The sequence below is a fragment of the Mesorhizobium sp. LCM 4577 genome (genome assembly GCF_001854795.2).
GTDB lineage: Bacteria > Pseudomonadota > Alphaproteobacteria > Rhizobiales > Rhizobiaceae > Mesorhizobium > Mesorhizobium plurifarium.
This window is the reverse complement of record NZ_MDDU01000055.1, coordinates 111,633-169,303: the sequence shown is the minus strand read 5'-3', so window position 1 is coordinate 169,303 and position 57,671 is coordinate 111,633. Positions and strand designations below refer to the sequence as shown.

48 protein-coding genes and 1 tRNA gene (1 of these 49 only partly in view) are annotated in these 57,671 nt (G+C 64.7%); 25 read left to right on the top strand and 24 right to left on the bottom strand.

All coding sequences use genetic code 11. The features are described 5' to 3' along the window. The first annotated feature begins 40 nt into the window (after positions 1–40). The 8 genes from hutI to LCM4577_RS32615 all read left to right on the top strand — a co-directional run bounded on the left by hutI (position 41) and on the right by LCM4577_RS32615 (position 18,176). Complete coding sequence (gene hutI, locus LCM4577_RS32650) at positions 41–1,270, top strand: imidazolonepropionase (RefSeq protein WP_198541118.1); 1,230 nt, start codon at positions 41–43, stop codon at positions 1,268–1,270. Further along, positions 1,267–2,802 (top strand): histidine ammonia-lyase, encoded by a 1,536-nt coding sequence (gene hutH, locus LCM4577_RS32645; RefSeq protein ID WP_071074800.1) that lies wholly within the window; start codon positions 1,267–1,269, stop codon positions 2,800–2,802. Before hutI ends, hutH begins: the two co-directional genes overlap by 4 nt. 220 nt (positions 2,803–3,022) lie before the next feature. Next, complete coding sequence (gene hutG / locus LCM4577_RS32640; RefSeq protein ID WP_071074799.1) at positions 3,023–3,838, top strand: N-formylglutamate deformylase; 816 nt, start codon at positions 3,023–3,025, stop codon at positions 3,836–3,838. 34 nt (positions 3,839–3,872) lie between these two features. Next, positions 3,873–5,543, top strand: coding sequence for a urocanate hydratase (gene hutU / locus LCM4577_RS32635; protein WP_071074849.1), 1,671 nt, complete (start codon positions 3,873–3,875; stop codon positions 5,541–5,543). A gap of 114 nt (positions 5,544–5,657) precedes the next feature. Next, positions 5,658–6,245 (top strand): HutD family protein, encoded by a 588-nt coding sequence (locus LCM4577_RS32630; protein ID WP_071074798.1) that lies wholly within the window; start codon positions 5,658–5,660, stop codon positions 6,243–6,245. Positions 6,246–6,515: 270 nt separating this feature from the next. Further along, positions 6,516–15,095 (top strand): GH36-type glycosyl hydrolase domain-containing protein, encoded by an 8,580-nt coding sequence (locus LCM4577_RS32625; protein WP_071074797.1) that lies wholly within the window; start codon positions 6,516–6,518, stop codon positions 15,093–15,095. 375 nt (positions 15,096–15,470) lie between these two features. Next, complete coding sequence (locus LCM4577_RS32620) at positions 15,471–17,240, top strand: glucan ABC transporter ATP-binding protein/ permease (RefSeq protein WP_071074796.1); 1,770 nt, start codon at positions 15,471–15,473, stop codon at positions 17,238–17,240. Between the two features lie 138 nt (positions 17,241–17,378). Continuing rightward, positions 17,379–18,176, top strand: coding sequence for a heme ABC transporter permease (locus LCM4577_RS32615; protein ID WP_071074795.1), 798 nt, complete (start codon positions 17,379–17,381; stop codon positions 18,174–18,176). A 112-nt stretch (positions 18,177–18,288) separates the two neighbouring features. On the opposite strand, the gene LCM4577_RS32610 is transcribed toward LCM4577_RS32615, so the two are convergent. Beyond that, complete coding sequence (locus LCM4577_RS32610; RefSeq protein ID WP_071074794.1) at positions 18,289–19,347, bottom strand: D-TA family PLP-dependent enzyme; 1,059 nt, start codon at positions 19,345–19,347, stop codon at positions 18,289–18,291. A gap of 208 nt (positions 19,348–19,555) precedes the next feature. Here LCM4577_RS32610 and LCM4577_RS32605 point away from each other — a divergent pair, with 208 nt between their 5' ends. Further along, complete coding sequence (locus LCM4577_RS32605) at positions 19,556–20,242, top strand: D-lyxose/D-mannose family sugar isomerase (RefSeq protein WP_041011546.1); 687 nt, start codon at positions 19,556–19,558, stop codon at positions 20,240–20,242. Between the two features lie 15 nt (positions 20,243–20,257). Here the strand turns inward: LCM4577_RS32605 and LCM4577_RS32600 are convergent, their stop codons facing one another. From LCM4577_RS32600 to LCM4577_RS32575, 6 genes are read right to left on the bottom strand one after another with little or no spacing between them, the layout of a single operon-like run. After that, a complete protein-coding gene (locus LCM4577_RS32600; RefSeq protein ID WP_071074793.1) occupies positions 20,258–21,136 on the bottom strand; it encodes an RDD family protein in 879 nt (292 codons plus the stop codon). Further along, the gene (locus LCM4577_RS32595; protein ID WP_071074792.1) at positions 21,123–22,139 is read right to left on the bottom strand and encodes a stage II sporulation protein M; all 1,017 of its coding nucleotides are present in this window, start codon (positions 22,137–22,139) and stop codon (positions 21,123–21,125) included. Before LCM4577_RS32595 ends, LCM4577_RS32600 begins: the two co-directional genes overlap by 14 nt. Further along, complete coding sequence (locus tag LCM4577_RS32590; protein ID WP_071074791.1) at positions 22,136–23,440, bottom strand: DUF58 domain-containing protein; 1,305 nt, start codon at positions 23,438–23,440, stop codon at positions 22,136–22,138. Before LCM4577_RS32590 ends, LCM4577_RS32595 begins: the two co-directional genes overlap by 4 nt. Beyond that, positions 23,437–24,390 carry a MoxR family ATPase gene (locus tag LCM4577_RS32585; RefSeq protein WP_071033197.1) on the bottom strand — a complete coding sequence of 318 codons (954 nt, stop codon included), beginning with the start codon at positions 24,388–24,390 and terminating at the stop codon, positions 23,437–23,439. The genes LCM4577_RS32590 and LCM4577_RS32585 overlap by 4 nt, the downstream gene beginning before the upstream one ends. Then, the gene (locus tag LCM4577_RS32580; protein WP_071074790.1) at positions 24,377–25,591 is read right to left on the bottom strand and encodes a hypothetical protein; all 1,215 of its coding nucleotides are present in this window, start codon (positions 25,589–25,591) and stop codon (positions 24,377–24,379) included. Before LCM4577_RS32580 ends, LCM4577_RS32585 begins: the two co-directional genes overlap by 14 nt. Next, on the bottom strand, positions 25,588–26,214 hold the full coding sequence (locus tag LCM4577_RS32575; RefSeq protein ID WP_071033199.1) for a DUF4129 domain-containing protein: 627 nt from the start codon (positions 26,212–26,214) through the stop codon (positions 25,588–25,590). The genes LCM4577_RS32580 and LCM4577_RS32575 overlap by 4 nt, the downstream gene beginning before the upstream one ends. A 150-nt stretch (positions 26,215–26,364) precedes the next feature. Here LCM4577_RS32575 and LCM4577_RS32570 point away from each other — a divergent pair, with 150 nt between their 5' ends. After that, positions 26,365–27,147 (top strand): hypothetical protein, encoded by a 783-nt coding sequence (locus tag LCM4577_RS32570; RefSeq protein ID WP_071074789.1) that lies wholly within the window; start codon positions 26,365–26,367, stop codon positions 27,145–27,147. A gap of 156 nt (positions 27,148–27,303) precedes the next feature. Here the strand turns inward: LCM4577_RS32570 and LCM4577_RS32565 are convergent, their stop codons facing one another. From LCM4577_RS32565 to LCM4577_RS32530, 8 genes are all read right to left on the bottom strand, one after another. Continuing rightward, entirely contained in the window at positions 27,304–28,989 is a 1,686-nt protein-coding gene (locus LCM4577_RS32565) for a hypothetical protein (protein ID WP_071074788.1), read from the bottom strand. Positions 28,990–29,017: 28 nt separating this feature from the next. Continuing rightward, positions 29,018–29,416: a hypothetical protein gene (locus tag LCM4577_RS32560; RefSeq protein ID WP_041011536.1), complete on the bottom strand. Its 399-nt coding sequence runs from the start codon at positions 29,414–29,416 to the stop codon at positions 29,018–29,020. A gap of 190 nt (positions 29,417–29,606) precedes the next feature. Next, positions 29,607–31,247, bottom strand: coding sequence for an ABC transporter substrate-binding protein (locus LCM4577_RS32555; RefSeq protein WP_071074787.1), 1,641 nt, complete (start codon positions 31,245–31,247; stop codon positions 29,607–29,609). Between the two features lie 363 nt (positions 31,248–31,610). Continuing rightward, complete coding sequence (locus LCM4577_RS32550; RefSeq protein WP_071074786.1) at positions 31,611–32,582, bottom strand: alpha/beta hydrolase; 972 nt, start codon at positions 32,580–32,582, stop codon at positions 31,611–31,613. Positions 32,583–32,587: 5 nt separating this feature from the next. Continuing rightward, positions 32,588–33,265 carry an isochorismatase family protein gene (locus LCM4577_RS32545; protein WP_071033205.1) on the bottom strand — a complete coding sequence of 226 codons (678 nt, stop codon included), beginning with the start codon at positions 33,263–33,265 and terminating at the stop codon, positions 32,588–32,590. A gap of 27 nt (positions 33,266–33,292) precedes the next feature. Next, the gene (locus LCM4577_RS32540; RefSeq protein WP_071074785.1) at positions 33,293–34,591 is read right to left on the bottom strand and encodes a Xaa-Pro peptidase family protein; all 1,299 of its coding nucleotides are present in this window, start codon (positions 34,589–34,591) and stop codon (positions 33,293–33,295) included. Between the two features lie 297 nt (positions 34,592–34,888). Continuing rightward, entirely contained in the window at positions 34,889–35,866 is a 978-nt protein-coding gene (locus tag LCM4577_RS32535) for a GlxA family transcriptional regulator (RefSeq protein WP_071033207.1), read from the bottom strand. Then, positions 35,863–36,291 carry an NUDIX domain-containing protein gene (locus LCM4577_RS32530; protein WP_071074784.1) on the bottom strand — a complete coding sequence of 143 codons (429 nt, stop codon included), beginning with the start codon at positions 36,289–36,291 and terminating at the stop codon, positions 35,863–35,865. Before LCM4577_RS32530 ends, LCM4577_RS32535 begins: the two co-directional genes overlap by 4 nt. A gap of 90 nt (positions 36,292–36,381) precedes the next feature. Between LCM4577_RS32530 and LCM4577_RS32525 the strand changes: the two genes are divergently transcribed. Beyond that, positions 36,382–36,891, top strand: a complete 510-nt coding sequence (locus LCM4577_RS32525) for a GAF domain-containing protein (protein ID WP_040983369.1) — start codon at positions 36,382–36,384, stop codon at positions 36,889–36,891. A gap of 25 nt (positions 36,892–36,916) precedes the next feature. Here the strand turns inward: LCM4577_RS32525 and LCM4577_RS32520 are convergent, their stop codons facing one another. After that, positions 36,917–37,978, bottom strand: coding sequence for a YeiH family protein (locus tag LCM4577_RS32520; RefSeq protein ID WP_071074848.1), 1,062 nt, complete (start codon positions 37,976–37,978; stop codon positions 36,917–36,919). A 345-nt stretch (positions 37,979–38,323) separates the two neighbouring features. On the opposite strand from LCM4577_RS32520, the gene LCM4577_RS32515 reads away from it, so the two are divergent. The 3 genes from LCM4577_RS32515 (at position 38,324) to LCM4577_RS32505 (ending at position 40,788) form a co-directional block, all read left to right on the top strand. After that, positions 38,324–38,791: an N-acetyltransferase gene (locus LCM4577_RS32515; RefSeq protein WP_071074783.1), complete on the top strand. Its 468-nt coding sequence runs from the start codon at positions 38,324–38,326 to the stop codon at positions 38,789–38,791. Continuing rightward, entirely contained in the window at positions 38,788–39,195 is a 408-nt protein-coding gene (locus tag LCM4577_RS32510; RefSeq protein WP_071074782.1) for an ACT domain-containing protein, read from the top strand. Before LCM4577_RS32515 ends, LCM4577_RS32510 begins: the two co-directional genes overlap by 4 nt. 159 nt (positions 39,196–39,354) lie before the next feature. Further along, positions 39,355–40,788: an aldehyde dehydrogenase family protein gene (locus LCM4577_RS32505; RefSeq protein ID WP_071074781.1), complete on the top strand. Its 1,434-nt coding sequence runs from the start codon at positions 39,355–39,357 to the stop codon at positions 40,786–40,788. A gap of 89 nt (positions 40,789–40,877) precedes the next feature. On the opposite strand, the gene LCM4577_RS32500 is transcribed toward LCM4577_RS32505, so the two are convergent. Beyond that, positions 40,878–41,660: an aspartate/glutamate racemase family protein gene (locus LCM4577_RS32500; RefSeq protein WP_071074780.1), complete on the bottom strand. Its 783-nt coding sequence runs from the start codon at positions 41,658–41,660 to the stop codon at positions 40,878–40,880. Positions 41,661–41,791: 131 nt separating this feature from the next. On the opposite strand from LCM4577_RS32500, the gene LCM4577_RS32495 reads away from it, so the two are divergent. After that, positions 41,792–42,694, top strand: coding sequence for a LysR family transcriptional regulator (locus tag LCM4577_RS32495; RefSeq protein WP_071074779.1), 903 nt, complete (start codon positions 41,792–41,794; stop codon positions 42,692–42,694). 70 nt (positions 42,695–42,764) lie between these two features. Here LCM4577_RS32495 and LCM4577_RS32490 read toward each other — a convergent pair whose 3' ends face one another. Further along, entirely contained in the window at positions 42,765–42,995 is a 231-nt protein-coding gene (locus LCM4577_RS32490) for a hypothetical protein (RefSeq protein WP_131803553.1), read from the bottom strand. 208 nt (positions 42,996–43,203) lie between these two features. Next, on the bottom strand, positions 43,204–43,437 hold the full coding sequence (locus LCM4577_RS32485; protein WP_041011524.1) for a hypothetical protein: 234 nt from the start codon (positions 43,435–43,437) through the stop codon (positions 43,204–43,206). Between the two features lie 251 nt (positions 43,438–43,688). Between LCM4577_RS32485 and LCM4577_RS32480 the strand changes: the two genes are divergently transcribed. Next, positions 43,689–45,218, top strand: a complete 1,530-nt coding sequence (locus LCM4577_RS32480) for a winged helix-turn-helix domain-containing protein (RefSeq protein WP_071033213.1) — start codon at positions 43,689–43,691, stop codon at positions 45,216–45,218. A 424-nt stretch (positions 45,219–45,642) separates the two neighbouring features. Beyond that, positions 45,643–46,092, top strand: coding sequence for a cupin domain-containing protein (locus LCM4577_RS32475; RefSeq protein ID WP_071074778.1), 450 nt, complete (start codon positions 45,643–45,645; stop codon positions 46,090–46,092). 176 nt (positions 46,093–46,268) lie between these two features. Here LCM4577_RS32475 and LCM4577_RS32470 read toward each other — a convergent pair. Both LCM4577_RS32470 and LCM4577_RS32465 read right to left on the bottom strand, forming a co-directional pair. Next, positions 46,269–46,342, bottom strand: a tRNA-Gln gene (locus tag LCM4577_RS32470). 202 nt (positions 46,343–46,544) lie between these two features. Continuing rightward, positions 46,545–47,477 (bottom strand): YbhN family protein, encoded by a 933-nt coding sequence (locus LCM4577_RS32465; protein WP_071074777.1) that lies wholly within the window; start codon positions 47,475–47,477, stop codon positions 46,545–46,547. Between the two features lie 264 nt (positions 47,478–47,741). Here LCM4577_RS32465 and LCM4577_RS32460 point away from each other — a divergent pair, with 264 nt between their 5' ends. Continuing rightward, positions 47,742–49,100, top strand: coding sequence for a Ppx/GppA phosphatase family protein (locus LCM4577_RS32460; RefSeq protein ID WP_071033216.1), 1,359 nt, complete (start codon positions 47,742–47,744; stop codon positions 49,098–49,100). Beyond that, entirely contained in the window at positions 49,100–49,795 is a 696-nt protein-coding gene (locus tag LCM4577_RS32455) for an RlmE family RNA methyltransferase (RefSeq protein WP_071074776.1), read from the top strand. Before LCM4577_RS32460 ends, LCM4577_RS32455 begins: the two co-directional genes overlap by 1 nt. A gap of 33 nt (positions 49,796–49,828) precedes the next feature. Here LCM4577_RS32455 and LCM4577_RS32450 read toward each other — a convergent pair whose 3' ends face one another. Then, a complete protein-coding gene (locus tag LCM4577_RS32450; protein ID WP_071074775.1) occupies positions 49,829–51,250 on the bottom strand; it encodes an MFS transporter in 1,422 nt (473 codons plus the stop codon). Between the two features lie 219 nt (positions 51,251–51,469). Here LCM4577_RS32450 and LCM4577_RS32445 point away from each other — a divergent pair, with 219 nt between their 5' ends. The 5 genes from LCM4577_RS32445 to LCM4577_RS32425 all read left to right on the top strand — a co-directional run bounded on the left by LCM4577_RS32445 (position 51,470) and on the right by LCM4577_RS32425 (position 54,826). Next, positions 51,470–51,715 (top strand): type II toxin-antitoxin system prevent-host-death family antitoxin, encoded by a 246-nt coding sequence (locus LCM4577_RS32445; RefSeq protein ID WP_082047363.1) that lies wholly within the window; start codon positions 51,470–51,472, stop codon positions 51,713–51,715. Further along, positions 51,712–52,161 (top strand): PIN domain-containing protein, encoded by a 450-nt coding sequence (locus LCM4577_RS32440; protein ID WP_071074774.1) that lies wholly within the window; start codon positions 51,712–51,714, stop codon positions 52,159–52,161. The genes LCM4577_RS32445 and LCM4577_RS32440 overlap by 4 nt, the downstream gene beginning before the upstream one ends. Positions 52,162–52,301: 140 nt before the next feature. Next, positions 52,302–53,804 carry an IMP dehydrogenase gene (guaB, locus tag LCM4577_RS32435; protein ID WP_041011519.1) on the top strand — a complete coding sequence of 501 codons (1,503 nt, stop codon included), beginning with the start codon at positions 52,302–52,304 and terminating at the stop codon, positions 53,802–53,804. 46 nt (positions 53,805–53,850) lie between these two features. Then, positions 53,851–54,399, top strand: a complete 549-nt coding sequence (locus tag LCM4577_RS32430) for a hypothetical protein (protein ID WP_244508492.1) — start codon at positions 53,851–53,853, stop codon at positions 54,397–54,399. Between the two features lie 7 nt (positions 54,400–54,406). Further along, a complete protein-coding gene (locus tag LCM4577_RS32425) occupies positions 54,407–54,826 on the top strand; it encodes an MAPEG family protein (RefSeq protein WP_071074773.1) in 420 nt (139 codons plus the stop codon). A 39-nt stretch (positions 54,827–54,865) separates the two neighbouring features. On the opposite strand, the gene rnd is transcribed toward LCM4577_RS32425, so the two are convergent. Both rnd and LCM4577_RS32415 read right to left on the bottom strand, forming a co-directional pair. Then, the gene (gene rnd / locus LCM4577_RS32420) at positions 54,866–56,017 is read right to left on the bottom strand and encodes a ribonuclease D (protein WP_071074772.1); all 1,152 of its coding nucleotides are present in this window, start codon (positions 56,015–56,017) and stop codon (positions 54,866–54,868) included. A gap of 184 nt (positions 56,018–56,201) precedes the next feature. Beyond that, positions 56,202–57,428, bottom strand: a complete 1,227-nt coding sequence (locus tag LCM4577_RS32415) for an MFS transporter (protein ID WP_083354935.1) — start codon at positions 57,426–57,428, stop codon at positions 56,202–56,204. A gap of 116 nt (positions 57,429–57,544) precedes the next feature. Here LCM4577_RS32415 and LCM4577_RS32410 point away from each other — a divergent pair, with 116 nt between their 5' ends. Further along, positions 57,545–57,671, top strand: partial view of a DeoR/GlpR family DNA-binding transcription regulator gene (locus LCM4577_RS32410; protein ID WP_071074771.1) — the 5' end (the start) only. The gene runs 632 nt beyond the window's last position; only the first 127 of its 759 coding nucleotides appear in the window; its start codon is at positions 57,545–57,547; the stop codon falls past the right edge of the window.

Sequence of the window (57,671 nt, the reverse complement as noted above, 5' to 3'; positions counted from 1 at the left end):
TGTATATACATAATCGTCATCCAAGCAAATGGAAAAGATGATGGGTGGAGCAAACGGGAAGAGCGGCCATCGGGTCTGGCGCAATGCGCGCCTGGCGACCATGGCCGGGGGTGCTGCCGGTCTCGGCATCGTCGAGAAAGGCGCGGTCGCCGCGCACGACGGGTTGATCGTTTATGCCGGCCCCGAGGCCGATATGCCGGCTGCAACCGGGCAGGGCGCCGAGGTCGTCGATTGCCAGGGCCGCTGGATCACGCCAGGGCTGATCGATTGCCACACGCATCTGGTCTATGCCGGCAACCGTGCCAACGAATTCGAAATGCGGTTGGCCGGCGCCACCTATGAAGAAGTGGCCCGCGCCGGCGGCGGCATTGTCTCCTCGGTCAAGTCGCTGCGCGCAGCGAGCGAGGACGAGCTTGTCGCCGAGACGCGGCCGCGTCTCGACGCGCTGCTGGCCGAAGGTGTCACCACCGTCGAGGTCAAGTCCGGCTACGGTCTCGATGCCGACAACGAGAAGAAGTCGTTGCGCGCCGCCCGCCGCCTGGCCGACGAGCGCCCGGTCACGGTCCGTACGACCTGCCTTGCGGCCCATGCGCTGCCGCCGGAAGCCAAGGGCGACAAGGATGCGTTCATCGATCTCGTCGCCGGCACGATCCTGCCTGCAGTCGCTGCCGAAAAGCTCGCCGACGCCGTCGACGGTTTTTGCGAGGGCATTGCGTTTTCGCCGGAGCAGATGGCGCGTGTCTTCGAAAAGGCCAAGGCGCTCGGTCTGCCGGTGAAGCTCCATGCCGACCAGCTTTCCAACCTGCATGGCGCGGCCCTTGCCGCCCGCTATGGCGCCTTGTCGGCCGACCACCTCGAATACACGGACGAGGAGGGCGCCGCGGCGATGGCCAAGGCCGGCACCGTGGCGACCATCCTGCCCGGCGCCTACTATTTCATCCGCGAGACGAAGAAGCCGCCGGTCGACCTGTTCCGCCGCCACGGCGTCAAGATGGCGGTCGCCACCGACAGCAATCCCGGCACCTCGCCGCTCACCTCGTTGCTGCTCACCATGAACATGGCTGCGACGCTGTTCGGCATGACCGTCGACGAATGCCTTGCCGGCGTCACCCGTGAGGCCGCGCGCGCGTTGGGCTTGCTGGAACAGACCGGCACGCTGGAGGCCGGCAAATCGGCCGATCTCGCCATCTGGGACATCGAACGCCCGGCCGAACTCGTCTACCGCATGGGCTTCAATCCGCTCCATGCCCGTATCTGGAGAGGACAATGACGGAACTGACCCTGAAGCCCGGCAGCGCGACGCTTGCCGACTGGCGCGCCATCTATCGCGGGGCCGTGCCGAAGCTCGACGCCGCCTGCCGGCCGAAGATCAAAGCCAGCGCTGAGGCGGTCGCCCGCATCCTCGCCAAGGGCGAGCCGGTCTATGGCATCAACACCGGCTTCGGCAAGCTCGCGAGCGTCCGCATCCCGGCCGACGATCTCGAAACGCTCCAGCGCAACATCGTGCTGTCGCATGCGGCCGGCGTCGGCGAGCCGATGCCGGTCCCAGTGGTGCGGCTGATGATGGCGCTCAAGCTCGCCAGCCTTGCCCAGGGCGCTTCCGGCGTGCGCGCCGAGACCATCGACCTGCTTCAAGGGATGCTCGCCAACGACGTCATCCCCGTCGTGCCCGCGCAGGGCTCGGTCGGCGCGTCCGGCGACCTCGCGCCGCTCTCGCATATGACGGCTGTCATGATCGGCGTCGGCGAGTGCTTTACCCCGCACGGCCGCTTCCCCGCCAAGGTCGCCTTCGTCTCGCATGGGCTGGAGCCAGTGACGCTCGGCGCCAAGGAGGGGCTGGCGCTGCTCAACGGCACGCAGTTCTCGACCGCTTTCGCGCTGGCCGGCCTGTTCGAGGCCGAGACGCTCTACCAGTCCGCGCTGGTCGCCGGCGCGCTGTCGACCGACGCTGCCAAAGGTTCGGACGCCCCCTTCGATCCGCGCATCCACCTGCTGCGCAAACATCGCGGCCAGATCGAAACGGCGGATGYGCTGCGCAATCTCATGGCCGGCAGCGCCATCCGGGAATCGCACCGCGTCGGAGACGAGCGCGTGCAGGACCCGTATTGCCTGCGCTGCCAGCCGCAGGTGATGGGCGCCGCGCTCGACGTGCTGCGCAAGGCCGCCGACACGCTGGAAACCGAGGCCAACGGTGTCACCGACAACCCGTTGATCTTCGCCGAGGACGACACCGCGCTTTCGGGCGGCAATTTCCATGCCGAGCCGGTGGCCTTCGCCGCCGACATGATCGCGCTTGCCGTCTGCGAGATCGGCTCGCTGTCGGAGCGGCGCATCGCCATGCTGGTCGATCCGGCGCTGTCCGGCATGCCGGCTTTCCTGACGCCCAAGCCGGGTTTGAACTCCGGCTTCATGATCCCGCAGGTGACGGCGGCTGCGCTCGTTTCGGAAAACAAGCAGAAGGCCTATCCGGCAAGCGTCGATTCCATTCCGACCTCGGCCAACCAGGAAGATCATGTCTCGATGGCCGCGCACGGCGCGCGCCGCCTGCTCGGCATGATCGAGAATGCGACCGCCGTCATCGGCATTGAACTCCTGGCAGCTGCACAGGGCTGCGATTTCCACGCTCCGCTCGCTTCGAGCGAAGCCCTCGAGGCGGTGCGCAAGCTGGTCCGGGCCGAGGTGCCTCATCTCGACAATGACCGCCATTTCCATCCCGACATGGAAAAGGCGATCGCCTTGGTCCGCAGCGGCGCGGCAGTGAATGCGGCGGGCGCGGTAAAGCTGCCGGGGATTGCATCGTGAGATTGAACGCCCTGATAGGTCGCGATCCTTCGCGCCCCCCTCTGGCCTACCGGCCATCTCCCCCACGAGGGGGGAGATCAGCCGTCGCGTCGGCCTTCGCCAATCACCGACGTGGTAGGATGGAGCGAGGCGCCGAAACAGCCAATCTCCCCCCTCGTGGGGGAGATGCCCGGCAGGGCAGAGGGGGGCGCCGTAGAGCTCCAACTTGCGGAGGTCTCGCATGACCCCTTCATGGCTCACCGTCACCCAGGGCACGGCCCCCCTCCTGGTCTCCATCCCGCACACCGGCATCGATCTCGCAGGCCTCGACTCCCGGCTGGTCTCGACCTGGCTCGGCCGACGCGACTGCGACTGGTGGATCGACAAACTCTATGACTTTGCCGCCGATCTCGGCGCGACCGTCGTGCATACTGCCATCTCTCGCACCGTCATCGACGTCAACCGCGACCCGTCCGGCGTCTCGCTCTATCCCGGCCAGGCGACGACAACCCTTTGCCCGACGGATACCTTCGATGGCGATCCCCTCTACCGCATGGGCGATGAGCCGACGCCCTCCGAGATCGACGAGCGCCGCGAGACCTATTTCGCGCCCTACCACGACGCCTTGCAGTCCGAGATCGACCGGCTGCGTGGCATGCACGAAAACATCGTGCTTTACGACTGCCATTCGATCCGCTCGGTGCTGCCGCGGCTGTTCGAAGGCACGCTGCCGGTCTTCAATCTCGGCACCAATGACGGCAAGAGCACCGATCCGTCGCTGCAGGAAAGGGTGACGGAGATCCTCGCCGCGACTGGCGAGAGCTGGGTGGTCAACGGCCGCTTCAAGGGCGGCTGGATCACGCGCCATTTCGGCCGGCCCGAGAACGGCGTCCATGCGCTGCAGATGGAGCTCTCCAACCGTGGCTACATGCGCGAGCCGAACAAGAAGGGCTCGCCGGAAAACTGGCCCGAGCCGTACGACCCCAGCTACGCGGCGCCGATCCGCGCCACGCTGAAAACGATCCTTGAAACCACCATTGACTGGGCCGGGCGCTGACCAGCGCCGCCCGCCTCGCTTGAAAGGGACAATGATGACCGATCCTCGTCACAACATCCGCGAAGTGCGCGCCCCGCGCGGCGACAAGCTCAACGCCCGCTACTGGACGACCGAAGCGCCGCTGCGCATGCTGATGAACAATCTCGACCCGGAGGTCGCCGAGAACCCGAACGAGCTGGTCGTCTATGGCGGCATCGGCCGGGCGGCGCGCACCTGGAACGATTTCGACCGCATCGTCGCCTCGCTGAAGACGCTTGGCGAGGACGAGACGCTGCTAGTGCAGTCCGGCAAGCCGGTCGGCGTCTTCAAGACCCATTCCAACGCCCCGCGCGTGCTCATCGCCAATTCCAACATCGTGCCGCACTGGGCGACCTGGGAGAAGTTCAACGAGCTCGATAGGAAGGGCCTGATGATGTACGGCCAGATGACGGCCGGCTCCTGGATCTATATCGGCACGCAAGGCATCGTGCAGGGCACCTACGAGACCTTCGTCGAGGCCGGCCGCCAGCACTACAACGRCAACCTCAAGGGCAAGTGGATCCTGACCGGCGGTCTCGGCGGCATGGGCGGCGCCCAGCCTTTGGCCGCCGTCATGGCCGGCGCCTCCTGCCTTGCCATCGAATGCAACCCGGATTCGATCGATTTCCGCCTGCGCACCCGCTATCTCGACGAGAAGGCCGGGACGCTCGACGAAGCGATGGAAATGATCGATCGCTGGACCAAGGCCGGCGAAGCAAAGTCGGTCGGCCTGYTCGGCAACGCCGCCGAGATCGTGCCGGAGATGTTCAAGCGCGGCATCCGCCCCGACATTCTGACCGACCAGACCTCGGCGCACGACCCGATCAACGGCTATCTGCCGAAGGGCTGGACGATGGCCGAATGGCGCGAGAAGCGCACGTCCGATCCGAAGGCCGTCGAGAAAGCCGCCCGCGCATCGATGCGTGAGCATGTCGAGGCGATGGTGGCGTTCTGGAACGCCGGCGTGCCGACGCTCGACTATGGCAACAACATCCGCCAGGTCGCCAAGGACGAAGGTTTTGAGAACGCCTTCGCCTTCCCGGGCTTCGTGCCGGCCTATATCCGGCCGCTGTTCTGCCGCGGCATCGGTCCGTTCCGCTGGGCCGCGCTCTCGGGCGATCCGGAGGATATCTACAAGACCGACGCCAAGGTGCGCGAGCTCACCCCCGGCAACACGCATCTGCACAACTGGCTCGACATGGCGCGTAAGCGCATCTCGTTCCAAGGCCTGCCGGCGCGCATCTGCTGGGTCGGCCTCGGCGACCGCCACCGGCTAGGCCTCGCCTTCAACGAGATGGTAGCCAAGGGCGAGCTCAAGGCGCCGGTCGTCATCGGCCGCGACCACCTCGATTCCGGTTCGGTCGCCTCGCCGAACCGCGAGACGGAAGCGATGAAGGACGGTTCCGACGCCATTTCCGACTGGCCGCTGCTCAACGCGCTGCTCAACACCGCCTCCGGCGCCACCTGGGTGTCGCTGCACCATGGCGGCGGCGTCGGCATGGGCTTCTCCCAGCATGCCGGCATGGTGATCGTCGCCGACGGCACGCCCGAAGCGGCAAAACGCCTGGAGCGCGTGCTGTGGAACGACCCGGCGACCGGCGTCATGCGCCATGCCGATGCCGGCTACGACATCGCCATCGAGTGCGCCAAGGAACACCAGCTCAACCTGCCGGGCATACTGGGCTAGAGCATGATGCCGAAAAGTGTGAAACGGTTTTCGGACAACATCATGCTCCAAACCAAGAAGGCAGAGCCGGACGATTTCAAGTCGAATCGACTTGAAATCGTACGGCTCTAAGCCATGCGCATCCTTCGTGCCGCCGATTACCGCGTCATGCCTTGGAAGAATGGCGGCGGCACGACCACCGAAATCGCCGTTTCGCCCGACGGCGCCGGGCTCGACGATTTCGACTGGCGCGTCTCGATGGCCCGTGTCGAAACCAGCGGGCCGTTCTCCAGCTTTGCCGGCATCGACCGCACGCTGACGGTGCTGGAAGGCGATGGCGTCATTCTCGCCATTGCCGGCCAGCCGCCGACGCGGCTGACCACGGCTTCGGTGCCGCTCGCCTTTCCGGGCGACGCGCCGACCAATGCTGCGCTGATCGGCGGACCGATCACCGATCTCAACGTCATGACCCGCCGTGGCCGTATGGCCCATGAGGTCGAGCGCCGGCCTTTCTCCGATGAGATTCGCATCGCGCCACGCGCCGACACCACGCTCGTTCTTGCCGTCGGCGCCGGCGCCACGCTCTTCACGGACGATGCGCCGAGCTTGGAACCACTCGATATGCTGATCCTCGACCGGGACAGCCCGGAATTGCGGCTTCAGCCCAAGGGGCAGGGCCTGCTTTTCGTGATCGGGCTCCACCGCTTCGCCGCCAACCGTTAACGGCTGTTGCCAAACATGATCGCGGCTCAGGCGAATTATCGCCCGGCCCCTTGCATGTATCACGAAAAAGCCTGAATCCTTGCCCTGATCCAACCGGGGGCGGAGAGCGAGGGGCGTTCGCCCACGAGCTGTCGAAAGGGCACGCCCCCATCGTGGTGCGCAAAACAAACTTTCGGCCGATCAATCATGCAACCAATTGCAATTGAACCGGTTTTAGGGCCATTGCCGTGGCGGTGACGCCGCATTGCGCCCCCGCTTACGGAATTTTCAATGAACATTCAGACGAATCCGAACAAAATCGAACAGACAAGCGCCGGCTTCCCGACGGTGACGGAAGCGCCGATACGCTCCAATTTCCTGCCTGAGGACCGGCTGCGCGCCTTGGGCGTCGCGCTCGCCAAGGGCGAGGTCAAGGAATTGTTCGGCCTTGCCCCGTTCGAGTTCCAGGCCCGCATCCGCGACAACGCCAAGAAGATTCTCGAAGTCTACCGCTCGACCAATGCCGCGCAGGCCAAGGGCGAAACCATCACGCCTGCCGCGCAATGGCTGCTCGACAACAATTACCTGGTCGAGGAGACCATCTTCCAGGTCAAGCGCGACCTGCCGCGCCGCTTCTACCGGCAATTGCCGACGCTCACGCTCGGCGACGRCATGGTGCTGCCGCGCGCCTTCGTCGTTGCCTGGAGCTATGTCGAGCATTCCGACAGCTCCGTCTCGGCCAACATGTTCAAGGCGATCGTCGAGGGCTTCCAGTCGGTCGAGCCGATGAAGATCGGCGAGCTCTGGGCGCTGCCGTCGCTGCTGCGCTTCGTGCTGATCGAGAACCTGCGCCGCATCGCCGTGCGCGTCGAGCGCACCAGGCAGATGCGCCATATCGCCAACGAGGTCGCCGACCGGGTGCTTGCGACCGACGGCAATGCCGACCGCACCAGGATCCTGTCCAACTACAGCGCGCATGCGCAGGACACCACTTTCGCCACCCAGCTGCTTTACCGCCTGCGCGACGGGTCGCAGAATGCCGGCCGCGCGCTGGAATGGCTGGAAGGCGAGCTCGAAAAGACCGGCTCCGACGCCGAAGAGATCATCATCTCCGAGCATCAGACGCTGTCTTCGGGCAACGTCACCACCGRCAACATCATTCGCGGCCTGCGCCTCATCAACGACGTCGACTGGACGGTCTGGTTCGAAGGCGTCAGCCGCATCGACACGCTGCTGCGCGAAAAGACCGATTTCGCCGACCTCGATTTCTTCTCGCGCGACCAGTACCGCACCGCGATCGAGCAGCTGGCGCGCCGCTCGGATCTCTCCGAATACCGCGTCGCCGAAAAGGCGATCGAGCTTGCCGGTCATACGCCCGGGCTCACCGATGCGTCCGGCGTGCCGGAGACGGCGGACCCCGCCGTGCATACCGATGTCGGCTTCTTCCTGGTCGGGCCGCGCCGGCAGGAACTGGAAAAAGCGATCGGCTACCGCCCGCCTTTCTATGTGACCTTCAAGCGCGGCTTTGCCAGCGCCGGCTGGCTGGGCATCGTCGTGCCGGTCTTCCTGCTGACGGTGCTGCTGCTGGTGCTGTCGGGCAGGGCGCTCGCCAATCTCGGCCTGTCGGTGGAATCGATCACGCTGATGCTGGCGCTGTTCGCCGTGCCGGCAAGCGAGGGCGCGCTGGCCTTCTTCAACACCGTGGTGGCGCTGTTCCTCAAGCCGACCAGGCTTGTCGGCTACGACTACAACAAGCACGGCATTCCGGCCGGGGCGCGCACGCTGGTCGTGGTGCCCTCGCTGATCGGCTCGCGCGACGATGTCGAGGAAAACATACGCAACATCGAGGTGCATCACCTCGCCAACACGGCGCAGGAGATCCATTTCGCGCTGTTGTCCGACTGGCCGGACTCCAAGACCGAGATCGACGCCGCCGACATCGAGATCCTGCAATATGCCCGCGACGAGATCGCCAGGCTCAACGCGCGCTATCCATCGGAAGGCTCGCCGCGCTTCTACCTCCTGCACCGGCGCCGGCTCTACAACCAGGCGCAAGGCTGCTGGATGGGCTGGGAGCGCAAGCGCGGCAAGCTGCATGAGCTGAACCTTCTCCTGCGCGGCGACAGCGACACCACCTTCCTGCCGCTCGACGTGCCGCTGCCGGAAAAGGTCGTCTATGTGATGACGCTCGACGCCGACACGCGCACCACGCGCGACGCGGTTTCGAGCCTTGTCGGCAAGCTCGCCCATCCGCTCAACCGTCCGCATTTCGATCCGGTCAAGCGCGTCGTCAGCGCCGGCTACACCATCCTGCAGCCGCGCATCACGGCTTCGCTGACCAGCGGCGACGACGCCTCCTTCTTCCAGCGCGTCTTCTCGGCCAATCGCGGTCTCGACCCTTATGTGTTTGCCGTCTCAGACGTCTATCAGGACGTCTTCGGCGACGGGTCCTTCACCGGCAAGGGCCTTTACCATGTCGACGCCTTCGAGGCGGCGCTGAAGAACCGCATCGACGAAAACACCATCCTCAGCCACGATCTGCTCGAGGGCGCGCTGGCGCGCGCCGCTTTGGTCACCGACGTCGAGCTGGTCGAGGACTATCCGACCCGCTACTCGGTCGACGCCTCGCGCCACCACCGCTGGGCGCGTGGCGACTGGCAGCTGCTCGGCTATATCTTCGACCCGCGCTCCGGCGTGCCGGCGCTGTCGCGCTGGAAGATGGTCGACAATCTGCGCCGCTCGGTCACCCCGATCTTCTGGGTCATGGCCTGCGTCGCCGGCTGGACGCTGCTGCCCTTCACCCAGGCCGCGCAGTGGCAGGCGCTTCTGATCCTCACCCTGTTCATGGCGCCGACCTTCGACATCGTGAACGGCATCCTGCCGAAGAGCGGCGATCAGACGCCGCGCGGCCATTTCTCCGCTTTGGCGCGCGACACCGTGTTCGGCACCGCGTTGGTGGCGCTGAAAGTGCTCTTGATGGCGCATCTCGCCTGGATGATGGGCGACGCCATCATCCGCACCATCTACCGGCTCTTCGTCAGCCGCCAGAACCTGCTCGAATGGCGCACCGCTTCGCAGGCGGCCAAGGGCGGCAACGATCTCGGCGCCTATTACGGCATGATGTATGGCGCGGTGATCGTCGGCGTCGTCGGCCTAGCCATTCCGGTGCTTGCCGATTCCACCGGCGCATTCGTCGCTTTCTTCTTCGCCATCTTCTGGATCGCTTCCCCCGCCGTCGCCTGCTGGATCAGCCGTTCGGCCGAGACCGAGGACAGGCTGCGCATCTCGACCGCCGACATCCACGCGCTGCGCACCTTCGCGCGCCGCACCTGGCATTATTTCGAGACCTTCGTCACGCCCGAGCAGCATCACCTGCCGCCGGACAATTTCCAGGAAAGCCCGGCGCCGGTGGTGGCGCCGCGCACCTCGCCGACCAATATCGGCGTCTATCTGCTGTCGGTGGTGTCGGCGCGCGATTTCGGCTGGATCAGCCTGTCGGACGCCATCACCCGCATCGACGCCACGATGACGACTATCGAGAACATGCCGCGCGAACGCGGCCATCTCTACAACTGGTACGACACGACGACGCTGAAGCCGCTCTATCCGCTCTATATCTCCGCGGTCGACAGCGGCAATCTCGCCGGGCATCTGGTCGCGGTGGCCGCCTCCTGCGCCGAATGGGCCGAAGCGCCGTCCGTGCATCTGCAGGGCGATTTCGAAGGCATCATCGACACCGTCACCATTCTCGACGAAAGCCTGGACGAGTTGCCGGACGACCGCCGGCAACTGCGGCCGCTGCGCCAGCGCCTGGCCGACCGTCTCGACGGCATGCGTCGCGCGGTTGCGACCATCAAGGCGCAGCCCGAAATGGCGTCGATCCGCACCATCAACCTTGCCGTGCTTGCCGGCGAGATCCGCAAGCTCGCCACCGCCATCCACACCGAGGCGGCCTCGCCGAAAAGTGATGTCATCGCCGACTGGGCGGCGAGGCTCGAGGCGACCTGCGAGGCGCATGTGCACGATTCGCACAATGACGAGAGCGCCGTCGCCGCGTTGCGCGCCAAGCTGCTTGCCCTGCGCGAGCGCTGCCGCCGCTATGCCTTCGAGATGGATTTCTCCTTCCTGATGCGCCAGGAGCGCAAGCTGCTCTCGATCGGCTACCGCGTCGAGGACCGCCAGCTCGACGAAAGCTGCTACGACCTTCTTGCCTCCGAGGCGCGGCTCACCAGCCTGTTCGCCATCGCCAAGGGCGACCTGCCGACCGAGCACTGGTTCCGTCTGGGACGGCCGATCGTCGAGATCGGCTTCCAGGGCGCGCTGATGTCCTGGTCGGGCTCGATGTTCGAGTATCTGATGCCACCGCTGGTGATGAAGGAGCCGCAGGGCTCGATCCTCAACCAGACCAGCAAGCTCATCATCAAGCGCCAGATCCAGTATGCGCGCTCCAAGAACGTGCCCTGGGGCATTTCGGAAGCGGCCTACAACGCCCGCGACCGCGAGCTCACCTATCAATACACCAATTTCGGCGTGCCCGGCCTCGGCCTGAAGCGCGGCCTTGGCCAGAACACCGTGATCGCGCCCTATGCGACGATCCTGGCCGCGCAGTTCAGCCCGCGCGAGGCGGTGCAGAACCTGCAGCGGCTGCGCTCGATCGGCGCCCTTGGCCGCCACGGTTTCTACGACGCGGTCGATTTCACGCCGCAGCGCGTGCCCGAAGGCACCGACCACGCCGTGGTGCAGAACTACATGGCGCACCATTCCGGCATGTCGATCGCCGCCGTCGCCGACGCCATCTTCGAAGGCAGGCTGCGCGAGCGTTTCCACAGCGATCCGGTGATCGAGTCGGCCGAGCTTCTCTTGCAGGAGAAGGCGCCGCGCGACATTCCGACCGCAACCGTCAGGACGGAAGCCGACGAGCGCGCCAAGGACGAGACCGAGGCCGAAAGCCCCGACAGCCGCGTCATCCTCGATCCCATCAAGGCGCTGCGCGCGACCAACGTCATGTCCAATGGCCGCTATTCGGTCATGGTCACCGCGACGGGCTCCGGCTACAGCCGCTTCGGCGAGCTTGCCGTCACCCGCTGGCAGCCGGACCCGAGCGAGGATCGCCTCGGCTCCTACATCTTCCTGCGCGACACCGCCACCGGCGACTGGTGGTCGGCCACCGCCGAGCCGAAGCGCGCCGAGGGCGAACGCGTCCAGACGCTGTTCGGCGACGACAAGGCGAGCTTCACCAAGTCCGTCGGCTCGCTGCGTTCCGAAGTCGAATGCATCGTCATTTCCGAAGGCAATGGCGAAGGCCGTCGCATCACGCTTTATAATGATGGCCCGACCGACCGGCATATCGAGGTGACCTCTTTCGCCGAGCTGGTGCTCGGCAATGAGGCTTCCGACAACGCCMATCCGGCCTTCTCCAAGATGTTCGTCGAGACCGAGATCGCGCCGAACAATGGCGCGATCTTCGCCACGCGGCGCAAGCGCGACAAGAACGACCCCGACCTTACCATGGTGCATTTCGTCACCGATCCGTCGGGCCCGTCGCGCGATGCCGAGGCCGAGACCGACCGGCGCGCCTTCATCGGCCGAGGCCGCACCATCGCCGATGCCGTCGCCTTCGACCCCGGCGTCAGGCTTTCCGGCAGCCAGGGCTTCACGCTGGACCCGGTGGCGGCGCTGCGCCGCCAGGTGCGCGTGCCGGCCAACAAGAAGATCTCGTTGACCTTCTGGACCGCCGTCGGCGCCAATCGCTCAGAGCTCGACGAGGCGATCGCCCGCCTCGACCATCAGGAGAGCTTCGCCCGCCAGGCCATGCTTGCCTGGACGCGCAGCCAGGTGCAGACGCGCCATCTGGGCTTGAGCCTCACCGACGCCGCCAATGTGCAGAAGCTGGCGCGCTACCTGATCTATCCCGATCCGTTCCTGCGCCTGCCGGCCGAATCCATCGCTTCCGGCCTCGGCCGCCAGTCGAGCCTGTGGCCGACCAGCATCTCCGGCGATTTCCCGATCTTCCTCGTGCGCATCGGCGACGTCGCCGATCTCGAGATCGTCGCCCAGGCGTTGCGCTTCCAGGAATACATGCGTGCCCGCGGCATGATGATCGACTTCGTCGTCGTCAACGAGCAGGCCTCGTCCTATGTGCAGGACCTGCAGCGCGCGGTGGAGACGCTATGCGAGAACAGCCGCTTGCGCGGCCGTGAGCTCGGGCCCCGCCAGCACATCTTCGCGGTGCGCCGCGACCTGATGGACGAGCCGACCTACAAGACCCTGCTGTCGGTCGCGCGGGTGGTTCTTCACACCCGCAACGGCACGATCTTCGATCAGCTCGAACGCGCCGAGACGGCGGCCCTCCAGGCCCGCGACGCGTTGCTGCAGGCGGAGGGCGGTTCGCCGCGCGAACCTGCTCCGCCGCTGCCCTTGCCGGTGCCGGCAAGCCAGGGTGGAGGCGATATCGCCGCCGATGGCAGCGGTCTCAGCCTGTGGAACGGCTTTGGCGGCTTCGACGGGGACGGCCGCCACTATGTGACGCGGTTGACCGGACGGCGTGTGACACCGCAGCCCTGGATCAACGTGATCTCCAACGCCTCCTTCGGCTTCCACGTCTCGGCGGAAGGCGCCGGCTTCACCTGGAGCCGCAACAGCCGCGACTACCAGCTGACGCCGTGGTCGAACGATCCGGTGTCGAACCGGCCGGGCGAGGGCTTCTATATCTATGACCAGCTGAGCGGTAAGGCGTTCTCGCCGATGGCGGCAGTGGTGCGCGATCCGTCGATGACCTACGAGACCTGGCACGGGCAGGGGTTCTCCACCTTCCGCTCGAAGCGCGGGCCGCTGTCGATGGACCTGACGCAGGTGGTCGATCCGACCGATCCGGTGAAGATCACGCGGTTGCGCATCCAGAATGCCGGTCCGGCGCCGGCGCGGCTGCGCATTTACGCCTATGCCGAGTGGGTGCTGGGCGGCCATCGCTCGCGCACCGCGGCGACCATCGTGCCCTCCCGGGACGCAGCGACCGGCGCCATGCTGGCGCAGAACCCCTATGGGCTCGACTTCGGCGAGCGCGTCGCCTTCCTGGCGGCAAGTCATCCGGTCCATTCGGTGACCGCCGACCGCTCCGAATTCATCGGCAGGCACGGCACGACCGAATATCCGCAGGCCGTGCTCGGCGGGCTTGCGCTCTCCGGCCGTATCGAGGCGGGCGACGATCCTTGCGCGGTTCTCGCCAGCGACATCGACATTCCGGCCGGCGGCGACGTCACGCTGCTCTGGCTGCTTGGCGACGCGGCCACGCCCGCCGAGGCAAGCGCGCTGGCGCAGATCCATCGCGGCAAGGACTTCGACCAGCGCCTGGCCGACAACGAACGCRCCTGGCGCGGCTTCCTCGACACCATCCAGGTCGAGACGCCGGACGAGGCGATGAACGCCATGGTCAACCACTGGCTGCCTTACCAGAGCCTGGCCTGCCGCATCCGCGCGCGCTCGGCCTTCTACCAGGCGAGCGGCGCCTTCGGCTTCCGCGACCAGTTGCAGGACACGCTCGCCCTTCTGGCGCATGACCCGAAGCTGGCGCGTGACCAGATCCTCAATGCCGCGCGCCGGCAGTTCCCGGAAGGCGACGTGCAGCATTGGTGGCTGCCGCGCACCGATGCCGGGGTGCGCACCATGATCTCGGACGATGTCGTCTGGCTGGCGCACGCGACGGCCCGCTACATCGAGGTGACGGGCGATACCGGCATCCTCAAGGAGCAGTTGCCCTTCATCGACGGGCAGGAACTCGGCGAGGGCGAGCACGACGCCTTCTTCACGCCGGAAGTCACCAAGAACACCACGCCGCTCTATGACCATTGCGCGCGGGCGCTCGATCTGGCGATCAAGCGCAGCAGCCCCGCCGGCCTGCCGCTCATCCTCGGCGGCGACTGGAACGACGGCATGAACCGTGTCGGCGAGGGCGGCAAGGGCGAGAGCGTGTGGCTGGGCTGGTTCCTGCTGAAGACGCTCACCGACTTCGCGCCCGTCGCCAAGGGGCAGGGCGACACCAAGCGGGCACAGGCCTGGTCCAAGCACGCGGATGCGCTGAAGCGGGCCCTGGAAAGCACCGCCTGGGACGGCCAATGGTACCGGCGCGGCAGCTTCGACGACGGCACGCCGCTCGGCTCGCATAACTCCGACGAGTGCAAGATCGACTCGATCGCCCAGTCCTGGAGCGTGCTGTCGGGCGAGGGCGATCCGGCCCGTTCGACGACGGCCATGGAACAGGCGACCGAGATGCTGGTCGATGACGAGCTCAAGATCGTCAAGCTGTTCACGCCGCCCTTCTCGAAGAGCGAGAAGGACCCCGGTTACATCAAGAGCTATCCGCCGGGCGTGCGCGAGAATGGCGGCCAGTACACCCATGCCGCCACCTGGTTCGTGATCGCGCTGGCCGAAATGGGCCGCACCGACGAGGCCTATCGCTGCTTCTCGATGCTGAACCCGGTCAACCACGCCTCGGACGAGGCGGCGGCCGAGCACTATCGCGTCGAGCCCTATGTCGTGGCCGCCGACATCTATGCCGGTGAAGGCAAGGGGGGACGCGGCGGCTGGACCTGGTACACGGGCTCGGCCGGCTGGCTTTACCGGGCCGCGGTGGAAGGCATCCTCGGCATCGAGCGGCGCGGCAAGGAGATCACGTTTAGACCGAAGCTGCCCGGGCATTGGGATGGCTACGCCGCGACGCTCAAGATGTTCGACGGCGAGATCAAGCTTCGCGTCATCCGCGACAAAAAGACCAAGTCGATCTCGCTAGAAGTCGACGGCTCGAAGAAAAAATCGGCGTCTTTCGAGCCGAAAGCCGGCGGCAAGACCGAGGTCGTCGTCAGGATACCTGCGTAAAATCAAAGGCTTGGCTTGTCGGCCGCGCATCCCTCGGGGTGCGCGGCCGATCGCCGTTTTTTACTTGGCAAGGCCCCTGTGCCCGATCATGTGCCTTCCTTTAGGGCAGGCTAAGCAAGCAGCTTGTGATTAAAAATGTGGCAGCGGGAGCCAAGTGCCATTATTTTGCCGTAAGCCTGACATTTCACCTTTTATCTCAAACCGTTAGGTGATCACGTCAGATTTCGTACCGTCGTCATCTTTTGTTCGCTAAATGGGAACGGAAGGGATAGACGACGCATTGTTTCGCGACACATTAACCGATACGTGTCAAAAAATGGTGCGGTGCACAATTCGGGCATTGAGCACAGACAAGAGTTTGGCGGAGTAGCTGAAGTGTCACTTCTGCAGATCTACTTTAGAGCGCTGGGTTATCTGGCGGCCGACAAGAAGCGCGTCGCGCTGATTTGCGGCGCCAACGTCGCGCTCGCGGCGATCGCGATCCTCGAGCCGATCCTGCTGGGCAGGGTGATCGGTGCCATCTCCGAAAAAGGCGCGGTGTTTTCGACGCTCGCCGTCTGGGCAGCCATCGGTGTCTTCAATGTCATAGCCTTCGTGCTGGTGGCGCGCGGCGCCGACCGTTTCGCCCACGCCCGCCGCTCGGAAGTGCTGTGCCAGTCCTTCGAGCGCGTCATCACCATGCCGCTTGCCTGGCACCATCAGCGCGGTACGTCCAATTCGCTGCACACGCTGCTGCGCGCCGTCGAGACCCTGTTCAGCCTCTGGCTTGAATTCATGCGCGTTCATCTCTCGACGGCCATCGCGCTGGTGCTGCTGGTTCCGACCGCGCTGTCCATGGACATCCGCATGTCCGTCGTGCTGCTTGGCCTGGGCGTGCTTTACGTCGGCATCGGCCGCATCGTCATGCGCCGCACCAAGTCGGGGCAGACCGCCGTCGAGCGCCACTACCACACGGTCTTTGCGCATGTCTCCGACAGCGTCAGCAATGTCGCCGTCCTGCAGAGCTACAACCGCATCGGCCACGAGACCGCGACGCTGAAGCGCTACGTAAAGGATCTGCTCGACGCCCAGAACCCGGTGCTCGACTGGTGGGCGATCGCCAATGCGCTGAACCGGCTGTCGTCGACCATCTCGATGATGATCGTGCTGTCGATCGGCGCGTATCTGGTCACCCGTGGCCAGCTCCGCGTCGGCGATGTCGTCGCCTTCACCGGCTTTGCTGGGATGCTGATCGCCCGTCTTGACCAGATGTCGGCTTTCACCACCCAGATTTCCGAGGCCCGCGCCAAGCTCGAGGACTTCTATCGTCTCGAGGACTCGGCGGCCGAGACCATCGAGCCGGATGGCCTGCGTGAGCTCACCAACGTCACCGGCCATGTGCGCTTCGAGGACGTCAGCTTCGAGTTCGCCAATTCGGGCCACGGCATCGAGGACGTCTCCTTCGAGGTCCAGGCTGGCCAGACGGTCGCCATCGTCGGCCCGACCGGCGCCGGTAAGACGACGCTCATCAATCTCCTGCAGCGCGTCTTCACGCCGTCCCACGGCCGTATCCTGATCGACGGCATCGACACCCGCACGGTGACCCGCAAGTCGCTGCGCCACTCGATCGCCACCGTCTTCCAGGACGCTGGCCTGCTCAACCGCTCGATCGAGGACAACATCCGCGTCGGCCGCGCCGATGCGAGCAATGACGAGGTGCACGCCGCCGCCAATGCCGCCGCCGCGCAAGACTTCATCCTGTCGAAGAGCGGCGGCTACGACACCGTCGTCGGCGAGCGGGGCGGCCAGCTCTCGGGCGGCGAGCGCCAGCGTATCGCCATCGCCCGCGCCGTGCTGAAGGACGCGCCGATCCTGGTGCTCGACGAGGCGACCAGCGCGCTCGACGTCGAGACCGAGGATCGCGTCAAGGAAGCGATCGACGAGCTGCGCCGCAACCGCACGACCTTCATCATCGCCCACCGCCTGACCACGGTCCGCGACGCCGACCTCGTCGTCTTCATGGACAAGGGCAAGGTGGTCGAGATGGGCGGCTTCACCGAGCTGTCGCTGCGCAACGGCCGCTTCGCCGCCCTGCTGCGCGCCGGCGGTCTGCTCAACGACGAGGAGGTCCGCCGCCTCAGCCGTCCGGTGACGGAAGCGGCGTAAAAGCACAGCGCTTCCCCTTCTCCCCTTGTGGGAGAAGGTGGATCGGCGCGGCAGCGCCGAGACGGATGAGGGGTGTTCCAGCGGAGTGCGACAACCGTCCAATTGCCCTCGATCGATCGCCGGTCTATTTAGGTCGGCATGAGCGACACCACCTCACGGCTTGCCGCCTGGACCGACCTCGCCAACCCCACGCGCTTCGTCGGGCTGGCCGACAAGATCATTCCGTGGCTGGCGGGGATCGCGGCCATCCTGCTCGCCGTCGGCCTCTATATGAGCTTCACCGCGCCGGAGGATTTCCAGCAGGGCATCACCGTGCGCATCATGTATATCCACGTGCCTTTCGCCTGGCTCGCCATGATGTGCTACACGATCATGGCGATCTCGGCGTTGGGCACGCTGGTCTGGCGCCATCCGCTGGCCGATGTGGCGCTGAAATCGGCGGCCCCGATCGGCGCCACCTTCACCGCGCTGGCGCTGATCACCGGTTCCATCTGGGGTAAGCCGATGTGGGGCACCTGGTGGGTCTGGGACGCCCGGCTGACCTCGGTCTTCGTGCTTTTCCTGATGTATCTTGGCATCATCGCGCTGACCCGCGCGCTCGACGATGCTGGCCGGGCCGCCTGGGCCGCGGCAATCATCACGCTGGTCGGCTTCATCAACATCCCGATCATCAAATTCTCGGTCGACTGGTGGAACACGCTGCACCAGCCGGCGTCGGTCTTCCGCCTCGGCGGCCCGACCATCGACCCCTCGATGCTGTGGCCGCTCGCCGTCATGGCGCTCGGCTTCACCGTGCTGTTCTTCGCGCTGCACCTGATGGCGATGCGCACGGAGATTTTCAGGCGGCGGGTGACGGCAATGCGGAGAGTCGCGRCAAGGCAGGCCGAGAAAGCTCCCCCTTCTCCCCTTGTGGGAGAAGGTGGATCGGCGCGGTAGCGCCGAGACGGATGAGAGGTGTTCCAGCGGAGTGAGACGTTGGCGCTCCCTGGAGCCCCCCTCATCCGTCGCCTTCGGCGACACCTTCTCCCACAAGGGGAGAAGGGAAGACTCACCCCATCCGCCCCCTTGCTGCCACCGGCAGCGTTTCCAGCACCGTGTCGCCGTCGATCAGATGCACCTGATCGAACAAATTCGTGACCACGCAGCAATGGTCGGGCACGACGCGCACACGCTCGCCGATGCGCAAGCCGGCGCCGTCGGAGAGCGTGACGGTGCCGTGCTCTTCGCTCAAACCGGTCACTCGGGCGCCCGGCACGCCGAGCAGTTCGCCGAACTCCGGCAGGCCCAGCGTATCGGACGACAGCGCCTTGCTGCCGCTGTCGAGGATGGCGCGCGTCTTCGTCGGGTGGCTGACAACGGTGGCGAGCACCGTCAGCGCACAATCGTCGAGTGTGCCGACGCCTTTGGCGACCTGGTAGCGGTCGAGGTAGATGTAGGTGCCGGGCCGGTATTCGGTGACGACGCTGTCCTCGCCGGAGCGCCACATGTCCGGCGTGCCGCCGCTGGAGATGCGTTCGCATGCGAGCCCTGCCGCCGCAAGCGCATCACGCGCGGCCTTCAGCCAGGCGTCCGCCTCGGCGGCGCGACCCGCCGCCGGATAGGTCATCAGCCCGCCGAAGGAGAGGCCTTTCGCCTGATCGATGACCTTTGCCAGCGTCACAGCGTCTTCGGCGCTCTGGACGCCGCAGCGGCCCATGCCGGTGTCGCACTCGACCAGCACCTGCAATGGATGGCCGGCATCGGTGAAGGTGGCGGCAAGGCCCTCCAGCGTCTCATGGCTGTCCGCCGTCACCGACAGCGTGACACGCCCATGCAGCGCCTTGAGCCGCTCCAGCTTGGCGCGGCCGAGAATGTTGTAGGGCAGGAAAATATCCTTGAGCCCGGCGTCGGCCATCACCTCTGCCTCGCCGATCTTCTGGCAGGTGATGCCGACGGCGCCCGCCGCCACCTGCTTCTTCGCCCAATAAGGCAGCTTGTGCGTCTTGATGTGCGGGCGCAGCTTCAGCCCGTGGGCGTCGGCATGCGCCTGCGCCTTCCTGATGTTGGCTTCGGCGCGGGCCGCATCGATCAGGATCGCCGGCGTGTCGAGGTCGTCTATGCTTGGCATGAGATCACCATTCAAAGCATGTCTCCCGAGAGCGGGATCCGGTTTCGGGACAAAGACATGCGCAAAATCGAAAAGTCCGGCTGGGTTTATGGTCCCGATCCGGCCGGATGTCACGGGGCCAGAGCAGCGGGTTTGCGTCGACAGCGGACCGGCATTGGGCTATTCGGATGGGCAGATTCAGCAAGGCATCGGCCGGAGGAGAACCACCATGAAGCGCTCCAAGATCAACGACATCATCCGCGAAGCCGACGCCTTCATCCGCTCCTTCGGCTATATCATGCCGCCCTTCGCCTATTGGTCGCCGGAAGAGATGAAGGCGCACAAGGCCGACTCCTCGGCCATCTTCACCTCCCGCCTTGGCTGGGACATCACCGATTACGGCCAGGAGAAGTTCGACGAGCTCGGCCTGTTCCTGTTCACCGTGCGAAACGGCCGCTACGAGGACATGAAGCTCGGCATGGGCATGCTCTATGCCGAGAAGATCATGATCTCGCGCAAGGACCAGCTGTCGCCGATGCACCGCCACAACATCAAGGCCGAGGACATCATTAACCGCGGCGGCGGCAAGCTGGTGCTGGAGCTTTTCATGCACGACCGCGACGGCGGCATCGACCCGAAGGCCGAAGTCTCGGTGCCGGTCGACGGCACCATCACCAGGTTGCCGGCGGGAGGACTGCTGAAGCTCGATCCCGGCCAGAGCGTCACGCTGCTGCCCGGCGTCTGGCACGCCTTCTGGGCCGAGGGCAAGGATGTGCTGATCGGCGAGGTCTCGACCGTCAATGACGACCTCACCGACAACGTCTTCCGCGAGCCGATCGGCCGCTTCTCCAACATCGACGAGGACGTCGCGCCGCTGCATCTCCTGGTGTCGGACTATGAAAAGTGGGTGGGGTAGGCGAGGGACGCTTCGCTACCGCGCGTACTTATCCGCCTTCCTATTCCCGAGCAGCAGCTTGCGTTCCAGATGGGCGCGCAGCTCGCCGTAATAGGCGGTGAGGAAAGCCTTTGAATCGACCGGTTCGACCCTGGCGCCGATCTTGCGGGCGATTGTCTCCGCCACTGCTTTGAGCGCGGAATGATCGTCGCGGCGCAGCACTTCCTCCAGTTTCTGCAGCTCGGCGATGCCGTAGGCGTCGAGCTGCGCGGGGCTGAACTGGAAGCGTGCCGCGATCGGGTCCTTGCGCCGCGAAAGGTCCTCGAGCAGCGCCACTTTCGGCGCCTCGACCACCCAGGTGCCGGCGAGCAGGTCGCCGATCCTCAGACGGTCGCGGTTGAACAGCGGGAACAGCGAGAAGAGYAGCGCCCAGACCAGGCCGAAGATGGTCGTCAGCGTGTCGGCGACATCGGCGCTGGCGCGCGCGGCCAGGATCGACAGCGGCAGAAAGACTTCGATCTCGCGCATCAGGTTGCGCGCGATGACTTGGTCGAGCGTCAGGCCGGCGCCGCTGCGCGAGGCGACCCTCACGCCGACCATGCGCTTGCCCGGCGTGGCTGCCCGCCGTCCCGCCTCGAAGGCGATGAAATAGACGTTGCGCAGGAAGAAGATGAAAATGATCCAGACGATGAACAGCGGTTCGGCATCCTGCACGCCAAGCCCGCCAAGTCCGAACAGGGCGACGAGGCTTACCACGACCGCAGCCACGATGATGATCACCACGTCGAGCAGGAATCCGGAAGCCCGGGTGCCGGCGTCGGCGAGCTTCACCCTGAGGTCGACGCCCTCCGGTGTCACCAACGGGCGGATCAATGCCGCCGGGTCCTTGACCTTCGCTGCCCTAGCGGTCGCCATGCCGCACCATCCGGAACAGGTAGAAATAGCAAATCCAGAAGGCCAGCATGCCGCCGCCGATCGAATAGCGGGCGAGATCGCTGGTGATCGTCTGCCGACCGATGCCTTCCAACAGTCCGGCGAAAAGCAGCATCACCGTGACGCCGATCATGGCGGTCGCGGCCACGCGCCCGGCCCGGGCGGCAGCCGCCATGCGGGTCAGCTCGCCGGGAAAGGCGATGCTGGTGCCGATGCGCATGCCGGCGGCACCCGCAATCGCGATGGCGAACAGTTCCGTCGTGCCATGGATCGACAGCCAACCACCGAGCTGGAAGCCCAGGCCTTTGGCGGCATAGATCTGGAAAATGGCGCCGAGCATGCAGCCATTCATCAGGATGATCRGCACGCTCGGCACGGCGAAGGCGAAGCCCAGCGCGAAGGCCAGGATCGAGACCTGCGTGTTGTGGGTGAAGAGATAGGCGGCGAACCCCGACAGGAAATGGTCGCCGCCGCCGTAAAGCACGGCGCGCAGCGTCTCAGCCGACGAATCCGGGTTGCGCCCGCCCGCCAGGCTCGGCGCGATGATGGCGTCGTACCAGCGCTTGTCGGAGGCGACCAGCCAATAGCCGGCGATGGCGCCGATCACCGTCAAACCGACGGATGTCCATACCTCCCGCCAAAGATCGCGGATCGCGGCCGGCCAGTCGTGCAGGAAGAAGTCGCCGATGCGCGTCCTCAAGGATCGCCGCGCGCCGTAGAGATAGAAATAGCCGCGCAGGCAAAGCGCCTCGAGATAGGCGATCAGCGCGCTGTCGAGCGAGGTCGCGCGCGCCACCGAAAGCGACGACAGCGCCGAACGGTAAAGCAGCGGCAGCGACAGCAGCTCGTCTTCCGACAGCGCGCGCGGCGCGCGCTTCTCGACGCGCGCCAGCAGCGCCTCGAAGGCTTTCCAGTCAGCCTCGCGCTCCAGGCGGAAGCTTGCCAGCGACTGGCGGACAGCATCGGTGCCGGCGGACAGCGTCATAAGAGGTTCTCCTCCTTGAGCTGGATATAGCGCTCGACCAGCGCCGGGCCGAGCCGCTGGTGGTCGGCCTCGATGACATGCGCGCCAAGCAGCCTGAGCCTGCCGATCACCACCTGCCGCTGCTTCAGGAGGTCGCCGGCGGTGACGGAGCGGGCGACATCCTCGGGCGCCGCCGGCGCCATGTCGGCCAGCGTTTCCAGCTCCACATCCTTCATCAGCATGAACAGCACCAGATGCCGCTCGGTCAGCCGGCCGACGGTGCGCAGCATCAGCTCGGCGCTGATCGGATCGACGAAATCGGTGAAGACGATGACCAGCGAGCGCCGGTCGAGCCTGGCCGAAAGCGTGGTCAGCGCCAGGGTGAAGTTGGTCTCCTCGGTCGAATAGTCGATCTCGGCGGCGCGCTTCTGGATCATGGTGAAGCTCGGCGAGCCGCGCACCGCGCCGCTGGAGACGCGCGGCCGGGCGTCGAAGGAAAACAGGCTGACGAGATCACCGCCCTTGAGCGCGATGAAGGCCGACAGAAGCGCGGCCGTCACCGCGCGGTCGACCTTCGGCACGCCGTCGACCGGCTCGCACATCAGGCGGCCGCTGTCGATGGCAAGCACGATGTTGTTGTTTTCCTCGATCCGGAACTCGCGCGCCAAAAGCTTGCCGTGGCGGGCGCTGCGCTTCCAGTCGATCATGCGCCGGCCCATGCCGGGCTGGTAATCCTTCAGCGCCTCGAACTCGCGGCCCTGGCCGGCGCGCTTCTGCGCATGGCCGTCGGCAAGGGCCGAGCGCTGCAGCAGCGTGATCGCCTCGTCGCGCGCGCTGTTGACATTGGGCAGCACCGCAACCTTGCGGTCGATCGGCAATATGACCTGGTTCCACACCAGCCCGAACGGGCCCTGCCAGCGCAGCCAGAGCCGGTCGAAGCTGGCGATGCCGCGCCGGATCGCCTCGAATTCGAGGTCGAGCGTGCCGCCATCGGCCGGCAGCGCGCCGCCGGTGCCCGCGACCGGCTGCAGGCGCTGGTCATGCCCCACACGCGCCTGCAGGCGCCTAAGCCTTGCCCCGAGACCGGCCGCGATGTGCAGCGTGAAGCGCCCGCCAATGCCCACTTGCGGCGGCGCCGTCAGCGTGGCGTCGAGCGCGGCGCGGCCTCTGCTCGCGGCCGCGTCCACCGCCAGGAAGGCAAGCAGCACGCAGATCCACAATAGGCCGAGATACCAGACATGCGGAAGCGCGAGCGCGATCAGGAAGGCGGGGATCGCCCCCGCCGCCGCTGCCCATACCGCTCTGCCGCTCGGATAGATCAACGCGGCGCTTCCGTGTGGTCGACGAGGTCGGAGACGATCTGCTCGACCAGGCGCCCGTCGATCTGCGCGGCCGGTGAGAGCACGACGCGGTGGCGCAGCGCCGGCACGGCCAAGGCCTTGACGTCGTCCGGGATGACGTAGTTGCGGCCGTCGAGCGCCGCCCTGGCGCGCGCGGCGCGCGCCAGCATGGCGCCCGCGCGCGGGCTGGCGCCGACCTCGAGGTCGGGGCTTTCGCGCGTACCGCGCACAAGGGCCGCGATATAGCCGACGACATCGTCGACCAGCGTGACGTCGCCGACCGTGGCGAGCGCGGCTTCAAGCACCTTGCGGTCGGTCCGCGCCTTGATGCCGTATTGCTCGATGTCGTGCGAGGCCGAGCCGCCGTGATTGACGATGATCGCGCGCTCCTCCGTGAGGTCCGGATAACTCACCCGATGCTTGAACAGGAAGCGGTCAAGCTGCGCCTCGGGCAGCGGGTAGACGCCCTGATGCTCGATCGGGTTCTGCGTCGCCACCACCATGAAATTCCGGCCGAGCGAATGCGTGGTGCCGTCGAAGGTGACGGCGTGCTCCTGCATGGCCTCGAGCAGGGCGGCTTGTGTCTTCGGCGGCGTACGGTTGATTTCGTCGGCGAGCAGAAGATCGCAGAAGATCGGCCCGCGCGTCAGCGTGAACTGCCCGGTCTGGAAATTGTAGATGTTGGAGCCGACGATGTCGCCGGGCATCAAATCGGGCGTGAACTGGATGCGGCCATAGGCGACGCCGAGCGCCTGCGCGAAGCAACGCGCCGTCATGGTCTTGGCGGTGCCTGGCGGGCCTTCGAGCAGGATATGCCCGCCGGCGAATAAAGCCGTCAGCATCAGGTCGACCGTGTCGCGCTGCCCGGTGATGGCTTTCGCCACCTCTTCCCTGATCGCGTTCGCCAGGGCCTTCACTTCATCGACGTTCACCGAGCCTCCTTGCCGTCCAGTCATGCAGCTTTTCCGCTGCTTCATGCATTGCGGCCAAACTGTTGGAATCGTTCACTGCCTTGAACCGCGCGGTGAAGCCATGAGCCTCGCCCTTGTCGCGGGAATCGAGCCAGCGGTCGAGCGCCTCGCCCTGCAGCCCGTGCGGCGCGCCGAGCAGCGCGGCGGCGCGCTGACGCATCAGCGCGGCATAGCGGTCGCCAAGCCCTTGCAATCGCCCGGCGCGCCTGAGCAGCATCGCCGTGGTGTCGACCAGCGCCTGCTTGCCGAAGGCGATGGCGCGCCCCTCGGCGCGCGGCGGGCCGAAGCGGCCGAGCCCGTGCAGGAACGCAAGCGCGGCCGCCACCAGCACCGACAGCGTCAGCGCGAGGAAGGGCGGTTCGACCAGAAGCTTGGCGAGATCGTATTTCTGGCCGATGCCGTGCAGCGTCAGGTCGAACATGACCGCGCCCTTGGCGGGCTCGATCATGGCGATCATGTCGAGGGCGGCGGCCGCCGTCTGCTCGTCCTTCAGCCCGGCATTGTTGATGAAATCGGGATCGGTGAGGATGTAGAAGGGCTCATTGTCGAGCTCGGTCAGGATAGCCCTGCCGTCGCCCGCCGCGATCAGCGGATGCTCGTCCGCCACCCATTGCAACTCGTCCGGCGCGGCGACCATGCGGCCGGCGATATTGATCTGCGAGAGCGTGTTCCTTGCCTCGCCGAGCTTTGCCTTGGCGATGCGGCCGAGCCAATCGTTGACGACGCTGTTGGGCAGCCGCTCGATCTTCGTCTCCCAACCATCGTGCCCCAGCAGGGGAAAGGTCTGCCATTTCGGCAGGACGAACAGCGTGTCCTTGCCCGAGCGTGCCTTGATGAGCCGGTCGAGCGCGGCCGGGTCGCTGCTCGGCGCGATGGTGACGACGAGCAGGAAGGTCGAGGCGAGCGGGGACGCCAGGCCCTTCTCGCCGCGTTCCATCGGCGGCGCCTGTCCATTGGTGAGCTTCAGCCATTCGACAAGCCCGGCATAACCGGTGCCGCCCTTGGAAAATGGCGTACCGCCGCCTGCGGGCTCGCGGAAATCGGGCGCATAGGTGGAGAGCAGGAAAAACCCCGCCGCCGCCAGCAGACTGGCGAAAATACCCCAGAACAGGGTTTTGCGGCTGAACGGTTCTTGTGCTGCCCCTGTCACCTGCGCGCTCATGCCCACGCATCCCGGAAGGCGAAACGCTCATAGGCGCCGCGCGCCTGCCGCCAGCCCTCGGCGCCGACGGGACGGCGGGCGAACAAGGCCGCCTCGACGATCCGGGCGATCTCGCTGAAGGCGGCGCGGGGCCGGGTGGGGATCGACCCCGCCGCGGCGATGTCGCGCGCGGTCAGCGACGGCCGCAGGAAATCGGGCAACCGGGTGGCGATGTCGGCGACGCTGCGGCGCAACAGAAGATGCACCGCCTCGTCATATTCGCCGCGCGCGGCGAGCGCATCGGCCTCCGAGAGCAGGATCTGGGCAGCCCCTGCGTCAGGGCGCCACTCTTCCTTCGCTTCGGCCTCCAGACGCTTGCGTCGCCAGGGCAGGCGCCAGGCGATGCCTTTGGCTTCAAGGAAAAGCAGGAAAGCGATGATCGCGACGCCGATGATCACCGCGCCCCAGAACAGATAGATCATATAGGGACCAAGCTTGGCCAGGCCGTCCAGAAACGGTTTCAGCCACTCCGGCGGCTGTGGCTGCACATAGGTCGGCAGCCCGAACTGGATCGAAGCGTCAGTGAGCAGCTGCTTATGCAACTGCGCCAGCCGTCCGGCGTCTTCCGTCCCTGCGGCCGTCACCCGCTCGTTCCCCCTGCAACCTGCGGTTCGGGGCCGACACTGGCAATACGCCATGACAATTGCAAGCGCACTGGACGGAACCCCGCAATCTTGGCAAATTTACTTTGAAGTCACCGATTGGATGCGGGCGGCGACTCGGGGGAAATTATCATGACCACTGCGACATTGAGACGACCCGGTAGGTTCGAGATCGGCAGGGTATTCAGCAACACCTTTGGCGTGATCGGCCGAAACATCGGACTTTGCGTCGGATTGGCGGCGCTGTTTGCGGGGCTGCCGACGTTGCTGGTCCGGATGGCGACCCAGCCGCAGATCAATGCAATCCTGCAAACGGAATCCGGTGCCATGCCGGATCCGAGCGCGGCGTTTCGCAATTCCTACATCACCGTCATCGCCGGCCTGATTTCATTTGTGTTCACGCTGCTGCTGCAATCGGCGCTGGTGCGGGCGACCATCGAGGACCTCAACGGCAAGCGGCCGTCCTTCGGCGACTRCATCCAGATTGCGATCCGCTTCCTGCTGCCGACGCTGGCGATCGGCATTCTCGTCGCTATCGGCGCCGGTATCGGCCTGGTACTGCTGATCGTGCCGGGCATCATCCTGTGGCTTGGCTGGTCGATGTCGGTGCCGGTCCTGATCCAGGAGCGGCGGGGCGTGTTCGGCTCGATGTCGCGCAGCCGGGCCTTGACCAAGGGCAGCCGCTGGGCGCTTTTCGGCCTGTTCCTCATTCTCATCATCATCGCGATGATCATCCAGTGGGGAATATTGCTCGTTCTCGTGCTGTTCGGCGGCATCATTGCCGAGATCGGAGCCGCGCTGGTGCAGACCGTGGTGTCGATGGTGCTGTCGATTGCCACGGCGGTAAGCTATGTCGAGCTGCGTCAGGCGAAGGACGGTGCAAGCATCGACGAACTGGCGGAGATATTCTCGTAGCGGGTGGCGCTACGCAGGGAATTCGATCGGCTCTGTTTGCGGTGGCAGGTGGCATGCCTTGGAGATTGGCCGAAACGCCCACCCGGTCGTCATCCACGGGCGGAGCAAGGAGCGAAGCGACGCGCGCAGACCCGAACTAATCCCTGTGCCGTGGAATTAGTGATAGCAGCAATGGTCCGCATGCACACTCGTCCGGCACAGGCAGGACGAGGTGATCGGCACGTCCGTCTTGGCAAGCGCTGTCGCCAACCTGGCCTGCAGGTCCGGCAGCTCGTCTTTCTCGCCGCGCCGCTTCAGGCATTCGACCAGCCCGTGCAGCGCCCAGACATTGTCCGGGTGCTGGGCGCAGCGCTGCACGGCACCGCTCAAGCCCAGATCGTCGCGATAGACCTGCTCGGCTTCCGCCGCATGGCCCTGGTCGAGCAAAAGCGCCGCCAACGCGTGGCGCGGCGGGTGCATCCACGCCCATGGCTCCGTGTAGGACAAATTGTCGTCGAGCTCGACCGCGTGCCGCAGATGCCCGTAGGCCTCGTCGTGACGGCCCTGGTGATAGGCGAGCTCGCCGTCGAGAAGTGCCGCGCCCACCGCGAGCGAGGCTTTCGTCGGGTTGCTGAGGAAGCGGCGCTCCGGCGGAATGCTGTCGATCTGCCGGCTAAACAACTCGCGTTCGCGTTCGGCCGCCGCGAATTCGCGCAGCGTCGCATGCGCCACGCCCTTGGCGTAATGCTGCAGCGCGGCGGTCACCACATAGAGGTCGGGCTCGCCGTTCATCGGCTCGTCGATGATTTCGCGCCAGCGCCCGAAGCGCACCTGCACATGCGATTTCATCGCGTGATAGCCCTCGACCGTCTGCGTCAGCTTCGGCCGTTCCGGAATGCTGACGACGTCGCGCGTCACCAGGCTGCGCACCTTGTCGGCGGCCCACAGGGCAGGGCGGTATTGGCCAAGCAACATGCAGGTGAACATCATCAGATGCAGGTCGTGGCAGCATCCGAGCAGGTAGTAGGTCGGCTCGCCGGCATAGGCGAGGTAGAGGTCGTTGGCACGCACCGCCTTCTCGCTGGCGATCTTGGCCTTCTCGTATTCGCCGCAGAGCACGTAAATGTGCCCCGGCATGTGGTTCATATGGCCGGCATCGGGACACATCGTGCCCAGCCGCTCCGCCGAGCGCATGCCACGCTCGGGCTGCGTCGACATTTCGAGCAGGTGGATATGGAGATGGAGCGCTGCCGGGTGGGGCGCGGCCCCTGCTTCGTCCGAGAGGCGGATCGAGCGCTCACAGATCTCCAGCGCCTCCAACACATCGGAATTCGGCGCCGGCGCGCCGTTCCGGAGGTTCCACAGGCGCCGCACCGTCCGCATCATCAGCGCCTCGACGGTCAGCGCCATCACGTCATGGTCATCGGTATAGTCGCGATAGACTTGGCGCATCGCCGCGGCATAGGCGTCGTCCCATTTTTCGAACTCGGCGGCGCTCACGCCATGCGGCTGCTGGAAGCGCGCGCCGAGCGCCTCGATCAGCCGCCGTTCGACGGGGCTCGCGCTCGCCGCATTGGCTCGTGCCAGCCGCACATGTTCGAAGCAGCGCTTGGCGACATGGTCGGCCTCGGCCTTGCCATGCTCCTTCCAGGTCAAATTGTAGAATGGCCCGGCGGCATAGGCGATTCCCCAATGCACGAAGGCGCAGCCAGGATCGGTCTCCAGCGCCTTCTCGAAGCACTTTATGCCTTCCTCGTGGTTGAAGCCGTAGCACCAGTTCAGCCCGATATCGAACCAACGCTGCGTCTCGGCCGAGGAGGTCGAGATGGGACGGCGATAGGTGCCGAGGTCGAAGTGGTCCATCGTTGTTCGCCCGCGAAACTAAATCGACCTAGGTAAAGTGCGACGCAAGCTGCTCTATCGGATCTTTGTCCGGGCGCACCAAGAGCCAGAAAATCAGGCCTGTAGCGGCGCCGAAGATTCCTGCCAAGGAACACAAATACAAAACCATGCCGTACGGCGCATGCCACCGGACAAGGCCGAAGACAAATAGTGGAACGAAAACCGCCAGAAAGCCAACGACGGTGTATACCCAAAAACGCCGCCAGCGCCGCCGGGTAAGAATGTAGAATGCAGGTATTCCGATCAATGCCTCCAGAAAATAGAAAGCAAGGCATATAAATAGGAAGCCCGATAGAGGCGCTGCTTCAGGGTGGTGGGTATGCCAATTGTAGCCGGGCAGGATCGCCGGAATAATGGGTGCAACGAAGAAAGCCCAGCGGGCGCGCATCGGAATATTCCCTGTCGGCATGAATCCTTCGGCAACCCGTTGCGGGCGCATTCAGATTACAGGCAGATCAGCAATTGCCGTGTCAAGGCAAACAAACCGATGTGAGTTGTCTAGAAATGCAATGTGCTAAGTTTGTCTGACCCGAACGACTTTTGTCGCGCGGGTCAGAAGGCGGCAAGTTTCCGGAAAATCAGGACTCCAGCCACACTTTCTCGAAATGCTGCTCGAGCGCCTGGTGTTGCTCGCAGCCTTGCACGCCCTTGCGGTAGGTGCGGTAGACCGAGCGCCAGTAGGGCTGGATGATGATGCCGGAATCGCGCAGGTTCGTCTCGATCTTGGCCATGATCTCCTTGCGCTGTGCGGCGTCGGGCGTCGCAAGCGCCTTGTCGAGAAGCTCGTCGAACTCCTTGTTCGAATAGGCGCTTTCGTTCCAGGCGCCGCCCGATTTGTAGGCTAGCGCCAGCACCTGCACGCCGAGCGGGCGGCCGAGCCATTCGGTGCAGGAATAGGGGAACTTGCTCCAGTCGTTCCAGAAGGTCGCGGCCGGCAGCACGGTCCGCTTGATCTTGAAGCCCGCCTCGCGGATTTGTGCGGCGATCGCGTCGGCGGTGCTCTTTTGCCATTCGATGTCGACCGAGATCAGCTCATATTCGTGGTCGGCCTTGCCGGCTTCCGTGATCAGCTTCTTGGCCTGATCGACGTCTTGCTTGGCCGGCCCGATATCGGCGAATTCCGGGTGCATGGGGCCGACATGGTGGTTGTCGGCGGGCTTGCCGCGGCCATCGAGCCCGAGCTTCAGCACAGCCGCATTGTCGACGGCAAGCTGGGCGGCGCGGCGCACCTTGACGTCGTCATAGGGTGCGTTGGAGACATTGAAGCGCGCCACGATGGTCGAGCCGGTGGCGATCTCGGAGTTCTGCAGGCCCATCTGCTCGGTCTGCGAGACGGCGTCCGACGCGGTCTCGTGGTCGGTGTCGATCTCGCCGGATTCGAAGGCCGACAGCATAGCGTTGGGATCGGAGCCGTAGTCGACCCATTTGATGCCGTCGAGATAGAACTCGCCCTTCCACCAGGGCTTGTCCTTGCGCTTCACCTCGGCGCCGGTCTCGGCGTCCCAACTGACCAGCTCGCATGGCCCGGTGGTGATGGCCAAAGCTTTCTTCGGATCGGCATCGCCCTCATAGGAGCGGTGCATGATCAGCGCCGGATAGTCGGCCATGCCGGCGATCAGCGAGATGTCGGGCTTGGGCAGGTTGAGCTTGACTGTGTAGTCGTCGACCTTCTGGATGCCGCCTTCGACGGGCTTCTTGGTGTCGGCGTTGACCAGCGCGCCCATGCGGGCGGCGACCGAATTGCCGGCGACCGAGGCATCGCACCAGCGGTTGAGATTGTGGATCACGTCGTCGGCGTTGAAAATGTCGCCGTTCGACCATGTGATGCCCTTGCGCACGTTGAGCGTGATCGTCTTGGCGTCGTCGCTGGTTTCCCAGCTTTCCAAGAGCCAGGGTTCGAAGCTGAAGTCGGTTTTCCAGCGCACCAGATATTCGTTGCAGTGGCGCGCGACGTTCGACATCTCGACGCCGTCGAACGTGCGCGGGTCCTTGAAGCCCTTGACGTTCATCGCCACGCGCAGCACGCCGCCCTTTTTCGGCTCGGCGGCGCGGGCAGGCGAGGGAACGATCCCGCCCAGCGCCATCGCGCCGGCGGCGCTGACGCCGAGGCCCGCCATCAGCGCCAGATATTCGCGCCGGCTGATCGCGCCCGTCTTGAAATCGTCGGCAGTCGGCTTCGCCTGCGGGTGCAGTTTTCTGTCGGTCAGCATGAATTTCATCGTCGTTCCCTCTGTTGTTGGCGCTCGTTGCCCGTGCGGCGGTCTGTTGGGGCAAGGACTTGCATGAAGCAACGGCCGCCCCGGGATCGCCAGGCGCGGGGGCGGATGCGACCGCCAAGGCGCCGTTGCCTGCAGGGGAATGATAGGTCCGCTTTCCGCGGCGAAATGTTTGGTTTTCCGCAGTTCTTGTGCGCTGTTCCGCAGGCTAAAGTCGCCTCAGACGGCGCCGCCCCCTCATCCGGCCGCTTCGCGGCCACCTTCTCCCCGAGGGGAGAAGAGGTTCGCGCCGGCGCTGACAGGCTCCTCTCCCCTTGGGGAGAGGTCAGCCGAGCGAAGCGGAGGCTGGGTGAGGGGGAGCGCCATTCAATACGGCCACTCGCCCCGCCCAAGCGCGCCGATATCCGCAACAATCCTCGCAAACGCCTCCGCCGCGCGCGGCACCGTAGACCTTGCCCGCAGAAAACTATGCACCAGCCGCGGCTCCTCGCGCCACCACGCTTGCCCGCCGGCGGCCACAATCCGGTCGCGATAGACTTCGCCGTCGGAGGACAGCGGATCGCATTCGGCGGTGACGATGACGGTTGGCGGCAGGCCGGAAAAATCGCGATCCCCGAGCGGCGAGAACGTCGGGTCGTCCAAAGCCTGCCCAGGCGCTGCGCGGATACGCCGGTAGAACTCAATGTCGGCGACCGTCAGCAGCGGCGCCTCGGCGTGCTCGAGATAAGAGCGCCCGGTCTCGTCGCCGCCCAGGCCGGGATAGATCAGCATCTGGCCGATCGCATGCCGGGAATGGCGGCGCGTCGCCTGCGCCACCGCGGCGCCGAGGTTGCCGCCGGCGCTTTCGCCGCACAACACGATCGGCAGYGTGCTGGTCGAGGCGACCCATTCGAACACCGCAGAAGCATCGTCGAAGGAGGCGGGATGGAGATGCTCCGGCGACAGGCGGTAATCGGCCGAGACCACCTCGAAACCGGTACCGGCGCATATTTCGGCGCAGATGTCGTCATGGCTGTCGAGATTGCCGAGCACGAAGCCGCCGCCATGGTAGTAGATGACGATCGCTGCCGCCGCCTTACCGGCCATGCGGTAGCGCCGCACCGGAATCGCATGCGCCGCCGTGGCGACCAGACCGTCGCTGGCCGTCACGCCCTCCGGATGGCCTTGGTGAAATGCGATGCACATCCGGTCATAGACCGCGCGCTGCTCGGCAATGGGCGCGGCGATGATCTCCGGCGGATACCAGCTGTTGACCTCGTCGATATAGTCCCAGAGTTCCGGATCGAGCCGGTCGGCATATCTGCCGCGGCTCGCCGAATTGCCTGGGTTGCTGGCCACGGCCGTCAGAGCTCGGCGTAAAGCTGCGCCGCGTTCTCGAAGGTGAAGCGCAGAGGCACCGAGCCCTCGACCTGCCACACCTTCACCGTATCGCCGGCCATCAGCCGGCAGGCGTCCAGCGTGTTGGTGACGGCGCCGCCATAGAGACGGTTGGCGAGGTTGAGGATGCCGGTCTGGTGCATGGCGGCACTCGCGCTGCCGCAGGCGTCCTTCACCAGAAGCACGCGAAACCCGCGCGCCACCGCGTCCTTCACCGTGGCGTCGATGCAGGCCTCGGTCCAGACGCCGGCAATCACCAGCCATTCGATGCCGGCCGCCTTGAGCTTGTCGCCAAAGTCGTTCTTGCCGAAGGCGCTGGCTTCCTGCTTGACCAGCATGGCTTCGCCGTTTTGYGGCGCCACTTCGTGGCAGATCGCGGTCAGCGGATCGTCCTTGTCGGAAAAGGCCGACTTGCCGCTTTCGTCCACCGGGTGGAAAGGCCGCGCCTCGGCGAGGTCGACGATATAGGCCCAGTGGTAAAGCGGCACGAAATTACGCCGCGCCGCCTCCTGCAGGCGCTGCACATTGGCGAGGATGTCGCCAAATCCCTCGACCAGATAGCGCTTGTCCTTGCGATGCTCCTCCTGGAGATCGATGAATACCGCGGCCACCGTACCGCGTCGGATGGAAATGGGCGTTTTCATGCTGGTCTTGCTGTCGATGCGTAGGCGCTACTTGTCAAGAAATTCATCTTCATACGGAAACCGGGAGAGCAGCTCCGTTCCCGTCTCGGTGATCAGGATCTCGTCCTCCAGCTTGACGCCCTCGCGGCCGCCTTTCTCGCCGATATAGCTTTCGACGCTCACCACCATGCCCGGCACGATGATGCCGTCGCGGCCATAGGTCTCGTAATCCATCGAGTGCGCGATGAAAGGCGTCTCGCCATGCATGCCGACGCCATGCATGACAGAGGTGTAGCGCTGGTCGACGAAGCGGTCCGGGATTTTCCACGCCTTCTCGGCGATCTCGCGGAAGGCCATGCCGGGCTTCACGATGCCGATATTGTGCTGCACCTGGTCATGCGCCATGCGGTAGAGCGATTTCTGGTAGGGCGTCGGCTTGCCTGGACCGCAGCGGAAGGTGCGCGAGAAGTCGGAATAATAGCCGTAGCAGCCGATCGTGTCGGTATCGAGCGCGACCAGCTCGCCCGGCCTGATCTTGCGGCCGCTCGCCTCGTTGAACCACGGATTGGTACGCTGTCCCGAGGTGAGCAGCCGCGTCTCGATGAACTCGCCGCCCTGGCGGATCACCTCATGATACATGATGGCGAACAGCTCGTTTTCGGAAACGCCGGGCTTGATCGCCTCGCGCACCGCCGCCACCGCGGCTTCGGCGCCCGCCATCGAGGCCTGCAGGCATTTCACTTCCTCCGGCGTCTTGACCGCGCGTACGGCCAGGATTTCGCCCTGGCAGTCCTTCACCTCGCAGCCGCGCCTTTCCAGTGCCAGCGCCTGCAGATGGCTGCAGCGGTCGAGCCCGAGCTTCATCGACCCGCCGCCATGCTTCTTCAGCAGCTCGGTGATCTCGTCCGCGAACGGCCCGGCGGTCTCGTCGTCGCGGCCGGAGACGGACGACCAGACGAGCTTGGAGGGGCGCGCCTCGTCGATCGTATCGAGCACCATCGAGACATGGTAGCTCTGCGGGTATTCGAACAGCACGACCGGCCCATCGGTGGGCACGAAGAAGTAGCGCGTCGAGTTGCGCAGGAAATAGCCGAACATGTTGCGCGAGCCGGTCGCGTAGCGCTGGTTGTAGGGGTCGAATAAAACGACGCCGCCATAGCCCGCTTCGCGCATCCAGGCGCGCAGCTTGGCGAGCCGGCCCTTGCGCAGCGCATCGGCATCGATGAAAGACGGTTCGGTGTCGGACAGCCACATGYCGCCGGCGGGATCGGCCGCAGCCGGATGGCGCATGCGGTCCTTGAAGTCCACGTCCTCGGTGCTGTCGGGGTCAAATACGACGATGCTCATGGGCGCCTCCTGATGGGGAGACCATAGCCGGATGAGGTTTCTGGCTTGTGCGGCATTCCGCGATTGTTGTGCTGGATACCGCAGAGATGTCGGCGGGACAGCACCCCTCTCTGTCCTGCCGGACATCTCCCCCGCAAGGGGGGAGATTGGATGTCGCCGTCGATTTCGCCAATCGCCGACGTTGCAGAACGAACGCCGTCGGTGGAGCTGCTAATCTCCCCCCTTGCGGGAGAGATGCCCGGCAGGGCAGAGGGGGGTGTGACGGAACTCGGCCTAACCAGAGAGGACGCCGCGCCCCTAATGCCTCCTCATCGCCTTCGGCGCGTGCCCATGCTCCTCGCGAAACGCCCTCGCAAAGCTCGACATCGAAGCAAACCCGCACGCCAGCGCCACGTCGCGCACCATCAGCTTCGAATGTGCCAACAGGTCGGCTGCCCGCTTCAGCCTAAGCCGCCGGTAATATCCATTGGGCGAGATATCCAGCTCGGCGCGGAAATTGCGCTCGAGCTTGTCGGGTGACACGCCGAGCCGTTCCGCCAGCTCCGCCATGCCGAGCCGCTCCTCCACCGCGTCCTCCATGATGGCGATGGCCGACAGCACCAGCTCGTTCTGGATGCCGGTGCGCAATCTGAGTGGCATCAGCTTGCGATCGACGCTCGACCGCAAAGGCGAGTGCACGAACCATTCCGCGACGCCCGCCGCGATCTCGGCGCCGCAGTCGCGCGTGATGATTTCCAGCATCATGTCGAGGCTGCCGACGCCGCCGGCCGAGGTGAAACGCTTGCGGTCGATGACGAAGAGGTCACGCCTGAGCTCGATATCCGGAAAGGCTTCGGTGAAGGCGGCCTGGCTGGTCCAGTGCAAGGTGCAGGCATGGCCGTCGAGCAGGCCGGCGCGGGCGAGGAAGAAGGCAGCGTCGGCGACAGCGCCGATATGCGCGCCGCCGCGCAGGCTTTTGCGGATCCAACTCATCGCCTCATCGGCCACGATATGGTCGGCATCGCCGCCCGAGCAGACGACGATGCGGTCGGCCTTCGGCGCGTCCGCCGCGGAAAAGCCGGGCTGGATGACGACGCCGTTCGACGCTTCGACCGTGCCGGGATCGGCGCCGACGATCACCCAGCGGTAGCGGTCCCGCTTTGCAAGAATGTTGACGGCGCGCAAGGGTTCGATGACCGACGAAAACGCCATCATCGGAAAGCCGGGAAAGACCAGCACCGCGAAGGTGAGGGGCGCTCCGCCCGCCGCCGGTTTTTCCTCGTTGCGTGAACTCATGGCTGGCGGCCGAAGCGCGGCAGCACCACATCGGCGGTGAGCGGCGCCAGTTCCATGCCGCTTGCCAGTTCCGGGCTGAGCCACATCATCTCCTCGATCTCGGCCGCCGGGAGCGGCTCGCCGGTGATAGAGAGTTCGAACAGCTCGGCCTCGACGCGGGCATCCGGCTCATTGGCGGCGGGGGCAGAAAACGAGCCGAGATGGAAGGCAGCGGCCGGATCGACGGCAACGCCCAACTCCTCGCGCAATTCGCGCGCCAGGGCGACGGCCGGCAACTCGCCCGGCTCGATCTTGCCGCCAGCCTGCATGAAGGCGCTCGTGCCGCGCTTGCGGACCAGAAGCAGCCTGCCGCCATCGTCGCGGATCACGGCGGCGGCGATGCGGATCGTCCTGGTCCTTTGTGTTTCGGAATGGYTGGAGGTCACGATAGGCGGTTTCCCGGCGGCGGTTTTGGTGGCAGAGAGAGGTGAACTGTAGCTGGCCGCGCGGCCGGCTTGCAACGGAGAGACAACACGATGTTCGCGGCAACGGCAATCGACACAAGCAATAAGCCGGCCTTCTACAAGGAGTTGGCCACGCAATTGAAAGCGCTGCTGGAAGGCGAGGGCGATTCCGTCGCCAATGCCGCCAACACGGCGGCGCTGATCTATCAGATGGTGCCCGACCTCAACTGGGCCGGCTTCTATTTCCTCGCCTCCGAGGACGAGCTGGTGCTCGGGCCCTTCCAGGGCAAGCCCGCCTGCGTGCGCATCGCCGTCGGCAAGGGTGTCTGCGGCAAGGCCATCGAGCTCGACATGTCGATGCTGGTCAAGGACGTCAACGAATTTCCCGGCCACATCGCCTGCGATGCCGATTCGCGCTCCGAGCTGGTCGTGCTTTTGCGCGACGCCGAAGGCGCGTTCGGCGTGCTCGACCTCGACAGCCCGCTGCCCGGCCGCTTCGACAAGGAAGACCAGGCGGGTATCGAGAAACTCGCCGCGATCTATGTCGCGGCGTGTGAATTCGAGGACGATGGCGAAGACTGAGGGATGAGGCCGGGCCCGGCCTGCCTCAGGCGAGCTTCACCAGCGTCAGGCTGAAGCCCGAGATGAAGAGGAAGGCCGAGAAAGCCAGCATCAGCGGCCGCAGGCCGCGCGAGCGCAGTTCGGAAATGTCGGCCTGCAGGCCCATGGCGGCGAGCCCCATGGTCAGCATCACCTGCGCGGCCAGGGCGATGGCGGCATGGATCTGGGCAGGGATCGCGACCAGGCTGTTCAGCGCCACCACCGCCACAAAAGCCGCAACGAACCAGGGCATCGGCGGTTTGGCGCCGGAAGCATCGGTGTTGCCGCGGCGCGCCGTCAGGCCGAGCGCGATGACCATCGGCGCCAGCATGGCGACGCGTGTCAGCTTGGCGACGGTCGCCGTCTCGCCGGCAAGCGTTCCGTTCTGGAAGCCGGCGCCGATCACCTGCGCCACCTCATGGATCGAGGCGCCCGCCCACAGACCGAAGGCGTGCTGGTCGAGGCCGAAGACCGGCGCCAGCAGCGGGAAGCCCAGCATGGCGACAGTGCCGAACAGCGTGATGGCGGCAACGGCGTAGGTCACGTCCTCGTCGCGCGCATCGGTGACGATGTTGGTGGCGACGATGGCCGAAGCGCCGCAGATCGAGGTGCCGGCGGCGATGAGCTGGGCGAGCTTGCGGTCGACGCCTATCAGCCGGCCGAGCGTGGCGGTGAAGAGGAAGGTGGCGCCGAGCGTGGCGGCGACGATGCCGACACCGCCGAACCCGATGCCCGCCACCTGGCCGAGCGTGAGCTGGAAGCCCAGCAGCACGATGGCGAAGCGCAGCAGGCGCTTTTGCGAGAAGGCGATGCCGGCCTTGGCGTGAGCGGGCATGCCGAGCACGTTGGAATAGATCATGCCGGCGACGACGGCGAGGATCATCGGGCTGAACAAGGTGAGGCCGGAAAAGCCGCGCGCCGAATAAGCGACGCTGGTGATCATCGCCACCAGCACCAGTCCCGGCACAACGCCGGCCAAGATCGCGGTCAGGGCAGGGCGCTCCCGTCCGGCATTGGCCGGGTTCAGGCCGTTTGGAAGATCGTTCGCGGTGACGGGCAGGAAAGACAATTGAATTCTCCAGGCACTTTCGCCGCCGAAATGCCATTCCAAAATCGATCTTTCCAACGAATTATTTGAGTTATAATGATCGATTTTGTCGAACGATGGCGAGCCGCTAATGGGTTGGCCTAATGACCAGCACCGGCCGAGCCTTGACGCTTGCCGGTTCCTGCCCCAGCTTGCCGCGATGTCAACTCTCGCGCCCGCCAATGCCAAGCGACGCCGCCTTCGCCGAGTGCGGAGCGGCAGGCTGATTGCGCGACGATAAGACCCGACACGACAGATCCGGTTCGTTCGTTTCCTGCCCCGCCCGCGACTTCAGCCGGCGGGGTTTTTCATATCGGGAGTCCAGCAATGACGATCAATTCTTCCATCCGGTTCCGGGCGGCCGAGGCGGCAGATGCCGTTGCCATCCGCGATATCGTGCGCGCCGCCTATGCCAAATGGGTACCGGTGATCGGCCGCGAGCCGCTGCCGATGCGCGCCGACTACGAAAAGGCCGTCGCCGAGCATCCGTTCGACCTCGCCGTTGCGCAGGATCGCATTGTCGGCATGCTCGAGACCATGCTCGCCGACGATCACCTCTGGATCGAGAATGTCTGCGTCGCCCCGAACGCGCAGGGCAGGGGAATCGGCCGGCTGTTGCTCGAACGGGCGGAGCACAAGGCGCGCGAAGCCGGGCGTGATGAGCTTCGCCTGCTGACCAACGGCGCGTTCGAAGCGAATGTGTCGCTCTATCGGCGACAGGGTTATACGGTCGACCGGGAAGAGCCGTTCATGAATGGCACGAMCGTCTATATGAGCAAGAGGATCGCCAGATGACCGCCAACCGGAGCGCGACGAAGCCTGCCGGGATCAGGTTGAAGAAACTGCCCGGCTTGTATGCGATTTCGCGGTTGGGAGCCGGGCACGGCATTCCTGATTGGGCAGACGGACCGGGTTTCGTCAGCATCGCCAGAACCGAGGATGAGCTTTCCATCACCTGTCTGCAGGATCGCGTACCGGATAGCGTCAGGCAGGATAGCGACTGGGTCGCCTTCAAATTCGAAGGCCCCTTTGCCTTCGGCGAAACCGGCATCGTGCTGTCGGTCATCAGGCCGCTGTCGGAAAATGGCCTGGGCGTCTTCGTCGTCTCCACCTTCGACGGCGACCATCTGTTGGTGAAGGCTGCAGACGGCGCCGCTGCGATACGCTTGCTGGGCGAGGCAGGGCATACACTGCTCTAGTCGAGAATGCGGTGGCGCCAACTCTGGCGCAACACCCGACGCGCTGGCTCAAGCACTTCTCGCTTGCGTTTGACAGAGCACATGCCGCATCGTTATTTCTGGCGATATACGACGACCATCTCACCACAATCGAGCAAAGCGGTCCGCAGGAGCGAAACCATGTCACACAATCTGCAGTTCTATATCGATGGCGCCTGGGTCGATCCTGTTGTGCCGAATACGCTCGACGTTATCGATCCCTCGAACGAAGACGCTTTCGCGCAGATTTCGCTGGGCTCCAAGGCCGATGTCGACAAGGCGGTGGCCGCCGCCAAGCGCGCCTTCGCCACCTTCGGCTTCACTGAAGTCGAGGAGCGGCTCGACATCCTTAACCGCGTCATCGATGTCTACAAGAAGCGCAGCAAGGACCTTGCGCTCGCCGTCTCGCGCGAGATGGGCGCGCCGCGCCAGATGGCGCTGGACAGCCAGGTCGGCGTCGGCCTTGCGCATCTGGAAAAGATGGCGGAGGTGCTGAAGACTTTCCAGTTCCGCCACGTCAAGGGCTCGTCGCTGATCGTCAAGGAGCCGATCGGCGTCGTCGGCCTGATCACGCCGTGGAACTGGCCRCTCAACCAGATCACCTGCAAGGTCGGTCCGGCGCTCGCCGCCGGCTGCACCATGGTGCTGAAGCCGTCCGAGATCGCGCCGCTCGATGYCATCATCTTCGCCGAGATCATCGATGAGGCCGGCGTGCCGAAGGGCGTGTTCAACCTCGTCAACGGCGACGGCCCGACCGTCGGCCAGGCTCTGGCCAGCCACTCGGATGTCGACATGATGTCCTTCACCGGCTCGACGCGGGCGGGCATCCTGGTCGCCAAGGCGGCGGCCGACACGGTCAAGCGCGTGCATCAGGAGCTCGGCGGCAAATCGGCGAACATCCTGTTCCCGGATGTCGATCTGGAGCGGGCGGTCACCAAGGGCGTCGCCGGCTGCTTCGGCAACAGCGGCCAGTCGTGCAACGCGCCGACCCGCATGTTCGTGCCGCGCGACCGTCACGACGAGGCGGCAGGCTATGCGAAGAAGGCGGCGGAGAAATTCACCGTCGGCCCAGCCGACGCGCCTACCTCCAAGCTCGGCCCCGTGGTGAGCCAGATCCAGTTCGACAAGATCCAGGATCTGATCCAGAGCGGCATAGATGAAGGCGCCACCTTGGTCGCTGGCGGTCCCGGCCGTCCGGCCGAACTCAACCGCGGTTACTATGTCCGCCCGACCGTCTTCGCCAACGTCACGCACCACATGCGCATCGCGAGGGAAGAGATCTTCGGGCCAGTACTGTCGATCATGCCTTACGACACGGTGGAGCAGGCGGTCGAGCAGGCCAACGATACCGTCTACGGCCTGGCCTCCTACATCCAGGCCAAGGACATCGAGAAGGCGCGCCAGGCAGCGGCCCGCATGCGCTCCGGCAATGTCTACATCAACTACCCAACCTGGGACGCCGGCCTGCCGTTCGGCGGCTACAAGCAGTCCGGCAACGGCCGCGAATATGCCGAATACGGCCTGGAGGATTTCCTCGAGATCAAGGGCATCGCCGGCTACGAGGCGGCGGAGTAGGGCCCGCGCGCGGAGGAACAGGCCTCCGAAGAAGCTTAGGAAGGGCGCGGTCTCGGCCGCGCCTTTTCCATTTGGGCTGGTCGCGCGGGTCAGACATGGCCGTAGAAATCCCGGTGCACGGTGACGGAATAGGCGTAGTCCAGCAGGGTCGACCAGCTGAACACGGGCATGTCGATCTCCCGCTGTATCGCCCGGCCGAAGGGCTGAAACCCGGTGCATTCCAGCACCATGGCTCCCATGCGAGGATGGGCGGCGGCGAAATCCTTCGCCACCTTGACGATATCGCGCTCCGCCAGGCCGTAATCGGCGGTCGGGATTTCTGGCCGGATGTCCTTTGTCCAGAGACTGTCGAACTGGGGCGTCTTCCCGTCGTCCTTGGCGCCGTGAACGACATAGTTCGTCCCGAGCGTCACACCCACTGACGTGAGATGCCGGTCACTGAGCCGGTCGCCCTCGGCGACGAGAATGCCGACGACCCTTTCGGGGCCGATCGTCATCTGGGCGAGAGGTACCTGCAGCAGGCTCGACGCCAAGACCGGCACGTCGACACTTGCCGCGATCTCCTTCTGGAACCAGGCGAAGTAGCCGCATTCGGCGGCGATCGCCCGGCATCCCATGCGTTCCAGTTTCCGCGCGGCCCTGACGATCGGCTCCAGCAAGGCTTTCTTGTCGTCGCCGCGTACGAGGTTCTGGATGTCGACGCCTTCGGCGATTTCGTACTGGATCGGAAAGGGATAGGCGCTCGCGTTTCGCACATCGCCGGGAAATCCCGGGTACACCTCGTCGAGGATGATGATGCCCAGGCCCATTCCGTAGCAGGAATGATTCCTGCGGGCATGAATTCTGTGGATCCCTGAATCGCGAGCCGTCATCCCAAGCCTCCGCACATCGTTGCAGCGGACGCTAGTTGCTTATGAATACGGCAGGAAATAACGTTTCTTTATGATGGTTCGAAGGTTCTTATGGAGGCATTGCCATGCTTTCCCGACGGGACGAAATATCCGTGCGCCGCGTGCGCAGCCTGCTGACGGTGCTGGAATTGAACTCGTTCACCCAGGCGGCGGACGCGCTGGGCCTTACCCAGCCGGCCATCTCGCAGCACGTCACGCAGTTGGAGAGACAACTGGGCTTCGCGCTGCTGGTTCGCGACCGTGAAGGGCTTCGGCTCAGCCCTGCCGGCAGCTCGCTGCTGCCGGGCCTCCGTCGGCTCGTTGCGGGCAACGAGGCGATTGTCGATCAACTTGCCTCGCTAAGCCTCGGTACCGAACAGATCCTGCGGGTTGCCAGCGTGGCTTCCTTTGCCGCGATGTTCATCGGCCCCGCCTTCCTTGCGCTGAGGCCCAGGTTTCCGAGCCATGTGCTCGATATCGTGGAGATCGACAGCGAGGTGACGTTCCAGCTTGTGAGGTCGAATGAGATCGATTTCGGCATCAGCAGCGTCTTCGTCGCATCGCCCGGCCTCCTGTTCGAGCCGCTTTGCCAGGACGGCGCCTGCGTCGTCCTGTCGACGTCGCATCCGCTTGCCGCGCGGTCCGAGTTGGGTGATGAGGATGTGCTTGCCGAGCCCTTCATCCGCTTTCCCTCGGGAACGACATCGGGCAACTGGCTCGCCATGATGTCCGAGCGATCCGGCCTGCAGCCAAAAACCGTCGTCGAAGTGCGCCAGCTTATGACCGGTTGCCAGCTCGCGCAGCAGAATATCGGCCTGACTGTCGTCCCCGAGATCGCCGCCAGATCATGCCCGCTGCCCGGCCTCGCCGTGATTCCCTTGCGGGATGGCCTGCCGCCGCGCAAGCTGGGCGTGGTCACTAGTGAGTTTCACCAGGCCTCGCAATTCGAGAACGCCGTTCTCTCAAAGCTGCGTGAAATGGCCTGGCAGTCCCAGGGTGTCCAAGCCCTCCGGTAGGTGCGGTGAAGCGCAAAAAAAGCCCCGCAGGCGAGATGCCTGCGGGGCTCTTTTTCAGCGGACGTGCCGATTAACGACGATCGCTTCCGCGACCATCATTGTGGCTGCCATGCGTGCCGTTCAGGCAATGGGTCCAGTAATCGCCAGGGTTGACGCAGGAATTGACTGTTGCCTGCTGAGCATAGGCCGAGCCGGCCAGACCGGATACAGCAACAATGGTGAGAATTGCATGAAGGATCTTGAAATAAGCGCGGGATGCCGGCCATCCAAAGCGGATGCGAAACGGGCTGTCGTTCGACAATCAATTGGATATTTGCTGGCCGGTAATGCCGATAGCGAAACATTTGTCGTCGAACACTCGGGGCGCGATCTGAGATAGCGATGGCTCGGAAGCCTGACGCCGATGCGCCCGTGGCAATCATCGCCTTGCGAGCTTCGGCTAACGCGCCGTAGCCGCCGCGCGTCTCGGCACCTCCCGAGTTCGTCGCAAACGTGTCGACGTTTGCGGCTTACCCGCGCCCCGCCTCGATGATGCCGACCATTGCCCGGGTAAACTCGACCATGCTGTTTGCCGTGATGGCCGCATTGTCGGGAGACTGCCCTATATGCTCGGCTGCTCCGCAACATGACCGGCGGATGCTGTCGTAGTATGGATCTCTTTCATCGTCCGGCATTGTCGCCAAATTCAGGGCGCGACGATGGATCATGCGCAATATCTGCGCCAATGCTGTTTCGACACTCATGCGTTTGCTCCGCATCGGTCGAGCGTCTCGGCACATTGAGCGCCGGATCGTCGATCGGGGGACATTCCCGATTCGAGCAGGCTGCACCCTAGCTGTTAATATATCGTTGATTGCTAATATGTTCGGCAATCAAACGGAAATTGGCCAAGCAGGACTGTCTGTCGAAGAAGCCTTTCCCAACGCGGCGATGGTGAGCAACGAGGGCAGACTGTCGGTTCCACCTACGCAGCCAGTGGGCTAGAACTGAGCTCATGGTGGACGCCAAATACTCCTTCGGTTCGTTTGTTCTTGACCCGCTGACCGGTATCCTGACGCGGGATGGCGAGCCGCTGTCCATAGGGCAACGCGGCGTGGCGCTGCTTACTGCTCTCATCGAGGCGCGCGGCGAGCCGGTCTCCAAGGATACGCTGTTTGAGCGCGGCTGGCCGGGCCTGACGGTCGAAGAGGCCAACCTTTCAGTCCAGATCGCGGCACTTCGCAAGGTTCTGGGCCGCGCGGAGAACGGAGCGGAATGGATCGCGACGGTTCCTCGGTTCGGGTACCGCTTGCTGCGAACGCTCACGCGCGGTGACGACTACCTTTCGGAGCCGAAACGCCCTGTCATTGCGGTGCTTCCTTTCAGAGACCCATCTGGAGCCGGCGATTCAGCTTATTTCGCGGAGGGTGTCGTCGAGGGAATCGTCGCCGCCTTGTCCCGCTTCCGAGGGCTCTCCGTCACACCMACCCTCACAGCCGCTGCAGCTTTGGCACACAACTCCTCGCCGGGGGACATCGCAGCGGCGCTAGGCGTCCGCTATCTCCTACAAGGCTCCGTGCTTCGTTCGGGCGAACGGGTTCGTGTCAGCGCACATTTGCTCGATGCGCCCCACGCCAGTCAGCTCTGGGCTGAGCGCTTCGAAGGGGTCGTTGCCGACCTCTTCGACCTTGAAGACCGGGTCACCGAGGCGATCGTAGGCCTGGTCGAGCCCGCCATCAGTCGGGCGGAAATCGAGCGTGCTCGGCGAAAGAGACCGGAGAGTCTGGATGCCTATGACCTATACCTGCGAGCACTTCCGCTCTTTCGAACCATCGAGCCGACGGCGCGCGCCGAGGCAATTCGCTTGCTTGAAGAATGTGTGAGGCTCGATCCGGACTTTGCCGCCGGATTGGCGCAAGCGGCCTGGGCATATGAGCGACAAGACACATTTGGAACAGGCATGAGCGACACTGAACGAAGACGTTCGCTCGAACTTGCCGAACGTGCCGCCGAATTGGGACATGATGATCCGCAAGTCGTCGCCATTTCGGCTTTGATCCTCATTATCATTGGCGGCCAGCGTGAGCGCGGCCTTGCAATGCTTGCTGAGGCTCGCCTCGCCAACCCGAATAACCCAACCGTGCTATCGCTCTTCGCCTTCTGCAATGTGCTGGTCGGTGACCTGGAACTGGGAAGGCAAACGTTCTTGAAAGCGTATGAGATTTCTCCCGCGGCGCTTGTAAACTACGAAATCCTACTGGGCATCAGCTGCTCCCACATTTTCAGCAAGGAGTTTGAGGCCGGTGTCGAATGGGCGCTTAGGAGCATCGCCGCCAATGGGGAATGGCTGGCGTCCTGGTACACCTTGGCGGCTGCTTACGGGCACCTCGGCCAAGTTGAGAAAGCCAAACAGGCAGTCGAAAGAGTTTTGGTCCTCGCTCCCTATCTGCGCATGTCGCATTTCGAAAGGTTAGATCGGCGCCCCAATCACGAGCGCTATCGTATTCTTGCCGACGGGCTTCGCAGGGCAGGCCTGCCGGACTGAGCGCTCGCGAATTTTCGAGAGATTTTGGAGGCCTTTTGGGACACAAACCGCCAGATGAGCCGAGACTGCCGCTGTCGTTGATCGACAGGAGGTGGTTATGTCCCAAGCCATTGGAATATCTAGAAGTTCGTTCTTGCGCGCCGTATCTCGGCTTCTCGGTGCAGTTAGGCACTTATTGCCCAAGTGGCAGCCTCCAGTCCAAACCGAGCTCCCTTCGACAATGACCGTGGTCGAATGGGCTGATCTTCCAACCTGGCATCCCACGTCCCCTGAGGACTAGGGGCGGGCTACCCAGAGTCTTGGCCGGCGGGCGGACGCTGGCATGAAAGCTGCCGAGAGCCCATCCGCGGCGGTGGCGGGCGCGAGCAGCCATTCTCCGGAGAGCTTTATAATATACCCGCCGCGTGGAGAGCGGAGACATGCCATGAAGACGACGCTTGCCGCGTATAGTCTGGAAGCCGGTGAGGGCGAGCGGCTGCATTTCAGCGGCGCTGATTTCCTCGTCAAGGCATCCGCCGATACCACCGGCGGCGCCTTTTCGGTTGTTGAGGAGATCGATCCCCTGGATACGCCCCTTCATTGCCATGCGAACGAAGACGAGCTTTTTTACGTGATCGAGGGCGAGCATGTCTTCCGTTGCCGTGACCGGGATTTTCGGGTGGGACCGGGYGGAACGATGTTCGCGCCGCGGGGCGTTCCGCATGCCCATCGGCGTATCGTGCCGCGCACCGGTCGTTTTCTGACGATAACGTCGCCGGCGGGGTTTGAGCGTTTCTTCCGGGACCTTTCGCAGGCTGAGGCAAGCGGTGCATCGATGCCCGAGGTCTATGCGGCAATGTCGCGCAAGTACGGCATAAAGTGGCTGAAGGACTAAGGGCGGGTGATGACCTTCGATGCCATGATGTTGGATCCATCATACAGACGTGGTGGATTCGCGCTCGCAGCATGAAGGCGGCTATCCGACTTTTCTCGATCCGTACCCACAAAGCCGCAACACTTGGCAGTCTCTAACGTTCGCTAACGTATTGAAAATCCATGAAAAAAGAAGCTTGGCTGGGGAACCTGGATTCGAACCAGGACTAACGGAGTCAGAGTCCGTGGGTCTACCGTTAACCTATTCCCCAGCAGGCGCGGCCCGTGCCGTGCAAAGCGGGCGGCTATGTGCCGCGAGCGCTGCCTTGTAGCCGCCATCGAAAAATAGTCAAGCCCGCAGCTGAGTTCAATCGCAGCCTTTTTGAAGCCTTTGTCCGATGCATGTCATTCGCCCAAAGCGCTCCGCGCTTTTGGCGACATGCGTTGGCGGCTCGGCCGGGCGGGCGGAAGGCTTCAGCTCTCGCCGCGGCTGTACTGCGAATGCTCGAAATAGAGCACCACGCCAAGGCCGATCAGCAGCGGAATGATGAGATAGAACAGGCGGAACACCAGAAGTGCTGCAAGCACGCCGACCGGATCCATGTCGGAAAGGCCGGTGAGGAAGACGACCTCGAACACGCCGAGCGCGCCCGGCGCATGCGACAGCAGCCCGATCGAGAACGACACCATGAACACGCCGAGCACGACGAAAWAGCCGGGATTGCCGGCATCCGGCAGGGCAAAGTAGATGATCGCCGCGGCGCCGAGCAGCTCGACCGGCCCAACCAGCAACTGTCGCGCCACGATCTGCAGCGCGGGGTAGTGGAGCTGGAAGCTGCCTATCTTCAAAGGCCTCAGCCGAAGCCAACTGCCGAAGGCATACGCGCCGACGAGGATGAGCATGGCGAGCCCCGCGGCAAAGGCGGCGCCATGGTGGGGCGCGCCGGTGAAGCGGTCGATGATCTGCGGCTCGAACAACAGAACGAGGCCGCCGAGGAAAACGCTGGACAGGATGAAGGTGAACCAGCAGATCGCCACCAGCACGCCGACCTCCTGGCCGGTCAGCCCCCGCGTGGCGTAGGCGCGATAGCGGATCACCGCGCCGGAAAATACCGAGCCGCCGATATTGTGCGACACCGCGTAGGTGGTGAAGGAGCAGAGCGTGACGAACAGCCACGATACTTTTTTGCCGATATGCAGCAGCGCTATGTGGTCGTAGCCGGCGAGCGAGGCATAGGCGACGACCGAGCTCAGCGCCGCGAGCACCCAATCGCRCGGCGGGATGGCGGCGATGCCGGCCCAGACATCGTCGAGCGAAATGCCGCGCAGTTCGTGGATGAGCAGCCACAGCGAGAACGCCACCGCCGCGATGCCTATGACCGGCCAGAAATAGCGCCTCCAATTCATGGCGTCGTCATCATGCGCTGCAGCTCACTGATTTGATGTTGCCCGACCCCTTCGAACCCGCATTTGAGACATGCCTGATTGAAGCCGGCTATTCAACCGGCAAGACATTGCCCCAACGTGATCTCGGCAAATGTGAGGTTGGCGAAATTCGGCCTCGCGCTCTTGGTGATTGCGAACGGCGCTGCTACTCTGGCGCCAACTTGAAACAAATCGAGGTGCCTGCTGCGTCCGTTCCCGGTTCGCGCGGCGCCGGAAGGAACTGAAGTGGAAGACCACGATACCGGCGCGGGCGCGTCGGCAGTGGGTATGTCCGGGGCATCGCCGGCGCAGTCGGCGGGCCCGCAGCCGGCGCGATTCAGCCGCCACGCGGGTGCGCATCCCAGACATGCCGACCCCAGACATGCCGGCCAGAGACAAACCGGCCAAGCCGACCAGCATGGCGATCAGCCGAAAGGCAAGACGCGCAAGCGCCGCAAGCGCAAGCGCGGCCGCAAGGTGTTCGCGCGCGACGAGAACGGCGTCGTGCCGCAGTTGGCGGCTGCCGCCACGGCGGCAAGCCAGCCTCAGAGCGTGCCTTCGCAGGTTGAGCCAAGGCTGACGGCCCCGCAGCGTCCGCCGCGACCGGAATTGCCCGTCTTTGCCGCGCTCGACCTCGGCACCAACAATTGCCGGTTGCTGGTCGCGGTGCCTGGCCGTCACGGCCAGTTTCGCGTCATCGACGCTTTCTCGCGCATCGTCAGATTGGGCGAGGGGCTGACGGCGAGCGGCCGGCTCAGCCAGGCGGCGATGGACCGCGCTGTCGAGGCGCTGAAGATCTGCGGCGAGAAGCTGCGCAACCGCAAGATCAGGAAAGCCAGGCTGATCGCCACCGAGGCCTGCCGCTCGGCCGCCAACGGCGTCGAGTTTCTCGATCGCGTCGAGCGCGAGGCCGGGCTGAAGCTCGAGATCATCGACCGCCAGACCGAGGCCCGCCTTGCCGTTTCCGGCTGCGGCTCGCTGGTCGAGCGCGACACGCAAGGCGTGGTGCTGTTCGATATTGGCGGCGGCTCGTCGGAAATCGCGCTGATCGACCTGACCGGACGGCGCTCTCCGCGGCTCGCCAACCACATCGTCTCCTGGACGTCGCTGCCCGTCGGCGTCGTCTCGCTCGCGGAGCGCTTCGGCGGCCGCACGGTGACGCGCGAGACTTTTGCCGCAATGGTCGAGGACGTGGCCGCCCGGCTGAAGGCCTTCGACGGCCGCGACCGGCTCGCGCATGTGCTGGCTAGCCCCAACTTCCATCTGCTCGGCACTTCCGGCACGGTGACGACGCTCGCCGGCGTGCATCTCGATCTCGATCGCTACGACCGCCGCCGCGTCGATGGCCTCTGGATGGACCGCGACAGCGTCGACCGCATGATAGAGCGGCTGATCGGCTGGGATTTCCAGCAGCGCTGCGCCAACCCCTGCATCGGCGCCGACCGCGCCGATCTCGTTCTCGCCGGCTGCGCCATCCTGGAGGCGATCCGCGGTGTGTGGCCGTCCGAGCGGCTGCGCGTCGCCGACCGCGGCCTGCGCGAGGGGATTTTGAGCGAGCTGATGGCCGATGACGGCGTCTGGCGCAGTGAGGGGCGTGGCCGGTGATGAGCAAGAAACCCGAAAAGCCGGGCTTGGGAAACATTCGCGTCCTCAAGACCAGGATCAAGAAGAAGAGCGGCTTGAAGGAATCCTCGCGCCGTTGGCTCGAGCGCCACATGAACGATCCTTATGTGCAGCGCTCCAAGGCCGATGGCTACCGCTCCCGCGCCGCCTACAAGCTGATCGAGATCGACGACAAGCATCATCTGCTGAAGCCCGGCATGAAGGTGATCGACCTCGGTGCTGCCCCCGGTGGCTGGTGCCAGGTGGCGGCCGCGCGGACCAAGTCGAGCGCTGAAAATCCGCACGTTGTCGGCATCGACTATCTCGAAATGGATCCGGTTCCGGGCGCCGTCATCCTGCAGATGGATTTCCTCGACCCCGACGCGCCGCAGAAACTGGCCGAAGCGCTTGGCGGCCAGCCGGATATTGTGCTGTCCGACATGGCGGCGCCTACGACAGGGCACCGCCGCACCGACCACCTGCGCACCATGCATCTGTGCGAAGTGGCGGCCGAATTCGCGCTGCATGTCCTGAAGCCCGGCGGGCATTTTCTTGCCAAGACATTCCAGGGCGGCGCTGAGAACGAGCTCTTGTCACTGCTGAAGCAGAACTTCCGCTCGGTCCATCATGTGAAGCCGCCGGCCTCGCGCGACGAATCGGTGGAGCTTTACCTGCTGGCGAAGGAGTTCAAAGGCTAACGCCTTCTCTACAAGGGGAGAAGGAAGGCGTGCTCACTTCCCCGCCGTCCCAACCGTTTCCAGCGTCTTCGGCGTGGTCAGCCGCCCATGGCCCGAGACGGCATTGCCGGCCTCCGGCCCAAGCCGCATGAAGGTGATCGAGGCTGCCGCCGAGACGGCTGCCACGATGAAGAAGGCGATGTGGAAATCCCGCAAGGTCAGCGGCCCGCCATGGATAGAGGTCGACACTTCGAGGATGCCGCCGGCCAGCGCCACGCCCATTGCGATCGACAATTGCTGGAAAACCGCGGTGATCGGCGTCGCCTTGCTGGAGTCTGCGGGCGTGATCTCGGCATAGGAAAGTGCATTGACGCCGGTGAAGAACATCGAGCGGATGAAGCCGCCGACCAGAAGGATCGCCAGCATCAGCGCGTAGGGCGTCTGCGGCGTGAACAGGCCGTAGATGGCGATCGAGGCGGCCGCGACCAGCGAGCCCCAGATCAGCACGCGCCGGAAGCCGGCAAGCCGGAACAGCAGTGCCGTGACGAACTTCATGCCGATGGCGCCGATCGCCGAGACGAAGGTGATCATGCCCGACTGGAACGGCGTCAGTCCGAAGCCGATCTGGAACATCAGCGGCAGAAGGAACGGCACCGCGCCGATACCGACGCGAAACAGCGAGCCGCCGAGCACCGAGGACCGGAAGACCTGGTTGCGGAACAGCTCCAGCGCCAGCAGCGGGTTCTTGGCGCGGCGGGCATGGAGCAGATAAAGCAAGCCGGAGATCACCCCGACCGCCACCGTGATGAAGCCGGCCATCGGCGGCAGCGCCGGCAGGCTGACGACGGAAAGGCCGAAGACGACGCCGGACGCTGCGAGACCGCTGAGCACAAATCCCGGGAAATCGAGCGGCGGGGTCTCCGTCGGCTCGGTTTCGGGTAAGAACCGCGTGGCGAGCCACATGCCCAGCAACCCGATCGGCACGTTGATCAGAAAGATCCAGTGCCAGGTGAAATAGGTGGTGATGAAGCCGCCAATCGGCGGCCCGACGAGCGGTCCGACCAGCGCCGGCACGGTCAGCCAGGCCATCGCCGCGACCAGTTCGTTCTTCGGCGTGGCGCGCACCAGCACCAGGCGTCCGACGGGTGTCATCATCGCGCCGCCTATGCCTTGCAGGAAGCGCGACACCACGAAAGCCGGCAGCGAATTGGAAAAGGCGCAGGCGACCGAGCCGGCGATGAAGACGCCGATCGCGGCGCGGAACACGGTCTTGGCGCCGAACCGGTCCGCCATCCAGCCGCTGATCGGAATGAAGATCGCCAGCGACACCAGATAAGCCGTCAAAGCCAGCTTCAGCGCGATCGGGCTGGTGTGGATGTCGATGGCGATCGCCGGCAGCGACGTCGCGATCACGGTCGAATCCATGTTCTCCATGAAAAGTGCGACCGCCAGGATAAGCGGGATGATGCGGTTCAAGGGGAAACGCCCTGATTTGTCTTCGCGATTCTGGCACCGGCTTGGGGGCGAACCGGTGCGACCGGGCGGTTATCACGCCTCGGCCCGGATGTCGCATTAAATTGCTGTCACGTTTGTGCGACCGCAACCACTGGTGGGGCGAGTCAACGACCCCAAGATGCTTGATAAATTCAGTCACTATCGCTATTGTAGTGAAAATAACTACAAATGGGTGCAATCGTGGATGAAGCCGTATCGGCTGCCGATGCCAATCGCAGATTCTCACATATCCTTCGTGAGGTGCGTGAGGGCCAGAGCTACGTCGTGACCAGCCATGGACGTCCAGTGGCTCGGATCGTGCCTGCTGATAAGCACGAAGGCGTGCCTGCCCGCTCGCGCGCGGCTTTGTTATCACGACTTGAACGGCAGCCAGTCGTGCAAGCGGGGCATTGGACCCGTGACGAGCTTTATGAGGACGACCGGTGAAGGTCGCACTCGACACCAACATCCTCGTCTACGCGGAAGGGGTCAACAGCGTTGAAAAACGCGATACCGTTCTCGACTTGTTGCGCAGCGTTCCCCAAGAGACTGCCATCGTTCCGATCCAGGTCCTGGGTGAACTGTACAATGTGCTTGTCTGCAAGGCCGGGCGATCGCCGGAAGAAGCTCGAGACGCACTGCTGAGTTGGCGAGACGCATTTCCGATTACTGGGACAACACCCGAAGTGATGATGATGGCAGCCGATCTGGCCGCCGATCATCGTTTTGGTATCTGGGATGCGGTCATTCTTTCCGCCGCGTCGCAAACGGGTTGCCGGCTCCTTCTGTCAGAGGACCTACAAGACGGCTTTACTTGGGGCGGCGTAACTGTCGTAAATCCTTTTGCGTCGCCGCGTCATGCTTTGCTCGATGCCCTTCTCGGCGCCGAATAGGAACCCGGCGCGTCGAGTAACGACCCGCTTTCCTTCCGTCTCGGGACGTGTTACCAGCCAGCGCCAATCCTGAAAGGGAAGATGAGAGTCGGCGCTGGCCAATCGGCCCGGCGCCTTTTCCGCATTCAAAAGGACTGGCCATGGCAAAAATCATCGAAACGTCCACCGGCGCGCTGGCGCTGACCTTCGACGACGTGCTCCTGCAGCCCGGCCATTCCGAGGTGATGCCTGGCGAAACCGACATCCGCACCCGCATTGCCGGCGATATCGATCTCAACGTGCCGATCCTGTCGGCGGCCATGGATACTGTCACCGAGGCGCGGCTGGCGATCGCCATGGCGCAGGCCGGCGGCATCGGCGTCATTCACCGCAACCTGACCCCGGCAGAGCAGGCCGAGCAGGTCCGGCAGGTCAAGAAATTCGAATCCGGCATGGTGGTGAACCCGGTCACCATCGGTCCGGATGCCACGCTCGCCGACGCGCTGGCGCTGATGCGCACAAACGGCATTTCCGGTATTCCGGTGGTCGAGAACGGCGGCACCGGCGGCCACACGGTCGGCCGCCTGGTCGGCATCCTCACCAACCGCGACGTCCGTTTCGCTTCCGATCCGTCGCAGAAGGTCTACGAGCTGATGACCCGTGAGAACCTGATCACGGTCAAGGAGAATGTCGACCAGGACGAGGCCAAGCGCCTGCTCCACAAGCATCGCATCGAGAAGCTGGTGGTGGTCGACAGGAACGGCAACTGCGTCGGGCTGATCACCGTCAAGGACATCGAGAAGTCGCAGCTCAACCCGCATGCCACCAAGGATGCGCAGGGGCGGCTGCGCGCCGCCGCCGCCACCAGCGTCGGCGATGACGGCTTCGAGCGCGCCGAGCGCCTGATCGATGCCGGCGTCGACCTTTTGGTCATCGATACCGCGCATGGCCATTCGCAGCGTGTGCTGGAGGCCGTGGCGCGGGCAAAGAAGCTCTCCAATTCAGTGCGCATCCTGGCCGGCAATGTCGCCACCGCCGCAGGCACGCAGGCGCTGATCGATGCCGGCGCCGACGCCGTCAAGGTCGGCATCGGTCCGGGCTCGATCTGCACGACCCGAATCGTCGCCGGCGTCGGCGTGCCGCAGCTTTCGGCGATCATGTCGGCGGTCGAGACGGCCAGCAAGGCCGGCGTGAGCGTCATTGCCGATGGCGGCATCAAATATTCGGGCGACCTCGCCAAGGCGCTCGCCGCCGGCGCAAGCGCCGCCATGATCGGCTCGCTGCTGGCCGGCACTGACGAGAGCCCGGGCGAGGTCTATCTGCACCAAGGCCGCTCCTTCAAGGCTTACCGCGGCATGGGCTCGGTCGGCGCCATGGCGCGCGGCTCGGCCGATCGCTACTTCCAGGCCGAGGTTCGCGACACCCTGAAACTGGTTCCGGAGGGCATTGAAGGACAGGTTCCCTACAAAGGACCTGTGGCTGGCGTGCTGCACCAGCTTGCAGGCGGCCTGAAAGCCGCTATGGGTTATGTGGGTGGACGTGACCTTGCGGATTTCCGCGAGCGCGCCACCTTTGTGCGCATATCCAACGCCGGACTTCGTGAAAGCCACGCCCATGACGTCACGATCACCCGCGAAAGCCCAAATTACCCGGGCGGACTTTGATCGAGAGGCCGATCAGTCCGACCGCCAGCGGGGACTGTGGCGTGATTTGAGCGCGGCGGTGCTGCGGCTGTCGCGTCACGCGGCGGCGCTCTCTATCGCTTCGATTGCGCTATTCCTCGTCATGACGGCGCTGGAGTTTCTCTATTTCCAGCGCTTGAGCGGCGGCCTGTTCTCGCTCGACATGCGCGTCGCCGGCTTCACGCCTGACGAAGGCATGGCCTGGCTCACCGCGCTCGGCCGGCGCGGCGGCGAGATCATCATCGTCTGGCATTATCTGACCTTCGATCTCTTGTTCCCGGCGCTGCTGTCGCTGACGCTGGTCAGCCTCATCCTTGCCTTCGGGCGGCGGCTCAGCACGTTCCGCGCCATGCCGGCGCAGGTGCAGGCCCTGTTCGCGCTCGTGCTGGTGCTGCCCTATACGGCCGCCGACTATGCCCAGAATCTTGCCTTGGCCCGGCTGCTCTCCGATTTCCAGCTGGCCAATCCCGATTCGCTGGCCTTCGCCTCTTCGCTGACCGTCACCAAATTCGCGCTGCTGGCGATCCCGGTCTTCGTCATCGCGGTCTTCGCGCTGGCCGGGCAGCGGCGGCGCTGAGGGAGAAATGCGCCAGACCGCCATCTTCTGGCCGATGCTGGCGCATGTGCTCCTGGTCTATATCGTCTATCTGGTGATGCTAAAGCGGCGCTATCTCGCGGTGAAGTCGGGCGAGGCCAGGGTTAGCCAGTACAAGGTTCGCTCGACCGAGCCGGCCTCGAGCATCACTGTCGCCAACAACCTGATCAACCAGTTCGAGTTGCCGGTTCTGTTCCACGTTCTGTGCCTGGCGCTGTTCGTCACCAACGGCGTGAACTATCTGACGCTGGCGCTGATGTGGCTCTTCATAATCTCACGCTATGTTCACGCCTGGGTGCATCTCGACAGAAACTATGTGCTGCACCGCAGCCGCGCGTTTTTCCTCGGCGCCGGCATACTTTTCGTCGCCTGGATCTGGTTCGCGCTGCACTTGCTGGGGGCGGTGTGAGGGAGGCTCTGCCTTCTCCCGCAAGGAGAGAAGGAGAGGCTACAGGTCGAACACCGCGATCCTGCGCTTGTCGAACTTGATGCCGATCTCGCCGCGCACCAGCCTCAGCGCCTGCTCGCCGAAAACGGCGCGCCGCCAGCCCTGCAGCGCCGCCACGTCGGCTTCGTCGCCTTCGGCTGCTATGCGGTCGATATCGTCGCTGGAGGCCAGCACCTTGGCGGCGACGCCTTCCTTTTCGGCGACGATCCTGAGCAGCACTTTGAGCAGTTCCGCCGCCGCGCTCGATCCCTCCGGCGGCTGCACGCTTTTCGGCAGTTTAGGCATCGCGTCCTTGGGCAAGGCAAGGGCGGCGTTGACCGCGCCGAGCAGGGCGGTTGCCGTAGCGGAGCGTTCCCAGCCTTTCGGCGTGGTGCGCAGCTTGCCGAGCGCTGCCGCGTCGCGCGGCGCCTGCTGCGCGATCTCGTAGATTGCATCGTCCTTGAGCACGCGGCCGCGCGGCACGTCGCGCTCGCGCGCCTCACGCTCGCGCCAGGCGGCCACCGCCTGCACGATCGCCAGCTCCTGCGGCTTGCGCAGCCGCATCTTCAGCCGCTTCCAGGCGTCCTCGGGGTGCGGATCGTAGGTCTCGCGCGAGGTGAGGATATCCATCTCCTCCTTCAGCCAGTGCGCGCGATCCTCGCGTTTCAGCTCGGCGCTGAGATGCTGGAAGACCTTGATCAGATGGGTGACATCGGCAAGCGCGTATTCGAGCTGCTTGTCGGAGAGCGGCCGGTGCCGCCAGTCGGTGAAACGCGAGGACTTGTCCAGCCGGGCTCCGGTGACCTTCTGCACGAGCTGGTCGTAGGAAACGCTGTCGCCGAAGCCGCAGACCATGGCCGCCACCTGCGTGTCGAACACCGGATGCGGCACCAGATCGCCGAGATGGACGATGATTTCGATGTCCTGGCGCGCCGCGTGGAAGACCTTCAGCACCGCTTCATTGGCCATGAGCCGGAAAAACGGCTTCAGGTCGATGCCGGGCGCCAACGGATCGATAAGCGCCTCGATCCCAGGCGCGGCGATCTGGATCAGGCAGAGGATCGGCCAGAAGGTCGTCTCGCGGATGAATTCGGTATCGACGGTAACGAATTCCGACTTTTCGAACGCCGCGACAACGCTCTCGAGTTCTTCTTGTGTCGTGATGACGCGCATCAAATCGCTTTTGGCACAGTATTAGGCCTCTTTCAATTTCAGCCGCGCGCGCTTTCGTCAAGCCGCCGCAACGTAAGCGGTGGCCGATCGCCGGGTTCTCCCATGCGAAATCGCGTCGCGTGCCTGTGCGCCAAGCTGCGATGTCGCGGCCCGCTCCGCTAGGCGGCGTTGCCGGGCGAGCCGCTCATGCCTCGTAGGCGCGCGCCGGTGCTCGCTCTCCTGTCGCGCCGGATCCTATTCCGTCCGTTACAGCGTTCGAGGATGGCCGACGGCCAAGCGCGCCCGCGGCCGCCAGGCTGAGCACGATGAACGGTATGCCGATGCCATAGGCCGAGCGTATGCCCCAATGGTCCGACACGAAGCCGAGCAGCGGCGGCCCAAGCAGGAAGGCGACGAAGGAGATCTGCGACAGCGCCGCCACATTGATCGCCGCGGGACGGTCGGTGCGCTGAGCCGCCGCCGAGATCGCCAGCGGGAAGATGGCGCTGCTGCCGATGCCCAAAAGCGCGAAGCCCAGCATCGAGACGAAGGGCAGAGGCGAGAAGAAGACGATGAAGACGCCGACCATCATCGTCGCCAACAGCACGCGCGCCACGCCGCTCGGCGAGTGGCGGTCGACAAAGCTGTCGGCGAAGAACCGCGTGGTCGCCTGTGAGAAGGCGAACAGCGCCACGGTGATGCCGGCAACGAACGGACCGGAGTCGAATACGGTGCGCATATAGATCGCCGACCAGTCCATGCTTGCGCCTTCCATCAGCATTGCCGACAGCGTCACCGCGACGAGGATGAGGATCGGCAGCGTCGGCCGGGCGAACACCGGCGCCTTGTCGCCGGTCGTGGCGAAACGTGCGGGCGCCGGTTGGAAGCCGCCGAGGAACAGCGCCATGGCAACGGCTACCATCGGCGCCACCAGCGCCAGATGCAGTTGCGGCGACAGCCCGAGATGCGCCAGCGCGCCGCCGAACAGCCCGGCGCCGAAAAAGCCGATGCTCCAGAATGAATGCGCCCGGTTCATGATGCGTCGCTTCAGCAGGAACTCGGTCCTGTCGGCCTCGACATTCAAGATGATCTCGATGCTGCCGATCATCAGTCCGACCGGAAGCAGCATCAGGAACAGAGACGCCGGGCCCGGTGCATGCACCGCAATGGAATAGGCAAGCGCAAGCAGCGGCACCAGCCAAAGCAGCGCGCGGCGAAAGCCGACGCGCTCCAGGATCGGCGTCGCCAGCGTCAGCGCGACCAGTGTGCCGATCGGCGTGCCGATCAGGGCGAGCCCGAGCGTGCCGTCCTCGATCCCCATGGCTCGCTTGATGTCGGGCAGGCGCGGGAAGATGTTGCCCATGGCAAAGGAATAGATCGCAAAGCCGGCATAGACGCGATGCTGAGGGGCGAGTTTCAGGCCAAGGGTCATCACGGACAATCCAACAAGGAGATATGGCGGGCGAACGCCTAGGCTCGCTCACAACTCCGTTTCTTGCATGAACAGGCAAAGCATGCAATAACATGCAAAAATAAATAGGATCATGCATGCTCACCGAAGAACGGCATCAACTTATTCGGGACCAGTTGGCGGCGGATGGAAAGGTGCTGGCTGGTGAGCTGGCCAGCCGTTTCGGCGTGTCAGAAGACACGGTGCGCCGCGATCTGCGCGAGC

Coding starts and splice junctions, on each gene's coding strand:
- LCM4577_RS32485 (WP_041011524.1), bottom strand. CDS start 43,437: ATGAGTGTCGAAACAGCATTGGCGCAGATATTGCGCATGATCCATCGT.
- LCM4577_RS32535 (WP_071033207.1), bottom strand. CDS start 35,866: ATGAGTTCACGCAACGAGGAAAAACCGGCGGCGGGCGGAGCGCCCCTC.
- LCM4577_RS32610 (WP_071074794.1), bottom strand. CDS start 19,347: ATGCCAAGCATAGACGACCTCGACACGCCGGCGATCCTGATCGATGCG.
- LCM4577_RS32555 (WP_071074787.1), bottom strand. CDS start 31,247: ATGAAATTCATGCTGACCGACAGAAAACTGCACCCGCAGGCGAAGCCG.
- LCM4577_RS32630 (WP_071074798.1), top strand. CDS start 5,658: ATGCGCATCCTTCGTGCCGCCGATTACCGCGTCATGCCTTGGAAGAAT.
- LCM4577_RS32510 (WP_071074782.1), top strand. CDS start 38,788: ATGACCGCCAACCGGAGCGCGACGAAGCCTGCCGGGATCAGGTTGAAG.
- LCM4577_RS32500 (WP_071074780.1), bottom strand. CDS start 41,660: ATGACGGCTCGCGATTCAGGGATCCACAGAATTCATGCCCGCAGGAAT.
- LCM4577_RS32525 (WP_040983369.1), top strand. CDS start 36,382: ATGTTCGCGGCAACGGCAATCGACACAAGCAATAAGCCGGCCTTCTAC.
- LCM4577_RS32560 (WP_041011536.1), bottom strand. CDS start 29,416: ATGCGCGCCCGCTGGGCTTTCTTCGTTGCACCCATTATTCCGGCGATC.
- LCM4577_RS32425 (WP_071074773.1), top strand. CDS start 54,407: ATGCGCCAGACCGCCATCTTCTGGCCGATGCTGGCGCATGTGCTCCTG.
- LCM4577_RS32580 (WP_071074790.1), bottom strand. CDS start 25,591: ATGAGCGCGCAGGTGACAGGGGCAGCACAAGAACCGTTCAGCCGCAAA.
- hutI (WP_198541118.1), top strand. CDS start 41: ATGGGTGGAGCAAACGGGAAGAGCGGCCATCGGGTCTGGCGCAATGCG.
- rnd (WP_071074772.1), bottom strand. CDS start 56,017: ATGCGCGTCATCACGACACAAGAAGAACTCGAGAGCGTTGTCGCGGCG.
- guaB (WP_041011519.1), top strand. CDS start 52,302: ATGGCAAAAATCATCGAAACGTCCACCGGCGCGCTGGCGCTGACCTTC.
- hutG (WP_071074799.1), top strand. CDS start 3,023: ATGACCCCTTCATGGCTCACCGTCACCCAGGGCACGGCCCCCCTCCTG.
- LCM4577_RS32565 (WP_071074788.1), bottom strand. CDS start 28,989: ATGGACCACTTCGACCTCGGCACCTATCGCCGTCCCATCTCGACCTCC.
- LCM4577_RS32605 (WP_041011546.1), top strand. CDS start 19,556: ATGAAGCGCTCCAAGATCAACGACATCATCCGCGAAGCCGACGCCTTC.
- LCM4577_RS32455 (WP_071074776.1), top strand. CDS start 49,100: ATGAGCAAGAAACCCGAAAAGCCGGGCTTGGGAAACATTCGCGTCCTC.
- LCM4577_RS32415 (WP_083354935.1), bottom strand. CDS start 57,428: ATGACCCTTGGCCTGAAACTCGCCCCTCAGCATCGCGTCTATGCCGGC.